The organism is Streptomyces sp. NPDC048278, assembly GCF_040652195.1.
Lineage (GTDB): Bacteria > Actinomycetota > Actinomycetes > Streptomycetales > Streptomycetaceae > Streptomyces.
The window spans coordinates 57672-115342 of record NZ_JBEZLP010000005.1; the positions used below are offsets into that span (position 1 = coordinate 57672).

General features: G+C 72.2%; 46 protein-coding genes (2 of these 46 cut by a window edge). 23 read left to right on the forward strand and 23 right to left on the reverse strand.

Features of this window, described 5'->3' with window-relative positions:
* The 4 genes from AB0D74_RS11040 to AB0D74_RS11055 all read right to left on the reverse strand — a co-directional run.
* Positions 1-1213, reverse strand: partial view of a 1,4-beta-glucanase gene (locus AB0D74_RS11040; protein ID WP_362583230.1) — the 5' portion only. 995 nt of this gene lie to the left of the window's left edge; the window shows 1213 of its 2208 coding nt (coding positions 1-1213); the start codon lies at positions 1211-1213; its stop codon lies beyond the left edge, outside the window.
* Between the two features lie 229 nt (positions 1214-1442).
* Positions 1443-2387, reverse strand: coding sequence for a carbohydrate ABC transporter permease (locus AB0D74_RS11045; RefSeq protein ID WP_362583232.1), 945 nt, complete (start codon positions 2385-2387; stop codon positions 1443-1445).
* Positions 2384-3433 (reverse strand): ABC transporter permease subunit, encoded by a 1050-nt coding sequence (locus AB0D74_RS11050; RefSeq protein WP_362583235.1) that lies wholly within the window; start codon positions 3431-3433, stop codon positions 2384-2386. Before AB0D74_RS11050 ends, AB0D74_RS11045 begins: the two co-directional genes overlap by 4 nt.
* A gap of 27 nt (positions 3434-3460) precedes the next feature.
* A complete protein-coding gene (locus AB0D74_RS11055; protein ID WP_362583238.1) occupies positions 3461-5152 on the reverse strand; it encodes an extracellular solute-binding protein in 1692 nt (563 codons plus the stop codon).
* Positions 5153-5519: 367 nt separating this feature from the next.
* Between AB0D74_RS11055 and AB0D74_RS11060 the strand changes: the two genes are divergently transcribed.
* The gene (locus AB0D74_RS11060; protein WP_362583240.1) at positions 5520-8390 is read left to right on the forward strand and encodes a glycoside hydrolase family 3 C-terminal domain-containing protein; all 2871 of its coding nucleotides are present in this window, start codon (positions 5520-5522) and stop codon (positions 8388-8390) included.
* Positions 8391-8568: 178 nt separating this feature from the next.
* Here the strand turns inward: AB0D74_RS11060 and AB0D74_RS11065 are convergent, their stop codons facing one another.
* The 3 genes from AB0D74_RS11065 to AB0D74_RS11075 form a co-directional block, all read right to left on the reverse strand.
* Positions 8569-10017 carry an aldehyde dehydrogenase family protein gene (locus AB0D74_RS11065; RefSeq protein ID WP_362583243.1) on the reverse strand — a complete coding sequence of 483 codons (1449 nt, stop codon included), beginning with the start codon at positions 10015-10017 and terminating at the stop codon, positions 8569-8571.
* A gap of 584 nt (positions 10018-10601) precedes the next feature.
* Positions 10602-12167, reverse strand: coding sequence for a PucR family transcriptional regulator (locus AB0D74_RS11070; RefSeq protein ID WP_362583246.1), 1566 nt, complete (start codon positions 12165-12167; stop codon positions 10602-10604).
* A 149-nt stretch (positions 12168-12316) separates the two neighbouring features.
* Positions 12317-14491, reverse strand: coding sequence for an ATP-binding protein (locus AB0D74_RS11075; protein ID WP_362583249.1), 2175 nt, complete (start codon positions 14489-14491; stop codon positions 12317-12319).
* Between the two features lie 305 nt (positions 14492-14796).
* On the opposite strand from AB0D74_RS11075, the gene gabT reads away from it, so the two are divergent.
* Together gabT and AB0D74_RS11085 are read left to right on the forward strand one after the other, a co-directional pair.
* A complete protein-coding gene (gabT, locus tag AB0D74_RS11080; protein WP_362583252.1) occupies positions 14797-16131 on the forward strand; it encodes a 4-aminobutyrate--2-oxoglutarate transaminase in 1335 nt (444 codons plus the stop codon).
* Between the two features lie 192 nt (positions 16132-16323).
* Positions 16324-17211 carry a phosphatase PAP2 family protein gene (locus AB0D74_RS11085; protein WP_362583255.1) on the forward strand — a complete coding sequence of 296 codons (888 nt, stop codon included), beginning with the start codon at positions 16324-16326 and terminating at the stop codon, positions 17209-17211.
* Here AB0D74_RS11085 and AB0D74_RS11090 read toward each other — a convergent pair.
* The 8 genes from AB0D74_RS11090 to AB0D74_RS11125 form a co-directional block, all read right to left on the reverse strand.
* On the reverse strand, positions 17150-18925 hold the full coding sequence (locus AB0D74_RS11090) for a glycoside hydrolase family 18 protein (RefSeq protein ID WP_362583258.1): 1776 nt from the start codon (positions 18923-18925) through the stop codon (positions 17150-17152). The two genes, AB0D74_RS11085 and AB0D74_RS11090, sit on opposite strands and share 62 nt — an antisense overlap.
* A 245-nt stretch (positions 18926-19170) precedes the next feature.
* Entirely contained in the window at positions 19171-19617 is a 447-nt protein-coding gene (locus AB0D74_RS11095) for a hypothetical protein (protein ID WP_362583261.1), read from the reverse strand.
* 127 nt (positions 19618-19744) lie between these two features.
* Positions 19745-21172 (reverse strand): FAD-dependent oxidoreductase, encoded by a 1428-nt coding sequence (locus AB0D74_RS11100; RefSeq protein WP_362583264.1) that lies wholly within the window; start codon positions 21170-21172, stop codon positions 19745-19747.
* A gap of 32 nt (positions 21173-21204) precedes the next feature.
* Positions 21205-22005: an ABC transporter permease gene (locus tag AB0D74_RS11105; protein ID WP_362583267.1), complete on the reverse strand. Its 801-nt coding sequence runs from the start codon at positions 22003-22005 to the stop codon at positions 21205-21207.
* Positions 22006-22932, reverse strand: coding sequence for an ABC transporter permease (locus tag AB0D74_RS11110; protein ID WP_362583270.1), 927 nt, complete (start codon positions 22930-22932; stop codon positions 22006-22008).
* A complete protein-coding gene (locus tag AB0D74_RS11115; protein WP_362583273.1) occupies positions 22932-24077 on the reverse strand; it encodes an ABC transporter ATP-binding protein in 1146 nt (381 codons plus the stop codon). Before AB0D74_RS11115 ends, AB0D74_RS11110 begins: the two co-directional genes overlap by 1 nt.
* A 7-nt stretch (positions 24078-24084) precedes the next feature.
* On the reverse strand, positions 24085-25320 hold the full coding sequence (locus tag AB0D74_RS11120) for a spermidine/putrescine ABC transporter substrate-binding protein (protein WP_362583276.1): 1236 nt from the start codon (positions 25318-25320) through the stop codon (positions 24085-24087).
* Positions 25321-25374: 54 nt separating this feature from the next.
* Complete coding sequence (locus AB0D74_RS11125; protein WP_362583279.1) at positions 25375-26910, reverse strand: gamma-aminobutyraldehyde dehydrogenase; 1536 nt, start codon at positions 26908-26910, stop codon at positions 25375-25377.
* Between the two features lie 209 nt (positions 26911-27119).
* Between AB0D74_RS11125 and AB0D74_RS11130 the strand changes: the two genes are divergently transcribed.
* Positions 27120-27731, forward strand: a complete 612-nt coding sequence (locus AB0D74_RS11130; protein WP_362583283.1) for an NADAR family protein — start codon at positions 27120-27122, stop codon at positions 27729-27731.
* Positions 27732-27955: 224 nt separating this feature from the next.
* Here AB0D74_RS11130 and AB0D74_RS11135 read toward each other — a convergent pair whose 3' ends face one another.
* On the reverse strand, positions 27956-28720 hold the full coding sequence (locus AB0D74_RS11135) for a DUF4190 domain-containing protein (RefSeq protein ID WP_362583286.1): 765 nt from the start codon (positions 28718-28720) through the stop codon (positions 27956-27958).
* 37 nt (positions 28721-28757) lie between these two features.
* On the opposite strand from AB0D74_RS11135, the gene AB0D74_RS11140 reads away from it, so the two are divergent.
* Complete coding sequence (locus AB0D74_RS11140; protein WP_362583289.1) at positions 28758-29954, forward strand: adenosine deaminase; 1197 nt, start codon at positions 28758-28760, stop codon at positions 29952-29954.
* Between the two features lie 104 nt (positions 29955-30058).
* Positions 30059-30754, forward strand: a complete 696-nt coding sequence (locus AB0D74_RS11145; protein ID WP_362583291.1) for a glycerophosphodiester phosphodiesterase — start codon at positions 30059-30061, stop codon at positions 30752-30754.
* On the opposite strand, the gene AB0D74_RS11150 is transcribed toward AB0D74_RS11145, so the two are convergent.
* Positions 30736-32424 carry a sigma-70 family RNA polymerase sigma factor gene (locus AB0D74_RS11150; protein ID WP_362583294.1) on the reverse strand — a complete coding sequence of 563 codons (1689 nt, stop codon included), beginning with the start codon at positions 32422-32424 and terminating at the stop codon, positions 30736-30738. The two genes, AB0D74_RS11145 and AB0D74_RS11150, sit on opposite strands and share 19 nt — an antisense overlap.
* Positions 32425-32692: 268 nt before the next feature.
* Here AB0D74_RS11150 and AB0D74_RS11155 point away from each other — a divergent pair, with 268 nt between their 5' ends.
* The 7 genes from AB0D74_RS11155 to AB0D74_RS11185 all read left to right on the forward strand — a co-directional run bounded on the left by AB0D74_RS11155 (position 32693) and on the right by AB0D74_RS11185 (position 40435).
* A complete protein-coding gene (locus tag AB0D74_RS11155) occupies positions 32693-33622 on the forward strand; it encodes an ATP-binding cassette domain-containing protein (RefSeq protein ID WP_362583297.1) in 930 nt (309 codons plus the stop codon).
* Positions 33622-34446 carry an ABC transporter permease gene (locus tag AB0D74_RS11160; RefSeq protein WP_362583300.1) on the forward strand — a complete coding sequence of 275 codons (825 nt, stop codon included), beginning with the start codon at positions 33622-33624 and terminating at the stop codon, positions 34444-34446. The genes AB0D74_RS11155 and AB0D74_RS11160 overlap by 1 nt, the downstream gene beginning before the upstream one ends.
* 47 nt (positions 34447-34493) lie before the next feature.
* Positions 34494-35954 carry a histidine kinase gene (locus AB0D74_RS11165; RefSeq protein ID WP_362583303.1) on the forward strand — a complete coding sequence of 487 codons (1461 nt, stop codon included), beginning with the start codon at positions 34494-34496 and terminating at the stop codon, positions 35952-35954.
* Positions 35951-36610, forward strand: coding sequence for a response regulator transcription factor (locus tag AB0D74_RS11170; RefSeq protein WP_362583306.1), 660 nt, complete (start codon positions 35951-35953; stop codon positions 36608-36610). The genes AB0D74_RS11165 and AB0D74_RS11170 overlap by 4 nt, the downstream gene beginning before the upstream one ends.
* 116 nt (positions 36611-36726) lie before the next feature.
* Positions 36727-37455 (forward strand): response regulator transcription factor, encoded by a 729-nt coding sequence (locus tag AB0D74_RS11175; RefSeq protein ID WP_362583309.1) that lies wholly within the window; start codon positions 36727-36729, stop codon positions 37453-37455.
* A gap of 253 nt (positions 37456-37708) precedes the next feature.
* The gene (locus AB0D74_RS11180) at positions 37709-39412 is read left to right on the forward strand and encodes an NAD-dependent malic enzyme (RefSeq protein WP_362583312.1); all 1704 of its coding nucleotides are present in this window, start codon (positions 37709-37711) and stop codon (positions 39410-39412) included.
* A 132-nt stretch (positions 39413-39544) separates the two neighbouring features.
* Positions 39545-40435, forward strand: coding sequence for an SDR family NAD(P)-dependent oxidoreductase (locus AB0D74_RS11185; RefSeq protein ID WP_362583315.1), 891 nt, complete (start codon positions 39545-39547; stop codon positions 40433-40435).
* A gap of 228 nt (positions 40436-40663) precedes the next feature.
* On the opposite strand, the gene AB0D74_RS11190 is transcribed toward AB0D74_RS11185, so the two are convergent.
* Complete coding sequence (locus AB0D74_RS11190) at positions 40664-41203, reverse strand: DUF3291 domain-containing protein (protein ID WP_362583318.1); 540 nt, start codon at positions 41201-41203, stop codon at positions 40664-40666.
* Positions 41204-41250: 47 nt separating this feature from the next.
* Positions 41251-41994, reverse strand: coding sequence for a transcriptional regulator (locus AB0D74_RS11195; protein ID WP_362583321.1), 744 nt, complete (start codon positions 41992-41994; stop codon positions 41251-41253).
* Positions 41995-42298: 304 nt separating this feature from the next.
* Between AB0D74_RS11195 and AB0D74_RS11200 the strand changes: the two genes are divergently transcribed.
* The 6 genes from AB0D74_RS11200 to AB0D74_RS11225 all read left to right on the forward strand — a co-directional run bounded on the left by AB0D74_RS11200 (position 42299) and on the right by AB0D74_RS11225 (position 49735).
* Positions 42299-43186 carry a sugar phosphate isomerase/epimerase gene (locus AB0D74_RS11200; RefSeq protein WP_362583324.1) on the forward strand — a complete coding sequence of 296 codons (888 nt, stop codon included), beginning with the start codon at positions 42299-42301 and terminating at the stop codon, positions 43184-43186.
* Between the two features lie 141 nt (positions 43187-43327).
* Positions 43328-44176, forward strand: a complete 849-nt coding sequence (locus tag AB0D74_RS11205) for a TIM barrel protein (RefSeq protein WP_362583327.1) — start codon at positions 43328-43330, stop codon at positions 44174-44176.
* A 282-nt stretch (positions 44177-44458) separates the two neighbouring features.
* Entirely contained in the window at positions 44459-45427 is a 969-nt protein-coding gene (gene iolC, locus AB0D74_RS11210) for a 5-dehydro-2-deoxygluconokinase (protein WP_362583330.1), read from the forward strand.
* Between the two features lie 4 nt (positions 45428-45431).
* Complete coding sequence (locus AB0D74_RS11215) at positions 45432-46304, forward strand: aldolase (protein WP_362583333.1); 873 nt, start codon at positions 45432-45434, stop codon at positions 46302-46304.
* A gap of 49 nt (positions 46305-46353) precedes the next feature.
* Positions 46354-48231: a 3D-(3,5/4)-trihydroxycyclohexane-1,2-dione acylhydrolase (decyclizing) gene (gene iolD, locus AB0D74_RS11220; protein WP_362583336.1), complete on the forward strand. Its 1878-nt coding sequence runs from the start codon at positions 46354-46356 to the stop codon at positions 48229-48231.
* A 13-nt stretch (positions 48232-48244) separates the two neighbouring features.
* Positions 48245-49735, forward strand: coding sequence for a CoA-acylating methylmalonate-semialdehyde dehydrogenase (locus tag AB0D74_RS11225; RefSeq protein WP_362583339.1), 1491 nt, complete (start codon positions 48245-48247; stop codon positions 49733-49735).
* On the opposite strand, the gene AB0D74_RS11230 is transcribed toward AB0D74_RS11225, so the two are convergent.
* Positions 49696-50835, reverse strand: coding sequence for a DNA alkylation repair protein (locus AB0D74_RS11230; protein ID WP_362583342.1), 1140 nt, complete (start codon positions 50833-50835; stop codon positions 49696-49698). The two genes, AB0D74_RS11225 and AB0D74_RS11230, sit on opposite strands and share 40 nt — an antisense overlap.
* Positions 50836-51245: 410 nt before the next feature.
* Between AB0D74_RS11230 and AB0D74_RS11235 the strand changes: the two genes are divergently transcribed.
* Genes AB0D74_RS11235 through AB0D74_RS11250 form a run of 4 tightly spaced genes read left to right on the forward strand, consistent with a single transcriptional unit; the run spans position 51246 to position 55906 of the window.
* Entirely contained in the window at positions 51246-52079 is an 834-nt protein-coding gene (locus AB0D74_RS11235) for an alpha/beta hydrolase (protein ID WP_362583346.1), read from the forward strand.
* Positions 52080-52098: 19 nt separating this feature from the next.
* Complete coding sequence (locus tag AB0D74_RS11240) at positions 52099-53004, forward strand: alpha/beta hydrolase (protein ID WP_362583349.1); 906 nt, start codon at positions 52099-52101, stop codon at positions 53002-53004.
* Positions 53001-54593 carry an FAD-dependent oxidoreductase gene (locus tag AB0D74_RS11245; RefSeq protein ID WP_362583351.1) on the forward strand — a complete coding sequence of 531 codons (1593 nt, stop codon included), beginning with the start codon at positions 53001-53003 and terminating at the stop codon, positions 54591-54593. The genes AB0D74_RS11240 and AB0D74_RS11245 overlap by 4 nt, the downstream gene beginning before the upstream one ends.
* Positions 54590-55906, forward strand: a complete 1317-nt coding sequence (locus AB0D74_RS11250) for an amidohydrolase family protein (RefSeq protein WP_362583354.1) — start codon at positions 54590-54592, stop codon at positions 55904-55906. Before AB0D74_RS11245 ends, AB0D74_RS11250 begins: the two co-directional genes overlap by 4 nt.
* Positions 55907-56017: 111 nt before the next feature.
* Here AB0D74_RS11250 and AB0D74_RS11255 read toward each other — a convergent pair whose 3' ends face one another.
* From AB0D74_RS11255 to AB0D74_RS11265, 3 genes are all read right to left on the reverse strand, one after another.
* Entirely contained in the window at positions 56018-56644 is a 627-nt protein-coding gene (locus tag AB0D74_RS11255; protein ID WP_362584210.1) for a TetR/AcrR family transcriptional regulator, read from the reverse strand.
* A gap of 135 nt (positions 56645-56779) precedes the next feature.
* Positions 56780-57424 carry an NAD(P)H-binding protein gene (locus AB0D74_RS11260; protein WP_362583357.1) on the reverse strand — a complete coding sequence of 215 codons (645 nt, stop codon included), beginning with the start codon at positions 57422-57424 and terminating at the stop codon, positions 56780-56782.
* Between the two features lie 35 nt (positions 57425-57459).
* Positions 57460-57671, reverse strand: the 3' end of a protein-coding gene (locus tag AB0D74_RS11265; RefSeq protein WP_362583360.1) for an MBL fold metallo-hydrolase. 574 nt of this gene lie beyond the right edge of the window; 212 of the gene's 786 nt are visible here — the last part of the coding sequence; its start codon lies off the right edge, out of view; its stop codon occupies positions 57460-57462.

Consider the following 57671-nt stretch of genomic DNA (forward strand, 5'->3'; position numbering starts at 1 on the left):
CGCCGGTGCCGTAGACGATGTGCTTCGAGTCGTACGGGTCGACGGCGACGGCCTGGATCCACCACCCGAACTTGGGCTGATCGCCACCCCACTTCAGGAAGGGAGTCTCGGACACGTCGAAGACAGCGGAGTCCTTGAGGGACGTCCAGGTACGGCCGCCGTCGGTGGTCCGGTAGAGGGTGTCCACGGCCGCCCACCGGTTGTTCGTCGAGACGACGACGGTGCCGGGGCGGCGGGCGTCGACGGCGACCCCGCCGTAGCCGAAGGTGTCGCTGCCGGCGGGCGGGACGGGCGTGACCTCCGTCCACCTGTCGGTGCCGCTGTCGGTGGCGAGCTTGTGCACGCTGCCGTTCGCCTGGCCGTTGGGGCCGGGGGCGTCGGCGTACGTCACGTACAGCTCGCGGGCGTGGCGGTCGTAGGCGGCGCGGACCGGGATCCTGGCGGCGGTGCCGGTGGGCTGCCCGGGGACGGCCTCCCACGTGGTCCCGTCGGTGGTGCGGTACAGACCGACGGCGGTCGCGCTCCCGTCACCGTCCGCCCAGCCGGCACAGACGGCACGGCCCACGGCGACGAGGAGGCTGACGCCCTGGCCGGAGGCGGACGGGGCGGGCGGGAAGCCGGGGGCCGCGGCCCAGGTGGCGCCCCGGTCGGTCGACTTGAGCAGTCCGTCGTGTCGCGTCCCCAGCCACAGGGTGTCGCTGTCCCGCGGGTCGACGAGGAGGCGTTCGCCCATGCCCCGGCCGTCCTCGTTGGCGCCGAGTTTCACGGTGAGGTCGGTGCGGGTCCAGGTGGTGCCGCGGTCGTCCGAGCGCAGGACCGCGCCGTTGCCGGCCCAGGACTGGGCGTAGGTGCCGAGGGCGAGGTAGAGCCGGTCGGGGTGGGCCGGGTCGACGGCCATCGCCTCCACCCCGAGGAGGTTCCAGTCGTCCCAGCCGAGGTGGTCGGTGAGGGGGGTCCAGCGGGCGGTGCGGGCGTCCCAGCGGTAGGCGCCGCCGATGTCCGTGCGGGCGTAGGCGAGACCGGGGGTGGTGGGGTGGAACAGGACGCCGGTGACGAAGCCGGTGCCGCCGATCACCGCGTTGCGCCAGCGGTACGCCTGCGGCTGGGGCTCGGCCGCGTGGGCGGGGGAGGTGGCGGTGGCGGTCGGGAGGGCGGTGAGGGCGGCGGTTGCTGCGGTGCCGGCGAGGACGGTTCTGCGGCGCAGGGTGGGCATGGGGAACCTTCGGTGGGTTTGGTGTGTGGGCCGGGGTGGCGGCGAGGCGGGGGGTGGGGACGCTCACCGGCGCTGGCCGGGTGCCGCTGCGCCCACCCGTGCCGCCCCAGCGGCACGACTGCCCGCAGCCAAGGAGGGCCCCGTAAGGGGCGCGGGGAACTGCGCGATCGGCCCCCACCGGCCCGCGGCCGACCGCCGACCGGACCGCCCCCGCTTCAGAGAGCGACGGTCACCCCTTCACCGCCCCCGTCAGCATCCCCTTCTTGAAGTGCTTCTGGACGAAGGGCGAGAGGACCGCCACCGGCAGCAGGGCCATCACCATCACCGCCATCTGCACGGAGAGGTAGGACAGCTCACCCGTCTTGATCGCCTGCCCCAGTCCCACCGGGGCCTGCTGCTTCTGCACCAGTTGGATCATGACGTTCTGCAGCGGCATCTTGTCCTGGTCGTTGAGGTACAGCGACGCGTTGAACCAGGCACTCCAGTAGCCGACCGCGTAGAACAGGGTGATCACGGCCAGCACCGCCCGGGACAGCGGCATGACGATCTGCCACAGGATCCGGAAGTCGCCGGCGCCGTCGATGCGCGCGCTGTCGGTCAGTTCCTGCGAGATGCCCATGAAGAACCCGCGCAGGACGAGGATGTTGAAGACGCTCACCGCGCTCGGAAGGATCAGCGCGAGATAGCTGTCGGTGAGGCCCAGGGACTGGACCAGCAGGTAGGTGGGGATCAGGCCGGCGCTGAAGAACATCGTCGCCATCAGCAGCATCAGGAACCAGCGGTGGCCGAGCGAGCCGATGCGCGAGAGGCCGTAGGCGCACAGAACCGACACGGTCATCGAGAACAGCGTGCCGACGACGGTGATCAGGACGGAGATGACCGTGGCCCGGGTGACCTGGCCGCCGCTCAGCAGCTCCCGGTAGGCGACGAAGGTGATGCCCTTGGGGATCATCACGAGGCCGCCCGCCTCGTCGATGGTCTTCCGGGAGGACAGGCTGGTGACGACCACGATCCAGAGCGGGAAGAGGACGCCGAGGCAGGCCAGGGTCAGGACCAGGCCCTTGCCGGCGACGCCGGCCCTGCCCGGTTCCTCCTCCCAGACCGGGCGGGGCGGTGCGGCCCACCGCGACGGCGGCCGTTCACGCGTGGGCGGTTCCTCGATGACGGCGGTCATTTCTTGTACACCCCCTGCTCGCCCATGAGATGGGCCACCTTGTTGGCGGCGAGGACCAGACCGAGGCTGACCACGCCCTTGATGAGCCCCGCGGCAGCCGCGTAGCCGAAGTCCTGGTTGCGGACGCCGTTCCACCAGACGAAGGTGTCGAGGACCTCGGAGGCTCCCGGTCCGACGGCGTCGCGCTGGAGCAGGATCTGTTCGAAGCCGACGGTGAGCGCGTCGCCGACCCGCAGGACCAGCAACAGGGCGATGACCGGGCGCAGGGCGGGCAGCGTGACGTGCCAGATACGGCGCCAGCGGCCCGCGCCGTCCATCGCGGCGGCCTCGTAGAGGTCCGGGCTCACGGACGCCAGCGCCGCCAGGAAGACGATGATCCCCCAGCCCGCGTCCTTCCAGATGCCCTCGGCGGTGACGAGGAACTTGAAGGTGGACGGGTCGGTCATGATGTCGAGGCCGTCGTAGCCGTGCTGCCGCAGCAGCTGCGAGAGCACGCCCGCGCCGCCGAAGATCTGCTGGAAGACGGAGATGACCAGCACCCAGGAGAAGAAGTGCGGGAGGTACAGCACCGCCTGGGCCATCGCCCGTACCCGGGGCCGGACCACGCTGTTGATGAGCAGCGCGAGGGCGATCGGGATCGGGAAGAACAGCGCGAGTTGCAGGAAGAACAGCACCAGGGTGTTCTTCACCGCGTTCCAGAAGGCGGAGTCGGCGAAGATCTGCTGGAAGTTCTCCAGGCCCACCCATGCGCTGTGCAGCATGGAGACGACGCCGTTGTCGCTGATGTACGGGTCGTAGTCCTGGAAGGCGACGATGTTGCCGAGGATCGGCAGGTAGTTGAAGACCAGGAGCAGCAGGACCGCGGGCAGGGTCATCAGGATCAGGGCGCGGTCGCGTCTGAATCTGAGGCGCAGGCCGAGCTTCCCGGTGTCCGCCCCCCTCCCGTTCTTCCCGGTTCCGGTGGCGCCGCCGGGTGGCACCGGGGTCCTCCTCGTACCGTCGTCGTCTGCCTCGGCCCTGCTGCGAGGCACCGTGCTGTGGGACACGGCTGTTCTCCTTGCCTCGGTGCCGGGTCAGCTCGCGGACGATCCGTTGTCGTCGAGCAGCTTCTGGTACCAGTCGCGCAGCTTGTCGCCGCCCTTGCTCTTCCATTCGGCGACGGCCTGCTGCATGTCGCTGATCTTCTTGCGACCGCGGGTGATGTCGTCCTCCAGCGTCTCGAAGTCGTCCATGAGGTTGGTGTAGCGGGACGGCTCGGTGATCATCTGGCCGAAGAAACTGGACTTCCTGGTGAAGGAGCCCATCCGCTGCTGCCACTCGACCTGCGCCTTGGCGACGTCGGGGAAGTCGGGGTGGGCGATGGTGGCGGCGGGGCTCGCGATCATGACGTAGGCGTTGAGGACCTCGTTGTTGCCCCGGGTGGTCTTGGTGGGCACGCCGTTCTTGACGGTGTAGTGGGTGCCCTCGACGCCGTAGTTGGTGGCCATGTACTCCTTGGTGCCGTACGGCGCGGCGGTGGTGTTGGCGACGGCCAGCACGTCGTGGACGACGGACTCGGAGGCCTTCTTGTTGACGAAGGCGAAGATGCCGGCGGGCTGTTCGGCCCAGACCTGCGGGTTTCCGCCGTCGTGGGCATAGACGTCCATGCCCCAGATCCTGTAGTCCGGGTTCTGGGTGGCCTGTTCGGCGGTGCGGCTCCACCACTGGCTGATGTCGTTGGGGTAGATCAGGAACTCGCCGGCCGCGAACTTGGGGCCCGCGTCCGGGGCGTTCTTGCCGAGCATGGCGTCGGGGTGCACGACGCCGGCGGCGAAGAGCTTGCGGGTCCACTCCAGCGCTTCGAGGTACTCGTCGGTCTCGATGCGGTTGATCAGCTTGCCGTCGACGAGGTTCCAGCCGAGCGGCTTCTCGCTGCCGGACAGCACGCTGAACATCTGCCAGGCGGTCCACTTCATGTCCATGCAGGCCCAGCGCTTGGCCTTGGCGTTGGTGATCTCCTTGGCGAGGGACAGGAACTCGTCCGCCGAGCGCGGGACGTCGTAGCCCTCCTTGTCGAAGATGTCCTTGCGGTAGAAGGGCACGATGTTGGTGACGTACGAGGCCGGCATCGGCAGCCCGCGCAGCTTGCCGCCGAAGATGCAGCGCCGCCAGGCGTCGGTGGGGATGGCGGCGAGGTTCGGGTAGTCCTTCACCTTGTCGCCGGAGAGGTACGGGCCCAGGTCGGCGAACTTGCTGATGATGGCGGTGGGTATCTTGCCGCCCATGTTCCAGTTCGGGATGACGACGACGTCCGGCACGTCGCTGGAGGCGAGGACCGCGCCCAGTTTCTGGTCGTAGGTGTTGCCGTCCTGGTTCTGCCACTGAACGTCGACGCCGATCATGTCGTTCATCGCGTTGTAGTACGGGTTGTCCTGCTTGGGCGGGGAGCCCCAGAACGGCGACATGACGGTGACCTTGCCGCCCTTGCCGAGCTTCTTCGGGACCGAGGTCTTCAGGGTCGCCAGGTCGAGCTTGCCGGTGAAGCCGATCGAGGAGCCGTACTTCGACGGGATGTCCGGGGTCACCACGTTGTTGGCGACGTACGCCGGCAGCAGCTTCTTCGCGTCCTTGCCCGAGGAGGAGCCCCCTCCCGACCCGCTGTCCGACGCCCCGCAGGCGGCGAGCAGCGGCATCCCGCCGGCCACCGCTGCGGTGGCGACTGCCGTGGAGGCGAGGAAACTTCTCCGGCTCGGCCCGGAGGGGGCGGAAGCGGCGTTCGGCGTCATTGCGTCAACCCTTCGTGGCGCACCAGGACACCCGGCGGTGGCCGTCGGCTGCGGTGTCTCGAGTGGAACTGGCTGAGCGGAAGCGGCCCTTCGACCCATGTCGCGGGTCCCCGTGGTGCGTCCCCGTGGTGTGTCCTGTGCGGAGGGGATCGGGTAGTCGAAGCGCTTCGATGTTGCTGCGAGGTTAAGTGAACACCCGGGGGTGCACAAGGGTCGCTTCCAAGATTCCTCCGAGGCACCGGGGGTGACCTCTGGGTATGCGGCGCTTGAAATAACGGTGTGCATCCCTTGACACCCACCCCTGTGTCGAATGAGCATCGAAGCGCTTCGAAAGCTCCTCGTCGCTCCATCGCAAGGGGAACCGCACGTGACCGCTCAAACGCCGCCTAGGCCGCCTTTCCGCGATCCTCGCCTGCCGTTCGCGAAGCGCATCGACGATCTGCTGGCCCGGCTCACCCTGGACGAGAAGGTCTCCTTCCTCCACCAGTTCGCACCCGCCGTCGAGCGGCTGGGCATCGCCGCGTTCCGCACCGGGCAGGAGGCTCTGCACGGCGTGGCCTGGATGGGCCCGGCGACGGTGTTCCCGCAGGCCGTGGGCCTGGGCGCGACCTGGAACACCGGCCTCGTGCGCCGGGTCGGCGAGGCGGTGTCCAAGGAGGTCCGGGCGATGCGCGCCCGCGACGACCGCGTCGGCCTCAACGTCTGGGCGCCGACGGTGAACCTGCTGCGCCACCCGCTGTGGGGCCGCAACGAGGAGGGCTACTCCGAGGACCCGAAGCTCACCTCGGCCATCGCCACCGCGTACACCCGGGGCCTGCGCGGCGACCACCCGGTGTACTGGCGTACGGCCCCCGTCCTGAAGCACTGGCTGGCCCACAACAACGAGACGGACCGGGCCACTTCCTCCTCCTCGGTAAGCCCGCGCGTCCTGCACGAGTACGACCTGCGCGCCTTCAGGGAGACCGTGGAGGCGGGCGCGGTGGCCGGGGTGATGCCCGCGTACAACCTGGTCAACGGCCGCCCCAACCACGTCTCCCCGTACCTGGGCGAGGAGTTGCGGACCTGGACGGACGAGGAGCTGCTGGTCTGCTCGGACGCCGGCGCGCCCAGCAACCTGGTCGACCACGAGCACTACTTCGCCACGCACGAGGAGGCGACGGCGGCGGCCCTGCTGGCCGGCGTCGACAGCTTCACCGACCACGGCACGGACAGCACGCGGATCGTCGCCCGGGTCCACGGAGCGCTGACCCAGGGGCTGCTGACGGAGAAGGACATCGACACGGCGGTCCGCCGCCAGCTCTCGGTCCGCTTCCGCCTCGGCGAGTTCGACCCGGCACACGACCCGCACCTGCCCGCCGCCGAGTTCGGCGGGACCGCCGGGTGCGCCGAGTTCGACACCCCGGCCCACCGCGCCCTCGCCCAGGAGGCGGCCGAGCAGGCGGTCGTGCTCCTCAAGAACGACGGCGACCTGCTGCCGCTCGCGTCCGACACCCGGATCGCCGTGGTCGGTCTGCTCGCCGACGAGTGCAAACTCGACTGGTACAGCGGCACGTTGATCCACCGCTCCACTCCCCTGGAGGGCCTGTACGAGCGGTTCGGCGCGGAGCGCGTGGAGTTCACGGAGGGGGTGGACCGGGTCCGGCTGCGGCTCGCGGACGGCTCCTTCCTGCACGTGCCGCCCGCCCCCGAGGCCGCCGACGAGGCGCGCGGCGCGGCGGGCGCCCTGGACCCGGCGCTGCTCGCGGGCCGCACGGACCTGCCCCCGCTGACCGCCGACGCGACCGGCACCGAGTTCGCACTGGCCGACTGGGGCGAGGGGGTCCTCACCCTCCGTGCCCCGGACGGCCGGTACCTCTCCGTCGCCGAGGACGGCTTCGTCCGGGCCGCCGCGGACCAGCCCGGCGGCTGGGTCGTCCAGGAGACGTTCCGCCTGGAACCCCACGAGAACGGTCACCTCCTCCGGCACCTCGGCACGGATCGCCACGTCTCAGTCGCCGCCGACGGGGTGAAGGTTGCCGCCGAAAACGCCTCGATCTTCGAGTTGATCATCGTCGAACGCGGTACGGACGCCGTCACCAGGGTGGCCGCCGCGGCCGACGCGGTCCTGGTGGTCGCGGGCAACGACCCGCACATCAACGGCCGCGAGACCGAGGACCGTACGACCCTGGCCCTGCCCCCGCACCAGGAGCGGCTGCTGCGGGCCGCCCGCGCGGCGAACCCGGACACCGTGCTGGCGCTGGTGTCGTCGTACCCGTACGCGGTGGACGCGGCCCGGCTGCCCGCCGTCCTCTGGACGGCCCACGGCGGCCAGGCGGCGGGCACCGCCCTCGCCCGCGTCCTGGCAGGTGACGTCTCCCCCGCGGGCCGCCTCCCGCAGACCTGGTACGCGGCCGACGCCGACCTTCCCGACCTGCTCGACTACGACGTGCTCGGCGCCCGCCAGACGTACCTCTACTTCGAGGGCACCCCGCTCTTCCCGTTCGGCCACGGCCTGTCGTACGCGTCCTTCTCCTACGCGGACCTGGCGACCGAGGTGGCGGACGGAACGCTCCGGGTCTCCTTCACGGTCGCCAACACGGGTGCCGTACCGGCGGACGAGGTGGCCCAGCTCTACACCCGGGCCGTCGAGCCGTCGGCGGTACGCCCGCGCCGCGAACTCCTCGCCCACCGGCGGCTCACCCTCGCGCCCGGCGAACGAACCGCCCTGACCTTCGAAGTCCCGCTCTCCGCCTTCGAGTTCTTGGACGTGGCACGCGGCGGACGGCGCCGTGAGCCGGGCCCGTACGACGTGCTGGCCGGCGCGTCCAGCGCGGACATCCGCCTCCGTACGACGGTGGTCCTCGACGGCGAGCCGACGGCGCCGCGGGCCCTCGCCTCCGGATCCGGCCTCGAACCGGCGGACTTCGACGAGCAGTCGGGCATCGCGATCGTGGACCGCACGCGGACGGCGGGCGACGCGGTGACCCCGGCGACCGGCGGCCCCGGCGAACTCGTCTACCGGAACTGCGACTTCGGCACCGGCACGACCGAGGTCACGGCCCGGCTGGCGGGCCGGGGCACCCTGGAACTGTCCCTCGACGGCGCCCCGCCGCTCGCCGTACTCACCCTCGACGAGCCGACCGCCGACGCGTACACCTACACCTCGCTCACCGCTCCCCTCCCCGCGGACGGCGTGCACGACCTCCACCTCGAACTGCGCGGCCCCCTACGGCTCGCGCACGTCGGCTTCTCCGGTTGAGGGTCCGGAACAGCCGACGCGGAGAAGGGCCCGGCACCGTATGACATCGGTGCCGGGCCCCTCCATGTGAGGACACGGTTCCCGCAGGGGGGCAGGGGATCCCGGAGTCTGCGGACGCACCGCGGCCGGAGCCCCCGCACAGCGGGCTCCGGCCGTGGTGTGTGTGGTCCGTGGCAGGTCAGAGGGCGAGGCCCGTGAGTACCAGGACGCGCTCGTAGGTGTAGTCGTCCATCGCGAACTTGACGCCCTCGCGGCCGACGCCGGACTGCTTGGCGCCGCCGTACGGCATCTGGTCGGCGCGGTAGGAGGGGACGTCGCCGACGACCACGCCGCCGACCTCCAGCGCGCGGTGGGCGCGGAAGGCGGCCTGGAGGTCGTGGGTGAACACGCCCGCCTGGAGGCCGTACTTGGAGTCGTTGACGGCGGCGAAGGCCTCGGCCTCGCCGTTCACCTTCTGCACGGTGAGGACGGGTCCGAAGATCTCCTCGCAGGCCACGGTGGTGCCGGCCGGGACGTCGGTGAGGACGGTCGGCGCGTAGGTGGCGCCGTCGCGGTCGCCGCCGGTGACCAGGGTGGCGCCGTCCTCGACGGCCTCCTTCACCCACGCCTCGACGCGCTCGGCCGCGGCCTCGCTGACCAGCGGGCCGACGTCGGTGCTGTCGTCGGCGGGGTTGCCGGTGACCTGGGCCTCGACGGCGGCGACGATGCGCGGCAGGAGGCGGTCGTAGACGGACGCGTCGGCGATGACCCGCTGCACCGAGATGCAGGACTGGCCGCCCTGGTAGTTGGAGAAGGTCGCGATGCGGGTCGCGGCCCAGTCGAGGTCGGCGTCGGAGGAGTAGTCGCCGAGGACGACGGCCGCGCCGTTGCCGCCGAGCTCCAGGGTGCAGTGCTTGCGGGGCACCGAGTCCATGATCGAGTAGCCGACCTTCTCGGAACCGGTGAAGGAGATGACCGGGAGGCGCTCGTCCTGGACGAGGGCGGCCATCTTGTCGTTGGCGACCGGGAGGATCGACCAGGAGCCGGCCGGGAGACCGGTGCTCTCGGCGAGCAGGTCGCCGATGATCAGGCCGGACAGGGGGGTGGCGGGCGCCGGCTTGAGAATGATCGGCACGCCGGCGGCGATGGCCGGGGCGATCTTGTGGGCGCACAGGTTGAGGGGGAAGTTGAACGGCGCGATGCCGAGGACGACGCCCTTCGGGAAGCGGCGGGTGAGCGCGAGGCGGCCCTGGCCGCCGAGGTCGGTGTCGAGGCGCTGGGCCTCGCCGCCGTTGAAGCGGCGGGCTTCCTCGGCCGCGAACCGGAACACGGACACGGCGCGGCCGACCTCGCCGCGGGCCCACTTGATCGGCTTGCCGTTCTCGGCGGAGATCAGCTGGGCGATCTCCTCGGTGCGCTCCACGAGGCGGCGGCTGACGTGGTCGAGAGCGGCGGCGCGTATGTGGGCCGGGGTGGCGGCGAACTCGTCCCGTACGGCGTACGCGGCGGCGACGGCTTCCTCGACCTGGGCGTCGGTGGGCACGCTGACCTTGCCGACGAGACGGGCGTCCCACGGGTTGGTGACGTCGAAGGTGTCCTCGCCGGTGGCCTGGCGGCCGGCGAGCCAGAAGGCGTGGGTGGCGGTCATTGCGAGTCCCGGCCCTTCCGCGTTGGGGGTGGGTGTGCAGGGTGTTCGGCTCCACGGTAGGCCGGTGGGGGCGGGGGTGTGTTTGTCCGGGGTGTAGTGGTGGCGGCAGAAGTCACGCCGGATTGGCACGGTCCACGAGCCACCACCTTTTCCCCGCCCCCACCGCCCCTACCCGTCCCATCCTCCAGGGGGGGCACCCCCTTCGACCGCCCACTCCGGCCTAAACGCCCTTGTCCTCAAACGCCGGACGGGCTGAGATGTGGCGCGGACCGGCCTTCGCCCTCGGACGCCGGGTGGGGCGGGAACCCCAGGGGCGCGGGGAACTGCGCGAACAGCCCCCACCCGGCCGCAGGCGACAACCGGTCGGTGGTGCGGACGGCCGGCCTTCGTCCTCGGACGCCGGATGAGGTGGGAAACCCAGGGGCGCGGGGAACTGCGCGAACAGCCCCCACCCGGCCGCAGGCGACAACCGGTCGGTGGTGCGGACCGGCCTTCGTCCTCGGACGCCGGATGAGGTGGGAAACCCAGGGGCGCGGGGAACTGCGCGAACAGCCTCCGCCGGGTCGCAGGCGGGGAAGCGTGGGCTACTCCGCTGACGTCGCCTTCAGGGCCAGCCACAGTTCCATTCGGACGTCCGGGTCGTCGAGGGAGCGGCCCAGGATCTCCTCGACCCTGCGCATGCGGTAGCGCAGGGTGTGCCGGTGGACGCCGAGGTCGGCTGCCGCCGCGTCCCACTGGCCGTGGCGGGAGAGCCAGGCACGGAGGGAGGCGACCAGGTCGCCCCGGCCGGTCGCGTCGTGCTCGTACAGCGGCCTGAGCAGACCGTCGGCGAACGCCTTCACCGCGTCGTCGGCGAGAAGGGGAAGGACCGAGCCCGACGCCAGCTGGTCGTGCTCGACCAGGACCCGGCCCCTGCGCCGGGCCACGGACAGCGCCTGTTCGGCCTGTTTGTAGGCGGCTGCCGCGGCGATCGGGCCGGACGGGGCGGAGAGGCCGACGACCAGGTCGTCGTCCGCCGCGTCCGCCTGATCCGGCGCCGCCCTGGCCGCCTCCCGCGCCGCCGCGTACTCCACGGTCGCCGCCACCGCCGCACCCCCGTCCGCGGCCAGCACCACCAGCCGCTCGCCCTCCGGCACCACCAGCACCGCCTCCCCGGACCGGGCCGCGGCCGACTCCACCGCCTCGGTGAGGCCGGCCAGCAGCTCGCCGCCCGCGTCGGCGACGATCATCCGGAACGGGGCGTCGAGCAGCCCGCCGTACAGGTCACCGGCGACCCCGCGGGCATGGTCCGGCTGGCCGGCGAGCAGCATGCGCAGCACCGCCGCCCCGACCCGCTGCTCGGCCGCGTGCAGGGAGCGGGAGCGTTCCGTCGTGAGGGTGAGGAGGGCGATCGCGGAGTGGACGGCGTAGCGCTCCGCCGTGCCCAGCGCCGAGGCCGTGCCGACCGCCAGGGCCGCCCGCGGGCGGCGGCCGGTGCCGAGGGAGTGCAGTTCCACGCGGTCCTCGTTGTCGGGGCCGCCGACCACCGAGGACGCCGGTGCCGGGCGTTCCCGCAGCCGCTCCACCTCCGCCGTCAGGCGGGCCGCCCGGCGCCCCGCCCACTCCGGTGCCGTCGCGACCACCGCGCCGGACGCGTCGTACAGCGCCGCCCAGCCGTCCACCTGCGCGGCGAGCGCGGTGAGCAGGCCCTCCGGACCGGCGTTCAGAGCCTGCCTGGTCAGTTCGCGCTGGGCGGCGAAGCCCGCCGTCACCGCCCGGTACTGGTCGGCCGCGATCGCCGCCGAGACCGCCTTGCTGATGGCGAGGAAGGGGGTGCGGCGGGGCACCTCGAGAAGGGGCAGGCCCTCGCGTTCCGCGGCGTCGACCAGGGCCTTGGGAATCTCGTCGTAGTTGACCCCGACGGCGAAGCCGAGGCCCACCACACCGGCTCCGACCAGGCGTTTCACGTACTTCCGCATCGCCTCCGGATCCTCCGCGTCCAGCTTCAGCGCGGTGATCAGGAGGAGTTCCCCGCCCTCCATGTACGGCACCGGATCGGCGAGTTCGCTGACGTGGGCCCAGCGGACGGGCACGTCGAGGCGGTCCTCGCCCGCGCGCACGGTCAGTTTGAGCGCGGAGTGGTGGACGAGCGAGGCGAGCGTCGGTGGCATCAGGCCGTCAGGTCTTCTCTTCGGTCGTGAGCGCCCCGAGTTTCGTGAGCTTCGTGGGCGCCGTGAGCGAGGGCAGTGGTCTTTGGCCGTCCCGTATGAACGGCCTCTCTCGATTCTGCCTCACTGTACGGTCCCGCGTGCCCCGGTGTTCAGACCCGGCCGCCGGCCCTCAGGTCGACCAGCAGCGGGGGCGCGTGCTCGCCCTTGACCGTGGTCAGGGAGAGGACCGCGTGGCCCGGCGGCAGGCCGTGGGCCAGTTCCGAGGCCGACCAGCGTTCGCGTTCCACCTGCCGGACGGTGACCGCCCGCGCGGTGGCCGCCTTGCCGGTGATCACCCGGCGTACGACGTGCAGCGCCTTGCCCGCCGGGGTCTCCGCGATGATCTGGCGGTCGGTGACGTCCCGGGCCTCGGTCCACTCCTTGCCCCAGACCTCGGCGAAGTCCTGCCCGTCCCAGGGGGTGAGTCCGGCGAAGGCCATCCTGCAGCCGGCGGCGCCGAGCAGCGGGCCGCGGAGCGGGCGGGGTACGTCGTCCAGGGTGCGCAGGGTCAGCACCACGCCCGCGTTGGCCGAGCGCAGCCGCTGGACGGCGCGGACCGCCTCCGGGGTCACCACGCCGGTCGCGTCGTCGAGGAGCAGGCAGGAGAAGAGCGAGCGGTCGTCCCGTACCGCGACGCTCGCCGTGAACTGGGCGAGGACCAGGCGGGCCAGGATGCGGGAGGCGTCCGCGTGGCCGCGCTCGGGCAGGTCGATGCGGACCCGGACCGGATGGTCGAGGGCCTTGAGGGAGAAGGGCCGGGACTGGCCGGAGGTGTCGAAGAAGCCGGCGAAGGCCGGGCGGTCGAGGAGCGCGATGCGGTCGGCGAGGACCGCGCCGACGTCCCCGGGGTGGCCCATCTGGCGTTCCCGCGCGTCCAGTTCGCGCAGCAGCGACTCGTGGCCGGTGGTCGTCAGCCCCTTGCGGAGCGCGGCGAGCGGGCCCGGGGCGCCGTCGAGGAGCTGGCGGAGTTCGGGGACGGAGGGGAAGCGGCCGTGGACCGCCCGGAACGGGCCGAGCAGCTGGGCGAGGACGGTGGTGGAGCGGCGGCTGTCGCTGCCGGGGTGCGGGTCGGCGAGGTCGCCGACGAGGGCCTCGGCGAGTATGGCGGCGGCTTCGTCGGGGTCGGTGGTGCCGCCGTACAGGTCGAGGTCGTAGACGGACTCGGGGTGGGCGATGCGGACGACGACGTCGTAGGCGTCGGCGGGTCCGAGGCCGGCGCCGGCCGCGCCGACGACGACCACGGAGGCGCGGCCGGCGAGCGCGTGCAGGCAGAGCGACTCGGCGAGCGGGCGGACCAGGCCGCCGGTCTTGCCGGAGCCGGCCGGGCCGACGGCGAGCAGCGAGGTGCCGAGCAGTTCGGGGCCGAGGGCGAGGCCGGTGCCCCGGTACCGGTAGGGGTTGCGGGGGTCGTCGGCCGTGGTGCCGAGCCGGACCTGGCCGGTGACCAGGTCGTGGCGGGCGTGCCGGGCGGGCAGGTCGCGTTCGCCGGAGGGGTGCAGGCAGGCGGCGGCTCCGTCCTTGACCACCGCGGCGGTGAACCCGGCCATGGTGTGCCGGCCGCTGCGTACGCCCTGCCAGGCGCGGGCGATCCGGGCGTGGTCCACGTCCCGCATCAGCCCGCTGCGCGCCTCCCCGGCGAGCCGGTCGGCGGCGGCGTCGGCCCCGGCGGCCCGCAGGTGCGGCCACTGGGCGGGGTCCGCCGAGGGCGCCGGAGGTTCCTGGCGGGACCCCGCGGTCGCCGCGGCCCTGAACCGGGGCGCCACGAACCGCCTCCACACCTCGCCCCAGCGGCCGAGTCTGCCCACCACGAGCATGATGGTGAGGGCGACCAGGTACGTGTAACCCTCGTAGATGAAACGGGTCGCGGTCGCCGGGATCGTGGCGTTCGCGCCCTGCCACGAGTCGGGAAGGAACAGCTGGAGCGGCAGGCCCCACCACGCCCCCAGGTACCCGTGCGTCAGCAGGGACCAGACCAGCCACCCCACCAGGAAGGCGATCAGGGCGCCGCTGAGCAGTTGCCGGGTGGGCAGTTCCTCGGGCTCCTCCGCCGCGCGGGGCCGGTACCCGAACCGCCACACCCCCGGTGCCGCCTCGGGCCTGGGCGCCCGCAGCCAGGTCAGGAAGGCGGACCCGTCCGGCAGCGGCGGGACCGTCGGCGGTGCCGTCGGCCGTGGCGGTACCGCCGACGCCTCGACCGGCGCCGCGTCCGCGTCCTGTGGTCCCGCCGGACGCGGTACAGGATTCGCATGCGTACGCCGCGTGTCCCGCGTCCCGTCGCTGTCCATCGCTCTCGCTCCCTGACCAGCCGTTCTTCCGTCCACCGTCAGCGGCCAATCTAACGCCCTCGCAAGGGGAGTTCACCGCTTACGCGGCCGAGGAGCCGTCCGGCCGGACACCGCTCCCCCGGCCGCACTATGTCCATCGCGGACAACGTCACTCTCCGACAACGCCCACATGGAGCATGCCCACCTCCCGCACCCGGCTCTAGCCTGCGAAGAAAGAAGGAAAGCGTCCGAAAACGCACCACCGGAGCAACCGGACGGGACGCGCCCGGCACGCATCGGTTCGCACCACTCATCAGGGAGCCCCCATGACCGCACTTCCGCAGGAGCGTCGCGTCGTCACCGCCATACCCGGCCCGAAGTCGCAGGAGCTGCAGTCCCGCCGTCTCGCCGCGGTGGCGCAGGGTGTGGGTTCGGTGCTGCCCGTCTTCACCGCGCGCGCGGGCGGCGGGATCATCGAGGACGTCGACGGCAACCGCCTCATCGACTTCGGTTCCGGCATCGCCGTGACCTCCGTCGGCGCCTCCGCCGAGGCCGTCGTACGCCGGGCGAGCGCCCAGCTGGCCGATTTCACCCACACCTGTTTCATGGTCACCCCGTACGAGGGCTACGTGGAGGTCGCCGAGGCCCTCGCGGAGCTCACCCCGGGTGACCACGCCAAGAAGTCGGCGCTGTTCAACTCCGGCGCCGAGGCCGTCGAGAACGCCGTGAAGATCGCGCGTGCGTACACCAAGCGCCAGGCCGTCGTCGTCTTCGACCACGGCTACCACGGCCGGACCAACCTCACGATGGCGCTGACCTCGAAGAACATGCCGTACAAGAACGGCTTCGGGCCGTTCGCGCCCGAGGTGTACCGGGTCCCGGTCGCCTACGCCTACCGCTGGCCGACCGGGCCGGAGAACGCCGGTCCGGAGGCCGCCAAGCAGGCCATCGACCAGATCAGCAAGCAGATCGGCGCCGACAACGTCGCCGCGATCATCATCGAGCCCGTGCTCGGCGAGGGCGGCTTCATCGAGCCGGCGAAGGGCTTCCTGCCGGCGATCAGCCAGTTCGCCGCGGACAACGGCATCGTGTTCGTCGCGGACGAGATCCAGTCCGGGTTCTGCCGTACCGGTCAGTGGTTCGCCTGCGAGGACGAGGGCATCGTCCCGGACCTGATCACCACGGCCAAGGGCATCGCCGGTGGTCTGCCGCTGGCCGCCGTGACCGGCCGCGCCGAGATCATGGACGCCGCGCACGCCGGCGGGCTCGGCGGCACCTACGGCGGCAACCCGGTCGCCTGCGCCGGTGCGCTCGGGGCCATCGAGACCATGAAGGAGCTCGACCTCAACGCCAGGGCGAAGAACATCGAGTCGATCATGAAGCCGCGGCTCGCCGCCATGGCCGAGAAGTTCGACGTCATCGGCGACGTCCGCGGGCGGGGCGCGATGATCGCCATCGAGCTGGTCAAGGACCGCGCCACCAAGGAGCCGAACCCGGAGGCCACCGCGGCCCTCGCCAAGGCCTGCCACCAGGAGGGACTGCTGGTCCTGACCTGTGGCACCTATGGCAACGTGCTGCGTTTCCTGCCCCCGCTCGTCATCGGCGACGACCTCCTCAACGAGGGCCTCGACATCATCGAGCAGGCCTTCGCTCGGATCTGAGCCACAGGGTTCGCCAAGTCCGCACAAAGCGGCTCGAACCCGTGTGTCACCACCGCCCCACCCCTCCCGTCCGGCGTGATGTGAGGGGCTGGGGCGGCCCCCGTCGGGCCGTGTGAAGAAGGTGTGCGAGGTGCATGACGGGACGCGATTCCGCCTGTCGTCGCACCGGACCCTGCCGTAGGTTCTACCCAGATGAGAGATACACCCCGCCCACAGGGGACTGTGGGTGATTTCAGGCCGGGGCCTCCCCAGCTTCGACCTGGTCGTGCCCTCGCGCACACAACCGGCGCCTCCGGCTCCGGATCTCCTCACCGATCGGACGGTCGCTCGCCCCAAACCCCCCGGGGCGCGCGACATTCCGATCCGGACGGCCGCCTCGGAACCACCCCCCCTGTTCCGGGGCGGCCGACCTCCTTCCTCCGTTTTCCCCTCGCGGGACTCCTGGGACTGCTGGGCCTTCCGGCCCTCCTCTTCGCGCTGATCACCTGGCAGGTCGTGGCCCACGGCCCCCTGCTCCGCCTGGACAGCCGCCTGAGCAGCGCACTCGTCCGTCCGGACCGGTTCTCCGAACTCCTCTCGGACCTCGGGAACGCACCGGTCGCGGTCCCGGTCCTGGTCCTCGTCATCGCGTACGTCGCCCGGCGCGGCCGTGCCACTGGTACAGACCGGTGGTGGCTGCCGCCCACGGCCGCCGCCGTCCTGATGGCGCTCGTCCCGGCGGTCGTCATCCCGCTCAAGGACTGGACCGCCCGTCCGGGGACCCCCGTGGTGCCCCCGGCGGTCGGCTACTTCCCCTCCGGCCACACGGCGACGGCGGCGATCGCGTACGGCTCCGCGACCCTGCTCCTCCTTCCCTGGCTCACCTCGGCCGCCGCCCGCCGCACCGCGGTCGCCGTCTGCGCGGCGCTCGTCCTCGCCGTCTCCTACGGCCTGGTCCGCCGCGGCTACCACTGGCCGCTGGACGTGGTGGCCAGCTGGTGCCTGGCCACCGTCCTGCTGACGTCGCTACGGCTGCTGCTCAGCCGAAGTACGCGTCGAAGTTCTTCTGGAACTCCCAGTTCGAGAACCGGTCCCAGTTGACCGACCAGGTCATCAGGCCGCGCAGGGCCGGCCAGGTGCCGTGGGTGGTGTACGAGCCGCAGTTGGTCTTCTTCGTCAGGCAGTCCAGGGTCTTGGTGACCTCGGAGGGCGCCACGTAGCCGTTGCCCGCGTTGACCGACGCCGGCATGCCGATCGCGATCTGGTCGGGGCGCAGCGGCGGGAAGACGTTGCCCGCGTCGCCGGCCACCGGGAAGCCGGTGAGCAGCATGTCGGTCATGGCGATGTGGAAGTCGGCGCCGCCCATGGAGTGGTACTGGTTGTCGAGGCCCATGATCGGGCCCGAGTTGTAGTCCTGGACGTGCAGCAGGGTCAGGGCGTCGCGGAGGGCGTAGATGACGGGGAGGTACGCCCCGCAGCGCGGGTCCTGGCCGCCCCACTTGCCGGTGCCGTAGTACTGGTAGCCCATCTGCACGAAGAAGGTCTCCGGGGCCATGGACAGCACGAACTTCGCCCCGTACTTCGCCTTCAGGGTCTTCAGGGCCGAGATCAGGTTCACGACCACCGGGGTGGTCGGGTTCTTGAAGTCCGTGTCGCTCGCGTCCAGGGAGAGCGAGTGGCCCTCGAAGTCGATGTCCAGGCCGTCCAGGCCGTAGGTGTCGATGATGTTCGAGACGGAGGAGACGAAGGTGTCCCGCGCGGCGGTGGTGGTCAGCTGGACCTGGCCGTTGGCGCCGCCGATCGATATCAGCACCTTCTTTCCGGCCGCCTGCTTGGCCTTGATCGCCGCCTTGAAGTCGGCGTCGCTCTCCACGTTCGGGCACTCGGCGACCGGGCAGCGGTTGAAGCGGATGTCCCCGGAGGTGGCCGAGGTCGGCTCGCCGAAGGCCAGGTCGATGACGTCCCAGCTGTCGGGGACGTCGGCGACCCGGGTGTACCCGGAGCCGTTGGCGAAGGAGGAGTGGAGGTAGCCGACCAGGGCGTGCGTGGGCAGGTCGCCTGAGCCGCCGGAGGAACCGGCGGTCGTGGTCGCCGTCACCGCGGCCGACTTCGCGGACTCGCCCGCGTCGTTCACGGCGGCGACCTGGAAGCTGTACGCCGTCGACGGGTTGAGCCCGCTCACGGTCGCCGACGTCCCGGTCGCCGTCTGGACCTTGGTCCCGTCCCGGTAGACCGCGTAGCTCGTCGCGCCGGTCACCGCGGCCCAGGACAGGGCCACGCTGGAGGACGTGGTCGTGCCGGCGGTGAGACCGGTGGGCGCGGCCGGCGGCTGGCCCGCGGAGGCACCCGGCCCGACCAGCGACACGTCGTCCGCGTAGTAGGCGCCGGTGCCGTACCAGCCGTGGGTGTAGAGGGTGACCTTGGTGGTCGAGGCGCCGGTGGTGAAGGTGGTCGTGAGCTTCTGCCAGTCGGGGGCGGACTGGGTCCAGGTGGAGACGTCGGTGGTGCCGGTGCCGCTCGCGCCGAGGTAGACGTAGGAGCCGCGGACGTAACCGGACAGGGTGTACTGCGAACCGGGCTTGACCGTCACCGTCTGCGCGCACTGGGCGTTGTCGCTGCCGGCCGGGGTGGCCTGCAACGCCGAACTCCCACTGCGCACAGGGGAACCGACGGTCGTACCGCTGCCCGCCGTACAACTCCAGCCGGACAGCCCGGACTCGAACCCGCCGTTGACGGCGAGGTCCGCGTCGGCCGCACGGGCGGCCGACGAGAGCGCGGTGATACCGGGCACGGCCAGCAACGCGGCCGTGAGCATGGTCAGGACAGGTCTCGCGCGAACCACAAGAGCCTCCGGGGATGGGGGATTTGGAGGTGAGGGTGCGCACTCAACTTGGTCCAGACCAATCAGCCTGTCAAGAGCTGCGGCCCTTCACAGGCGCCCGCAGGACAGCGCCCCGAAAGGGGCGCGGGGAACTGCGCGAACAACCCCCACGCACCCGCACCCGCGGCCGACCGCCAACCGGCCACCCGGCACCCGGCACCCGGCACCCGGCACGGCGCCTAGTCACCGTCGGCCAGGCCGGCGGCAGCCTCGTGCATCGCCAGCTCCAGCAACGCCGGATCCGTCAGCGTCCCCGACCCGTCCGGCACCACCAGCCACCGCACCCCCTGGGTCGCCCGGCCGGGATACGGCACGACGATCCAGGTGCCGGCACCCGCCGTGCGGATCCCGGTGCCGAGCCAGCGGGCCGCCGTGCCGGGCGGCACGAAGAAGCCCACCCGGTTGTCCCCGAAGTCGGCCAGGACGGGCCCCGGCTGGTCGAGGACGCGGGTGAGCACGTCGAGGGTCGGATAGCCGAGCCCGCCCGGCAGGATCAGCACGTCCCAGGCCCTGCCGGCGGGCAGCAGCGCGACCCCTAGCGGGTTGCGCTCCCATTCCCAGCGGCAGGCCTCGGGATCCGGTGCGACGGATGCCAGCCACTCGACCGCAGTCTTCGCCCCAGCCATCAGAAGACCTCCCCATCTCGCTCGTCGACGCGGGCGTCGCGTCACGGGGAGAGAGGGAGGTCTTCCAGGGGCATTACGCGGGTTTCGGCACCGTATTCAAGTGAGGTGGATCACATGTCGAACCGGTTCAGCTGTCGAAGCCCAGCCCCATCCGGTCCATCGCCCGCAGCCACAGGTTGCGACGGCCGCCGTGGGCGTCGGCGCGGGCCAGCGACCACTTGGTGAGGGCGATGCCCGTCCAGGCGAACGGCTCGGGCGGGAACGGCAGCGGCTTCTTGCGGACCATCTCAAGCCGGGTGCGCTCGGTCTCCTCCCCGGCCAGCAGGTCCAGCATCACGTCGGCGCCGAACCGGGTCGCGCCGACACCGAGGCCGGTGTACCCGGCCGCGTACGCGACCCGCCCCTGGTGCGCGGTGCCGAAGAACGCCGAGAAGCGGGAGCAGGTGTCGATCGCGCCGCCCCAGGCGTGGCTGAAGCGGACGCCCTCCAGCTGCGGGAAGCAGGTGAAGAAGTGCCCGGCGAGCTTGGCGTAGGTCTCCGGACGGTCGTCGTACTCCCGGCGCACCCGGCCGCCGTAGTGGTGGATGGCGTCGTAGCCGCCCCACAGGATGCGGTTGTCCGCCGAGAGGCGGAAGTAGTGGAACTGGTTGGCGGAGTCGCCGAGGCCCTGCCGGTTCTTCCAGCCGATCGCGCCGAGCTGCTCGGCGGTGAGCGGTTCGGTCATCAGGGCGTAGTCGTAGACCGGGACGGTGTAGGCGCGGACCCGCTTGACCAGGTTCGGGAAGATGTTGGTGGCGAGCGCGACCTGCCGCGCGCGGACCGAGCCGTACGGGGTGCGTACGGCCATGCCGGCGCCGTAGGCCTTCAGGGCGAGGGCGGGCGTGTGCTCGTACACCCGGACGCCGAGCGCGAGGCAGGCCTGCTTGAGGCCCCAGGCGAGCTTCGCCGGATGCAGCATGGCCACGCCGCGCCGGTCGTACAGGCCCGCCTCGAAGGTGGGCGAGGCGACCTGCTCGCGGACCGCGTCGGCGTCGAGGAACTCGATGCCGTCCGCGAGGCCCTTCTCCTCCAGTTGCCGGTGCCAGTCGCGCAGTTCCCAGGCCTGGTAGGTCTCGGTGGCGACGTCGATCTCGCCGGTGCGTTCGAACTCGCAGTCGATGCCGTGCCGGGCCACGGCGGCCTCGATCTCGTCGAGGTTGCGCCGGCCCAGCTCCTGCAGTTCGTGGATCTCGTCGGGCCAGCGGGCGAGCCCGTTGGCGAGTCCGTGAGTGAGGGAGGCGGCGCAGAAGCCGCCGTTGCGGCCCGAGGCGGCCCAGCCCACCTCGTGGCCTTCCAGCAGGACGACCTCGCGCCCGGGGTCGCGCTCCTTGGCGTTGAGCGCGGTCCACAGTCCGCTGTAGCCGCCGCCGACGACCAGCAGGTCGCAGGTGTCGGCGCCGGTCAGCGCGGGCTCGGGGTGGGGCTTGCCGGGGTCTTCCAGCCAGTACGGGACCGGCTGTGCTTCGGAAAGAGACTTGGTCCAATTTGCCTGACGGCTCATGGCGCTTGGGGCCATGATTTTCAACTCCCTACAGAGTCAGTTAGGGGTTATGCCTTTTGCCGGTTGCGGCGGTTGTTGACGAGCATGGAGGCCAGGACGAACAGTACGGCGACCAGGAACATGGCCGTACCGATGACATTGATCTGTACGGGCGTGCCGCGCTGTGCCGAACCCCAGACGAACATGGGGAAGGTGACGGTGGAGCCCGCGTTGAAATTGGTGATGATGAAATCGTCGAAGGAGAGCGCGAAGGACAGCAGCGCGCCCGCCGCGATTCCGGGGGCCGCGATGGGGAGGGTGACCCTGACGAACGTCTGCACCGGTCCGGCGTAGAGGTCCCGGGCCGCCTCCTCAAGGCGCGGGTCCATCGACATCACGCGGGCCTTGACCGCGGTGACGACGAAGCTGAGGCAGAACATGATGTGGGCGATCAGGATGGTGTAGAAGCCCAGCTGGGCGCCCATGTTCAGGAACAGGGTGAGCAGCGAGGCGGCCATGACGACCTCGGGCATCGCCATCGGCAGGAAGATCAGCGAGTTCACGGCGCCGCGGGCGCGGAAGCGGTAGCGGACCAGCGCGAAGGCGATCATCGTGCCGAGGACGGTGGCGCCGATCGTCGCCAGGGCGGCGATCCGGAGGCTGATGGAGAGCGAGCCGCACATGTCGGCGACCCCGCACGGCTGCTTCCAGGCGTCCAGCGAGAACTGCTGCCATTCGTAGTTGAAACGCCCCTTCGGTTTGTTGAAGGAGAACACCGTGACGATGACGTTCGGCAGCAGCAGATATCCGAGGGTCAGCAGTCCCGCGATGACGACGAGACGCTTCTTGAGCCAGTTGACGACGGGCATTTAGACCAGATCCTCCGTCCCGGACCGGCGAATGTAGATCGTGACCATGGCGAGGATCGCGGCCATGAGGATGAAGGAGAGTGCGGCGGCCGTCGGATAGTCGAGGATCCGCAGGAACTGCGTCTGGATCACGTTTCCGATCATGCGGGTGTCGGTCGAGCCGAGGAGTTCGGCGTTGACGTAGTCACCGGCCGCCGGGATGAAGGTCAGCAGCGTGCCGGAGACCACGCCCGGCATCGACAGCGGGAAGGTGACCTTCCGGAACGTCGTCCACGGCTTGGCGTACAGGTCGCCCGCCGCCTCGTGGAGACGTCCGTCGATGCGCTCCAGCGAGGTGTAGAGCGGCAGGATCATGAACGGCAGGAAGTTGTACGTCAGACCGCACACCACCGCGAGCGGGGTGGCGAGGACGCGGTCGCCGGCCGTCCAGCCGAGGAAGTCGGTGACGCTCAGGATGTGCAGCGAGTTCAGGACGTGCACGACCGGGCCGTTGTCGGCGAGGATCGTCTTCCAGGCCAGGGTGCGGATCAGGAAGCTGGTGAAGAACGGCGCGATCACCAGGATCATGATCAGGTTCCGCCAGCGGCCCGCGCGGAAGGCGATCAGGTAGGCCAGCGGGTAGCCGAGCAGCAGGCACAGGACCGTGGCCGCGGCGGCGTAGAAGACGGACCTGAGGAACTGCGGCCAGTACTCGCTGAGCGCGTCCCAGTAGGTCGCGAAGTGCCAGGTGACCTTGTAGCCCTCTTCCAGGGAGCCCGTCTGGATCGACGTGGACCCCTGGTAGATCATCGGCAGGGCGAAGAAGACGACCAGCCAGAGGATGCCGGGGAGCAGCAGCCAGTAGGGGGTGAACCGGCCGCGCCTGCGCGGGGGCTTCTTCTCGGGGGCCGGCGCCAGCGGCGGCGGCGCTTCCGTCAGCGTGGCCATCAGGCCGCCTCCTCCTCGGTGCCGGCGTCGATGTCCTGGGCGGCGTCGAGGCCGAAGGTGTGCGCCGGGCTCCAGTGCAGGACGACGTCGGCGCCGGGGACGAGCCGTCCGTCGCGCTCGACGTTCTGCACGTACACCGCGAACTCGGGGCAGACCGCGCTGTCGATGACGTACTGCGTGGAGACGCCGATGAAACTGGCGTCGGCGACCTTGCCGGTGATGCGGTTGCGGCCCTCGGGGATGGAGCCCGCGTCGTCGGCGTGGGTGAGGGAGATCTTCTCGGGCCGGACCCCGACCAGCACCTTGCCGCCGGTCGTGGTCGGCGCCGAACATCGCGCCTCGGGCAGCACCAGCTTCCCGCCACCGGCCTTGAGGACGATGTCGTCCCCGTTCTTCGTGTCGACCTCGGCCTCGATCAGGTTCGAGGTGCCGAGGAAGTTCGCCACGAACGTCGTGTTCGGGTTCTCGTAGAGGTCGGCGGGCGAGCCGAGCTGCTCGACACGGCCCGCGTTCATCACGGCGACCGTGTCGGCCATGGTCATGGCCTCCTCCTGGTCGTGCGTGACGTGCACGAAGGTGATGCCGACCTCGGTCTGGATCCGCTTGAGCTCCAGCTGCATCTGGCGGCGCAGCTTGAGGTCGAGGGCGCCGAGCGGCTCGTCGAGCAGGAGCACCTTGGGGTGGTTGATGAGTGCGCGGGCCACCGCGACGCGCTGCTGCTGGCCGCCGGAGAGCTGGTGCGGCTTCTTGCGCGCCTGCTCGCCGAGCTGGACCAGCTCCAGCATGTCCTCGACCTGCTTCTTCACGCTCTTGATGCCGCGCCGGCGCAGGCCGAAGGCGACGTTCTCGAAGATGTCGAGGTGCGGGAAGAGGGCGTACGACTGGAAGACCGTGTTCACCGGCCTCTTGTACGGCGGCAGGTGGGTGACGTCCTGGTCGCCGAGGTGCACGGTGCCGGTGGTCGGCTCCTCCAGGCCCGCGATCATGCGCAGGGTGGTGGTCTTGCCGCACCCGGAGGCTCCGAGGAGGGCGAAGAAGGAGCCCTGCGGCACGGTCAGGTCCATCGGCTGTACGGCGGTGAAGCCGTTGTCGTAGGTCTTGCCGATGCCGGTGAGGCGGACGTCGCCGCTGCTGTCTGTCGTCATGGTGTCGTCACGCCCCTGTGAGCTTCGCGAACTTCTGCTGGTAGGCCGTCTCTTCCTTCGAGCTGAGGGCTCGGAAGGCGTGGGACTTGGCCTGCATGGCCTTGTCGGGGACGATCAGCGGGTTGCTCGCCGCCCCCTTGTCGATCTTGGCGAGGTACGGCTGCACGTCCGCGACGGGGCTCACGTAGTTGACGTAGGCGGAGAGTTCGGCGGCCGGTTCGGGCTCGTAGTAGTAGTCGATGAGCCGTTCGGCGTTCGTCTTGTGGCGCGCCTTGTTCGGGATCAGCAGGTTGTCGGTCGACGTCATGTAGCCGCTGTCCGGGATGACGTAGGAGACGTCCGGGTTGTCGGCCTGGAGCTGCACGATGTCGCCGCCCCAGGCGACACAGGCCGCGAGGTCGCCCTTGCTGAGATCCGAGGTGTAGTCGTTGCCGGTGAAGCGGCGGATCTGCCCCTTGTCGACGGCCTTCTGGAGGCGCGCGATCACCGCGTCGTAGTTGTCGTCGGTGAACTTCGCCGGGTCGATGCCCATGTCGAGCATGGTCATGCCGACGGTGTCGCGCATCTCGGTCAGCAGGCCGACCCGGCCCTTGAGCGCGGGGTTGTCGAGCAGGTCGGAGACCGACTTCACCTCGACGCCGTCCAGCGCCTTCTTGTTGAAGGCGACGACCGTGGAGATGCCCTGCCACACGTACGAGTAGGCCCGGCCCGGGTCCCAGTCGGGACTGCGGAACTGGTCCGACAGGTTGGCGAAGGCATGCGGCAGGTTGGACGCGTCCAGCTTCTGGACGTAGCCGAGCCGGATCATGCGGGCGGCCAGCCAGTCGGTGAGGACGATCAGGTCCCGGCCGGTGTCCTGGCCGGCGGCGAGCTGCGGCTGGACCTTGCCGAAGAACTCGTCGTTGTCGTTGATGTCCTCGGTGTACTTCACCGTGATGCCGGTCCGCTTGCGGAACGCGTCCAGCGTGGGGTGGGTCTTCCCGCTGTCGTCGACGTCGATGTACTCGGGCCAGTTGGAGAAGTTCACGACCTTCTCCGTGGCCGAGTGGTCGTCGGCGGAGACCCCGCCCTGGGACTTGCCGGCCGCGGGGATACCGCAGGCGCTCAGCGCCCCGACGCCGCCCACCGCGAGCGCGCCGCCCAGGAACGACCGGCGGGCCAGGGCGGCCCGGCCGGTGCGGAGACTGCGCCGCATGGCGGCCACTTCGACCGGGGTAGGGCGGTCGGGCTCGTACTGCCTCATGCGCTAGATGCCCTTTCGGGAAGACGGCCGTTCACCGAACGGCCGGAGCTGTGACTATCGGTCCCCGAAGATCGTGCGGTGCCAGTCCTTCCGAGCCACCGCCGTATTGTCGAACATTACGTGCTTGACCTGGGTGTACTCCTCGAACGAGTACGCCGACATGTCCTTGCCGAAGCCGGACGCCTTGTAGCCGCCGTGCGGCATCTCGCTGATGATCGGAATGTGGTCGTTCACCCACACGCACCCCGCCTTGATCTCGCGCGTCGCGCGGTTCGCCCGGTAGACGCCGCCGGTCCACGCGGAGGCGGCCAGACCGTACGGGGTGTCGTTCGCCAGCCGGATCCCCTCATCATCACTGTCGAACGGCAGAACGACCAGCACCGGCCCGAAGATCTCGGACTGGACGATCTCGCTGTCCTGCGGCGCGTCGGCGACCAGGGTCGGCCGGTAGTAGGCGCCGCTCTTCAGCTCCCCTCCGGGGGCCTCCCCGCCGGTCACCACGCGCGCGTAGCCGCGCGCCCGCTCCACGAACCCGGCGACCCGGTCCCGCTGGGCGTGTGAGATCAGCGGCCCGAGATCGGTGCCGGGCGCGAACGGATCCCCCAGCCGCACGGTCTCCATCAGGGCGGCCGTCCGCTCGACGAACGCCTCGTAGAGCGGTCGCTGCACGTACGCGCGCGTGGCCGCCGTGCAGTCCTGGCCGGTGTTGATGAGGGCACCCGCGACGGCCCCGTTGACGGCCGCCTCCAGATCCGCGTCGTCGAAGACCACGAACGGCGCCTTGCCGCCGAGCTCCAGGTGCAGCCGCTTCACGGTCGCGGTGGCGACCTCGGCGACCCGCTTGCCGACACCGGTGGACCCGGTGAAGGAGGTCATGGCCACGTCGGGGTGCCCGACGAGGTGCTCGCCGGCCACCTGCCCCGTCCCGGTGACGATGTTGATCACACCGTCCGGGATACCGGCGTGCGTGGCGGCCTCCGCGAAGAGCAGCGAGGTCAGCGGGGTCAGCTCGGCCGGCTTCAGCACGATCGTGTTGCCGGCGGCGATCGCCGGGAGGATCTTCCAGGCGGCCATCTGGAGCGGGTAGTTCCAGGGCGCGATGGAACCGACGACACCGATGGGCTCGCGGCGGACGTACGAGGTGTGGTCGCCGGAGTACTCACCGGCCGCCTGCCCCTGCAGATGTCGCGCGGCCCCGGCGAAGAACGCGGTGTTGTCGACGGTCCCCGGCACGTCGAACTCACGGGTCAGCTTCAGCGGCTTGCCGCACTGGAGGGACTCGGCGCGGGCGAATTCCTCGGCGCGGTCGGCGAGCACGGCGGCGAACCGGTGCAGCGCGTCCGACCGGTCGCCGGGCGTGGTCCCGGCCCAGCCGGGGAAGGCGGCCTTCGCGGCGGCCACGGCCCGGTCGACGTCCTCGGTGCCGGCCAGTTCGTACGTGTACACGTCCGCGCCGGTGGCCGGGTCGACGACGGCGTGCGTACGGCCTGACGTGCCCTTGGCGAACCGGCCCGCGATGTACTGCGCGCCGCCCGCGAGCCGCTCCTGCGCGGGGAAGGTCTCCGGGGTGGCGGTGCCCGGGTTGTCCATGTCGCTTCTCCTCCGCCGTCACCCCGCCCAGAGAGGCGGGTGGCGTAGCTCCAGCTCGATTTGACTGCCGATCCTGACAGAGCAGTGGGCGACCAACAAGTGATTCCGTTGTTGCCTTTTGGTTACGCGACGGAATCTGTCGACCAGGTGTCGAGTCGGCAGTGAAAAGGCGGGACGGAGTGTCAGTGGTGGCTGCCAGACTGGCGTGCATGGCGAAGATCGATTCTGTGGAGGCCCTGATCAGGGCGGTCCAGGCGGGGGCCAGGATCAGGTACCTGCACTTCTGGGGACACCGGCCGAGGCCGGACGGGCAGGTCTCGGCGAGCTGCCTGAGCCAGTGGTGGCCGTCACCCTTCGTGGTCGACGGTGTCGAGTACGCGACCGCCGAGCACTGGATGATGGCAGGGAAGGCCCGGCTCTTCGGGGACGCGGAGGCGGAGCGAGCGGTCCTCGCCGCGGCGCACCCCGCCGAGGCGAAGAAGGCGGGCCGACTGGTCCGGGGCTTCGACGAGTCCATATGGACGCGGGAGCGCTCCGGCATCGTGGTGGAGGGAAGCGTCCACAAGTTCGCCGCCACACCCGACCTGCGCGACTACCTCCTGTCCACCGGCGACCGCGTCCTGGTGGAGGCCAGCCCGGTGGACCGCGTGTGGGGCATCGGCCTCGCGGCGACGGACGCGGCGGCGGAGGACCCGGGGCGATGGCGGGGGCTGAACCTGCTGGGCTTCGCGTTGATGCAGGCGCGAGAGCAGCTGCGCCCGGCCGCCGCGCAGGCCGAACCAGGGGCAGCACCGGTATCCGACGGGACCGGCCCCACCTGAAGGTGCGCGGCACTTCTGCCCGACGGGACCGGCCCTGCCTACAGAGGCGCGGCACTTCCCCCGACCGAACCAGCCCCACCCAAAGGAGCCCGGCGCTTCTGCCCGACCGAGCCAGCCGTCCCTGAAGGAGCGCCGCACTTCTCCCCGACGGGACCGGCCCTGCCTGAAGGGGCGCGGGGAACTGCGCGGCCAGCCCGCACGCAGCCGCGCCCGAGCGACGGCCTCTACTGGCTCCCCTGACTCCCCGCCACCACGATCAGCGTGATGAACGCACCGGCGAGCACCAGCCCCGCCGACCCGCAGATGATCCCGGCCAGCGCCTGCCCACCGTTCGTCGCCTCACCCCGCTTCACCCGGCCCCGCCCGATCGACCCGAACACGATCGCCAGCACCCCCATCACCAGCGCCACCGGCGCCAGGCAGAACCCGATCGCACTGATGATCCCGGTCACCATGGCGGCCGTCCCCAGCCCGTTGTTCGGCATCGGCTGCATCCCCGGCCAGCCGCCGTACCCCCCGGGCCCGGCCGGATACGGCGGCAGCGGCTGCCCGGGATAGCCGTACCCCGGCACCGGCACCGGCCCGCCGGGACCGGGCGCCCCGGGGTAGCCGTACGGGACCGGCCCCGGCCCGTTCGGGGCGATCGGCGGAGGCGGCACCGCCGCACTCCGCGGCTGCTGCGCCGCAGGCGGGGCGTAGGGATTGGGCGGCGGTCCCGCGGGGTCCGGCGCCGCGAAGGGGTTCACCGGCGGAGCCGGGGGCGTGTCGGACGGCGCGGCGAAGGGGTTGGCCCAGCCCTGGGGCGGCGGGGCCGCGGACGGCCCGGGTATCGCCGCGACCGTCCCCTGCTCGTGGACCGACGGCTCATGGACCGTCTGCCCATGGACCGACGGCGTTGCCACCGGCGGCTCCGCCCCGGTCCTCTCCCCGGCGGCGGCCTCCCCCTTGTCCAGCCGTACCTTCGGAGCCTCCGGCACCTCGTCAGCCATCGTGCGATGTCCCCTCTCCTGCGCGCATGCCGCCGTCATGCTACGGCCCGCCCCCTCGCCGGATCCCGGCCCGGCCTACCATGAGCCCGAGTCACCGATCAGCCGATCACCGCGCAGGGCCCCACGGCCGTACCCCGCCGTAGGCGGCCCGCGCCGTTCCGGGGAGGAACCCTTGACCGACCGCCACACCGACCCCGCCGCCCCGCGCGACGTGCACGCCTTCGTCGCCGGACTGCCGAAGGCCGAACTGCACGTCCACCACGTCGGCTCCGCCTCCCCCCGCATCGTGTCGGAACTGGCCGCCCGGCACCCCGACTCCAGGGTCCCGACCGACCCCGAGGCCCTGGCCGACTACTTCACGTTCACGGACTTCGCGCACTTCATCGAGGTCTACCTGTCGGTGGTCGACCTGATCCGCACGCCCGAGGACGTGCGGCTGCTCACCTACGAGGTGGCCCGCGACCTGGCCCGCCAGCAGGTGCGCTACGCCGAGCTGACGGTCACCCCGTTCTCGTCCACCCGGCGCGGGATCGACGCGCGGGCCTTCATGGACGCGATCGAGGACGCGCGGAAGGCGGCGGAGGCCGAGTTCGGCACGGTGCTGCGCTGGTGCTTCGACATCCCGGGCGAGGCGGGCCTGGAGGCCGCCGAGGAGACGGTCCGGCTGGCGACCGACGACCGGCTGCGCCCGGAGGGCCTGGTCTCGTTCGGTCTCGGCGGTCCCGAGATCGGCGTGCCCCGGCCGCAGTTCAAGCCGTACTTCGACCGGGCGATCGCGGCCGGCCTGCGCTCCGTCCCGCACGCGGGCGAGACCACAGGACCCGGCACCGTCTGGGACGCGCTGACCCACCTGGGCGCCGAGCGCATCGGCCACGGCACCAGCTCCGCGCAGGACCCGAAGCTCCTCGCCCATCTCGCCGAGCACCGCATCGCGCTGGAGGTGTGCCCGACCTCCAACATCGCCACCCGCGCGGTCCGTACCCTCGAAGAGCACCCGATCAAGGAGTTCGTGGCCGCCGGTGTCGTGGTCACGGTCAACTCCGACGACCCGCCGATGTTCGGCACCGACCTCAACAACGAGTACGCGGTCGCCGCCCGCCTCCTCGACCTCGACGAGCGCGGCCTCGCGGACCTCGCGAAGAACGCCGTGGAGGCGTCCTTCCTGGACGTGACCGGCAAGGCGAGGATCTCCGCCGAGATCGACGCGTTCACGAAGGCGTGGCTCGCCCCCTGACGAGTCCCGCGCCGAGCCCCGCTCCGCGTCCCGCGCCGGGTCCCGCGCCGGGTCCCGCGCCGAGCCCCCGGCGACCCGCTGCCGGGCCCTGAGAACATGGGCTCATGCAGACCGTGACCGCCGTGGCCCATCGCGGCGACCCCTACCGTTTCCGCGAGAACACGCTCGACTCCCTGCGTTCCGCGCTCCGCCGGGGCGCGGACGCGGTGGAGACCGACGTACGGCTCACCCGTGACGGCGTTCCCGTTCTCCTGCACGACGCGACGCTCAAGCGGCTGTGGGGACACGACCGCCCGCTGCGCGCCCTGTCGGCGGACGAGGTGTGGGGCCTCACCGAGGGCGGTGTCCCGACCCTGGCCCAGGCGCTGGCGGCGACGGAGGGCGGTCGGGTGATGCTCGACCTGCCCGGCGATCCGGGCGAGCGGGCGGTGGCCAGGATCGTGGGCGTGGCCCGGGAGTGCGGCGCGGCGGACCGCGTCTACTACACCGGGGACGCCGTCGCGATGCTGGCGGTCCGGGCGGCCGACCCGTCCGCCGAGATCGCTCTGACCCGCAAGACCCTGGCGCCGGTCCGCCCCGCGCTGCTGGACGTGATCCGCCCCCGCTACCTGAACTACCGCTTCACCCTGCTCGACCGCGCCCTGGCCGAACACGTCCACCGCAGCGGTTGCCTGGTCTCGTGCTGGACCCCGGACACCCGCCGCTCGATGCGCCGGCTGCTGGACACGGGCGTCGACTCGATCACCACGAACAGGGTGGACGTGCTCAACGCCGTGCGCGGCTACACGACCGACTTCTGAGGCACCGTCGCCGGATCGCCCGGCGCCGACCGCGTCACGTACTGCGGCACCGGCGCCGAATCCTTCCCGTCGTCCCGCACCAGCCCGTACCGGATCGCCCCGTCCGCGGGGCCGTACAGCACGTCCTTCTCGGCCGCGTCCCACGTCGACGGGAAGACGCTCACCCCGTAGTCGGCCCCGCGTTCGTTCACCGTGAACGTGACGCTGCCGTCCACGTAGTAGTACTCGTTCTGCCACATCTGCTGGGCGCCGGCGGGCAGCACCGCGTACCCCACCGCCGAGTTCCCCATCCCCGTCGCGGACGCGTCCGTCGTACTCACGCGGTCGTCCATGCGCCGCCCGCCGCCGGACGCCACATGGAAGATCTTCCCCTTCAGCGCGGTCCAGGACGGCATGACCAGGCTGCCGGCCCGGTACTGCGGCGAGATCTGCCAGCGGACCAGCACATAGCCCTGGCCGGTGAGCGTCACGCTGTCGCCGCGGTGGTTCAGCACGGCGTGCGCCCCGCCGCTGCTGGTGATCCCGCCCTCCGGCCGGTGCGGCAGCGCGCCCGGCCTGGTGTCCGGGTCCGGCGCCGTGTCGACCGCGTCGACGACCGAGCCGTAGACCGCCGCAGCCGACGGGGACGGAGACCGGGACGGGGACGGCGAGGTGGAGGGGGACGGCGCGGGAGTGGTCGCCGGCGCCCGCGGTACCGCGGGCGTGACCGCCGCCGTCGGCGACACCGCCGTCCGCGGTGCCGGGTCGTGCGGCGTCCGTACGGCGACGTACGCGCCGCCCGCCACGATCGTGGCGCCCGCCGTCACCGCCACGGCCGGCTTGGTCAGCGCGCCCAGCACCTTCGCCGACCACCCGGCGGACGTCGCCGAAGCAGCCGCCACCGCCGTCTTGCCGCCGAGGGCCAGGGACAGCGTGAAGCCGACCGGCACCGGGACCAGGGCGATCCCGACCAGCAGCCGTTCCGCCGGTACGACGGAGTCGCGGGCGTCGCCGCAGTAGCCGCAGCCGCGGATGTGCCGGGCCAGCCGCTTGCGCCAGACGGAGTCGGGCCGCCCGTCCCAGCGGCCGGTCAGCTCGCGCAGTTCGGGGCAGGCCCCGTCCAGTGCGCGCACGATGCCCCGGGAGGTCTCCAGCCGCTCCTTCATCCGCTGGACGCGGACGGCGGCGTGCTGCCGGCTGATGCCGACGGCCGCCGCCAGTTCGCGCCGGGTGAGTTCGCCGGAGACCTCCAGCCACCACAGCGACACCAGTTGCCGGTCCTCGGCGTCCAGCCAGCGCACGGCCTCCGCGACCTCCCGCCGCTGACCCGCCAACTGGAGTCGCAGCACGGTGAGTTCGGCGAAGTCGGCGGCACCGTCCGGGACCGCCTCGTCCAGTTTCCGGTCCTGCCGGCGGCGCGCCCGGTCCCGGATCTGCCGCATGGCGATGGCGACCAGCCAGGACCGGAAGCTGTCCGGGTCGCGCAGGGTGCCGAGGTTGTCGACGGCGCGCAGCATGGTCTCCTGGACGACGTCGTCGACGTCGGCGTGGCCGTTGAGCGCACGGCCGACCACGTTGTAGACCAACGGCAGCCAGCCCTCGACCAGTTCGTCCAGCGCCCGCCGGTCGCCGCCCTGCGCGGCGGCGACCGTGGCCCGCCACTGCCGCGACCCCGGCACGTCCGTCCTCATAACCGCACCCTCTCAGCCGGAGCGGTGGCCTTCGCAATGTCGGGGATCACAGTGCGGAGACGGAGCACGGGGTTCCGCGATAACACTTTTTCGCGCCCGGTGAGCCGTCCGCCGCAGTGAGGACACCGCGCTGGTACCCCGGTACCAGTCCCTCGCCGAAGATTCTCCCGGGGTCCCAGGGCCCGGGGGCTGCCCGCTCCTAGCGTCGACAACGGACACCGCGCCGGGACCGGCCGCGGCCGAGTGCGAGGCAGGAAGGCCCAGCTCCATGATCGAAGCGCGCGAACTGACCAAACGCTACGGCGACAAGACCGTCGTCGACCGTCTGAGCTTCACCGTGAAGCCGGGCGAGGTGACCGGCTTCCTCGGTCCCAACGGCGCGGGCAAGTCCACCACCATGCGGATGATCGTCGGCCTGGACGCCCCCACGCACGGCTCGGTCACCGTCAACGGCCGTTCCTACGCCCGGCATGCGGCGCCCCTGCACGAGATCGGGACCCTCCTGGAGGCCAAGTCGGTCCACCCGGGGCGCAGCGCGGTCAACCACCTGATGGCGCTCGCGTACACGCACGGCATCCCGCGCAGCCGGGTCGAGGAGGTCATCGAGCTGGCCGGGCTGACGAGCGTGGCCGGCAAGCGGGTCGGCGCCTTCTCGCTCGGCATGGGCCAGCGGCTCGGCATCGCCTCCGCGCTGCTCGGCGACCCGGCGATCGTGATGCTCGACGAACCGGTCAACGGCCTCGACCCCGAGGGCGTGCTCTGGGTCCGCAACCTGCTGCGGCAACTGGCCGACGAGGGGCGGGCGGTGATGCTCTCCTCGCACCTGATGAGCGAGACCGCGCTGATCGCCGACCACCTGGTGATCATCGGCCGGGGCAGGCTGCTCGCGGACACCACGGTCGACGACTTCACCCGGGAGGCGGGCGGCGGTGGCGTGAAGGTCGTCACCGGAGAGCCCGCGAAGCTGCGCTCGCTGCTGGCCGGGCCCGACGTCACGATCACCTCCTCGTCCGCCGAGGAACTGCTGGTCTCGGGCCGGGAGGCCCGGGAGATCGGGACGGTCGCCGCGCTGCACGGCGTACCGCTGTACGAACTCACCCCGCAGGCCGTCTCCCTGGAGACGGCGTTCATGGACCTCACCCGGGACGTGGTCGAGTACCAGAGCGCCCCGGCCGGCACCGCACGAAAGGCCGCCTGATGACCGTCACCGGCATCGCCCCCGCCCGCCCGGCCGCCTACAAGGTCACCGGCGCCCGGGTGCTGCGTTCGGAGTGGGCCAAGTTCTGGTCCCTGCGCTCCAGTTGGATCACCCTGTCGGTCGCCGTGTTCCTGCTGGTCCTGTTCGGGACGATCGCCAGCTACACCTACACCGCGGGCGCCACGGCGGGCGGCCCGCCCGGCCCGAACAGCGGCGACAGCGACGCGGTCAGCCTGGCCCTGACCGGCGTGACGTTCGCGTCGCTGGCCGTGGGCGTGCTCGGGGTGCTGCTGTCGGCCGGCGAGTACAGCACCGGCATGGTCCGGTCCACGCTCACCGCCGTCCCGCGCCGCCTGCCGGTGCTGTGGGCGAAGGCCGCCGTGATCGGCCCGATCGCCCTGGTCCTCGCCACGCTGGGCGCGCTGGCCGCGTTCGGTCTCGGCGCGCCCGGCCTGGACGGCGAGAAGATCTCTCTCTCCCTGGGCGACGCCGGGGTGCTGCGCAGCCTCGCCGGGGCCGGCCTCTACCTCGGTCTGGTCGCCGTCTTCGGGGTGGCCCTGGGCGTGCTGCTGCGCAACTCCGCGGGGGCCATCGCCTCCCTGGTCGGCATCCTGCTGATCCTGCCCGGGCTGGCCTCGCTGCTGCCGGACTCCTGGTACGACACCGTCAGCCCGTACTTCCCGAGCACCGCGGGCCAGGCGGTGTACGCCCTGCACCAGTCCTCCGACGCCCTGTCGCCCGGCGCGGGCATCGCCGTCTTCGCCGGCTGGGTGGCGCTGACCCTGGCCGGGGCGGCGTACCGGCTGGTCAGGACCGACGTCTGAGCCGGGCCCGGAACGGGGCACCCGCGGAGCCGAGGACAATGGTCGCCATGAGTCCGCCGCACCGCGCGGCAGCCGCCGGGGACACCGCCCGGGGGACGGCGAGCACGCCGTCCCCCGGGTTCGACGCGGCCTGGGCGCATCCGCTGCTGGGCCGGATGCTGCGCGACCGCAGCCGCCGGCGGCTGCTGGACCGGCGGCATCCGTGGCTGCTCGACACCGCGCTGGTGCTGTTCATGGTGGTGGTCGCCCTGCCCGACCTGCTGATGGTCGACCACGGGTCCCCCTTCGGGGACGACGCCGCCCGGGACGCGCTGCGGCCCGTGGTCCTGTACGCCTTCGTCGCCGCGCTGGTGGTACCGCTGTGGTGGCGCCGCCGGGCTCCCGTCGCCGTGTACTTCACGATCCTCGCCGTGAACCTGGCCGAGTGGTCGGCGGGGGTCTGGCTGCGGGCGGGCACCGCCACGCTCGTCGCCCTCTACACGCTGGCCCGCCACGGGTCCCTGCGGGTGCTCGGCTGGGCGGTCGGGCTGACGCTCGGCTCGCTGGCGCTCGGCGTCTACGCCCTGGCGCCGGTCGACCATCCGCTGCTCGGCGCCTTCTTCCTGCTGGGCACACTGACCGCGGCGGTCGCCGTCGGCCTGACCTTCCGTATCCGCGCGCTCTATCTGGCGGCGCTGGAGGACCGCGCCCGGCAACTGGAGATCGAACAGGAGCAGCGGGTACGGCTCACCGCAGCCGCCGAGCGCTCCCGGGTCGCCCGGGAGATGCACGACATCGTCGGCCACAACCTCTCCGTGATGGTCAGCGTCGCCGACGGCGCGGCGGTCCTCGCCGGCAACCGGGGCGAGCGGTCCGCGGAGGCCCTGCGGATCCTCGGCGACACCGGCCGGCAGGCGATGAGCGAACTGCGCCGGGTCCTCGGCGTGCTGCGCGAGGGCGCCGACGACGAACGGCCGCTCGCGCCGCAGCCGGGCGTCGCGGACCTGGACCCGCTGCTGGCCCGGGTCCGGGCGGCAGGGCTGCCGGTGACGTACCGGACGGTGGGCGACCCGGACGCGCTGGGCGACGGGGTCCAGCTCACCGTCTACCGGATCGTCCAGGAGGCGCTGACCAACACCCTCAAGCACGCGGGGCCCGGCACCTCCGCCGAGGTGACGGTGGCCGTCGCGCCGGGCGAGGTACGGGTCCGGGTCGCCGACACCGGCACGGCGCGGGAACCCGAGCCCGGGCCGAAGCCGAAGCTGCAGCCCCAGCTCCACCTCCAGCCGCAGCCGCAGCCGCAGCCGCAGCCGTCCGAGGACACCGCCGGACACGGCCTGGTGGGCATCCGGCAGCGGGCCGCGATGTACCGCGGCACGGTCGTCGCCGGACCGCGCGCGGGCGGCCCCGGCTGGCTGGTCGACGTCGTCCTCGACGTCCCGTCGGCACCACCCACACCCCCCGCACCACCCACACCCCCCGCATCCCCCGTACCCCCCACCCCGCCGGCTCCGGGAGAGCAGCTGTGACGACCGTACTCATCGCCGACGACCAGCCCCTGCAACGGATGGGCGTGCGGATGCTGCTGGAGGGCACCCCCGGTCTGGAGCCGGTCGGCGAGGCCGAGCACGGCGCGGCGGCCGTCCGGCTCGCCGCCGAGCTGCGGCCCGACGTCGTCCTCATGGACATCCGGATGCCCGGCATGGACGGCCTGGAGGCGACCCGGCGGATCGTCGCCACCGGCGGTCGCACCCGCGTCCTCATCGTGACCACCTTCGACCTCGACGAGTACGCGTACGACGGGCTGCGCGCGGGGGCCGGCGGCTTCCTGCTCAAGGACGCCCGGCCGGAGGAACTGGTCGCGGGCATCCACGCGGTGGCGAGCGGTGACGCCGTGGTGGCCCCCTCGCTGACCCGGCGCCTCCTGGACGCCTACGCCCACCGGGTGCTGGCGCCCACCGCCCCCGTCGAGGACCCCAGGCTGAGCTCGCTGACCGACCGCGAGCGCGAGGTCCTGGTCGCCATCGGCCACGGCTGGAACAACACGGAGATCGCCGAGCGCCTCGTGCTCACCGAGTCGACCGTGAAGAAGCACGTCGGCCGGGTCCTCGCCAAGATCGGGGCGCGCGACCGGATCCAGGCCGTGATCACGGCGTACGACGCCGGACTGGTCCGCGCCAGGTAGTCGGCCCGTCCTCGCCCGGTGGCCCCGCCCCCGCTCCGGGTACCCCCCTCTCCCGGTACGGCGCCGCCAGGCGTAGCATGTGAACGAAACAGTTTCGTTCACGGAACGGACCTCGCATGGAGAAGACAGGCACGGTCTCCGTACTCGTCGTCAACGACCAATCCCTCCAGCGTCTCGCCCTGCGCATGCTTCTCGCGGCCGAGCCCGGGCTGACGGTCGTCGGGGAGGCGACGGACGGGGACGAGGCGATCCGTGCGAGCGCCACGCTCCGCCCCGACGTCGTCCTCATGGACAGCAGGCCGTCCCGGGCGGACGCCATCGACACCATCCGGCGCATCGCCCGCCCCGCCGCCCGGACCCGCACCCCCTCCCCCGGCTTCACCGGCGAGCCGGCTGCCGTCTCCCGCGCACCCCGGGTCCTGATACTGACCGCGGCCGAGCAGGAGGCGGACGCCTGGGCGGCGCTGCGGGCGGGGGCCGGGGGCTTTCTGCTCAACGACGCCGGCCCGGCCGAACTGACCGCGGCGATCCGGATGGTGGCCGCCGGCGACGCCGTCATCACGCCCGGTCTGACCCGCGCGCTCATCGACGCCGTCCGCGAGCAGCACACGGTCCGCCCCCTCCCCCGCACCTCGGGGCTCGGCGCCCTCACCCGGCGCGAACGCGACGTCCTGATCGCGGTCGCCTCCGGCTGGACCAACGCCGAGATCGCGCAGTGGCTGTCCATCGCCCCGACCACCGTGAAGACCCACGTCAGCAACGTCCTCGCGAAGATCGGCGCCCGCGCCCGGGTCCAGGCGGTCGCCTTCGCCTACGAGTCGGGACTGATCCGACCGGCGGCGTAGGCGCTCCGCGGGAAGCACCGCGATCCGTCAACCGCCGCGCCGGTCGTGGCCGGCCGCGCAGTTCCTCCCCCAGCCTTCGGCCGGGGGTACCCCCAGCGTCCCTTCGGGGCACTGCCACCCAGCGCCTTACTGAGCGCCGCGGCTCGGAGCGGCTCGGAGACTCTCCGGGAGCGGCCCGCAGGCGACCCGAAGCGACTCGGCGCGGCCCGCACGCGATGCTGGAAGCGATACGGAAACGGGCAAGGAGCCGATCATGACGACCCAGTGGAACGCCGGCGAAGGACGCATCGAGACCACCTCCCGCGGCCGTGCCGTGCTCTCCCAGCCCCGCCTGAACCGGGGCACCGCCTTCACCCCCGAGGAGCGGCGGATGCTGGGCCTGGTGGGGCTGGTGCCGCCCGCGGTGCTGACCCTGGAGCAGCAGGCCGAGCGGGCGTACCTGCAGTACGCGGCACAGCCGACCGACCTGGCCAAGAACGTCAACCTCACCGCGCTGCACGACCGCAACCAGGTGCTCTTCTACCGCCTGCTCAGCGACCACCTCGACGAGATGCTGCCCATCGTCTACACCCCGACCGTGGGCAGGGCGATCCAGCGCTACAGCAACGAGTACCGGCGCCCGGCCGGCGTATACCTGTCGGTGCACGCCCCGGAGGAGATCGGGAGCGCGCTCACCGCCGCCGGCCTGGGCCCCGACGACGTGGACCTGATCGTCGCCACGGACGGCGAGGCGATCCTCGGCATCGGCGACTGGGGAGTGGGCGGCATCGACATCTCGGTGGGCAAGCTCGCCGTCTACACCGCCGCCGCCGGCATCGACCCGAACCGCACCCTGGCCGTCATGCTGGACGTCGGCACCAACCGCCAGGAACTCCTCGACAACCCCCTCTACCTCGGCAACCGGCACGCCCGCGTGGACCGGGAGACGTACGACGCCTTCATCGACGCCTACGTCACCACCGCCCGCCGGCTCTTCCCGCACGCCCTGCTGCACTGGGAGGACTTCGGTCCCGCCAACGCCCGCCGCATCCTGGAGCGTTACCGCCCGACCGAGTTCACCTTCAACGACGACGTCCAGGGCACCGGTGCCGTCAACCTCGCCGCCGTCCTCTCCGGGGTGCAGGCCAGCGGGATCCCGCTGCGCGACCACCGGGTCGTGGTCTTCGGCGCGGGCACCGCCGGCATCGGCGTCGCCGACCAGCTGCGGGACGCCATGGCCGCCGACGGCCTGACCGCCGAGGAGGCCACGGCGCGCATCTTCGGCGTCGACCGGCACGGCCTGCTCACCGAGGACCAGCAGGACCTGCGCGACTTCCAGGTCCGCTACGCCCGCCCGGCCGCCGAGGTCGCCGGCTGGCAGCGGGACGCGAAGGTGGGCGGCATCGCGCTGGCCGAGGTCGTCGCACGGGTCCGGCCGACGGTCCTGATCGGCACCTCCGGGCAGGGCGGCTCCTTCACCGAGGAGACAGTCCGCACGATGGCCGCCCACGCCGAGCGGCCGATCATCCTGCCGATGTCCAACCCGACGGACCTGGCCGAGGCGGTCCCCGCCGACCTGCTGGCCTGGACCGACGGCCGCGCCCTGATCGCCACCGGCAGTCCGTTCCGCCCGGTCGAGCGGGACGGCGTCCGGTACCTGATCGGGCAGGCCAACAACGCGCTGGTCTTCCCGGGCCTCGGCCTGGGCGCGATCGTCGCGCGGGCCACCCGGGTCACCGACGGCATGCTGGTCGCCGCCGCGCACGCCGTCGCCGGACAGACGGACGCCACCGGCCCCGGCGCCCCGATCCTGCCCCTCACCGACCAGCTGCGCGAGACCTCGGTGGCGGTCGCCGTCGCGGTGGCCCACGCCGCGGCCACCGACGGCGTAGCCGGCACGACCGTCGACGACTCCGTCGAGAAGCGGGTCAGAGCCGCCATGTGGCAGCCGGTGTATCCCCCGATCAAGGCCGTCTGACCACCGGAGACGGCCGACGGCCCACCCGGGGGAGCAACCCGAGGACACCGACCCGGGCACCTCGACACCTCCGCCGGCGACCTCTAACACAACAGGGTTGCACTAATACCGCAACCGTGTTTTGCTATCGGCATGAGTACACACACCTGGTTCATCACCGGCTCGTCCCGCGGTTTCGGCCGCAACCTCGCGATCGCGGCGCTGGAGGCCGGCGACAACGTCGTGGCCACGGCACGCAGGCCCGAACAGCTCGACGACGTCGTGCGGAAGTACGGCGAGCGCGTCCTCGCCGTCGCGCTCGACGTCACCGACGGGGCAGCCGCGGCGGCCGGCCTCCGGGCGGCCGTCGACCGGTTCGGCAGGGTCGACGTCGTGGTCAACAACGCCGGATACGCCAACCTCGCCGCCGTCGAGACCACTCCCGAGGACGACTTCCGCCGCCAGTTCGACACCAACTTCTGGGGCGTCTACAACGTCTCGACGGCAGCGCTCCCGGTCCTCAGGGCGCAGGGCGGCGGCACGATCGTGCAGTTCTCCTCCATCGGCGGGCGCGTCGGCGGGAACCCCGGCCTCGGCTCCTACCAGGCCGCCAAGTTCGCGGTCGACGGCTTCACCCGCGTCCTGGCCGCCGAGACCGCACCCTTCGGCATCCGCTGCCTCGTCGTGGAACCGGGCGGCTTCGCCACCGACTGGGCCGGCCCCTCAATGCAGATCCCAGAGGTCGCGCCGGAGTACGACGCGACCGTCGGCGCGATGGTGCGCCTGATCGGCGGCACCGCGACCGCCGCCGGAGACCCGAGGCGGGCCGGGGAGATCCTGGTCCGGGTCGTCAAGTCGGAGACCCTGCCCTCGCACCTGATCCTGGGCGCCGGTGCCGTGCAGATGGCACAGGCCTACTCGCACGGCCAACTGGCGGAGGCGGCCACCTGGGAGCCGGTCAGCCGGTCGGCCGACTTCGACCAGGCCTACCCGGCCGCCCTGCCCGCCCTGCCCGCCCTCGCGGCGGAAGCCGAGGTGCGGTGACGGGCTCCTTCACGGACAAGGCCGCGCTCGGAACGGGGGCGAGCAATGGGACGGGGCGAGCAGCGGGACAGGCGCGGCGACGGCACGCCTGCGCGCCGGGCGCGGCACCGCCGTCACCTTCGCCGACCGGCAGGCAACTCCCAGCTCACGGCAGGCGGCAGGCGGCAGGCGCCACCGTGCCGGCCCCGCGGTCGCGGCGGCCCCGTGGGCGCGCCACCGCGGTCCGTCTCAGCGCCCGCCTCGGCTCCCGGGACCGCGCCCGACAGGAGCCGTACGGACGTCCGCGACCGGGTCCGGTGCGAGGGCGGCCTCGTCCGCGGAGTAGGCGGAGGCGAAGGTGAAGGCGCGCGCCGAGGGTCCGTGTGCGCGCAGGTCGGCCAGCCGGTCCAGGGCCTCGCCGGTGGTCGGGAGGTGGCCGGCGGGAACCCACCAGAGCACCAGGTGCGCCTCGGCGTGCCGCTCGAACCACTCACGCCGGCGCCGCATCACGTCCAGGTGGTCGCTGCGGTAGGTGAAGCTCCACAGCGCCTCGTGCGTCTCCCACACCGTCAGGTTGACGATGACGTCCTCGCCCGCCGGACGCAGGGCGGTGGCGTCGGCCGCCCCGTCCTCCACGAGCCGCCACACGAAGCCGGGTGCGCCGTCGGCAGCGGCGTTGACCGTGTCGAGCATCTCGACGAACGGCGTCATGCGCGGGTCGTCGAGGGGGAAGCGGAGCGTGGCGACATTCAGCTGGGCGAGGTGGGCTGCGTACGCGGATGCGGTCATGGCCTCATACCAGCACGCACCCCTTTCTATGTCAATCTCCGTTGTTTTTAGAGTTCTTCGCCGACGGCCTCCTCCACGACCACGCAGCACTCGCCCGGCCGGGCGGCCATGCGGGCCCGGACCGGACCGTCGGTGCCGAGCAGCCCCTCCAGCAGCGCGAGGTTCATGCCGCAGACAAGCGGCGGAAAGCGTTCGGCGACGGCATGGAAGGGGCAGTTGCGCATCCGGACGACAGCACCGGTCACCCCGGCCGCACCCTGGCCGCCCTCTGCACCGTCCGCACCCTCCGCGCCCTCCGCGCCCTCCGCATCCCCCGCGCCTCCGGCGGCTTCCAGGTGCGGTTCGTAGCCTCGGGCCGCGAGGATCTCCATGGCTTCTCCCAGGCCGCCGCAGGGCGCCGCCGAACCGCGCAGGGCCTCGCCGCGGCGGCGCGCGGCCACGCACAGCCCGGCGTCCAGCCCCGCCTGTTCGGCGGCTTCGGCGAGCAGTTCGGCGGCGGTGCGGTAGTCGCGGGCGGGCAGCGACACCGCCCGCTCCTCCCTGGCCCGCGTGTACACCTTGGCCGGCCGGCCCGCGCCCGGCCCCGAGCGCCCGGTCAGCCGCCGGCTCCCGGTGTCGAGCAGTCCGGCCTCGGCCAACCGGTCCAGGTGGTGCGCGGCGAGGGTGCGCGCCACCCCGGTCGCCTCGGCGGCCTCGTTACGGCCGACCTCGCGGCCCTGTGCGGCCACGTACTCGTACAGCCGGCGTCGCACCGGGTCCTGCAGCGCCGCGATCGCGTCGATGTCGTTCACGTAGCCATTCTAGGAACAACGCAGGTTGGAGATAGAGAGGCCGGACGATGACGGCCCGCGCGACGCCGACCCGCGTGATGACGGGCAAATGACGGTCCGGATGACGGCTAATTGAGGGATTCGAGGGCTTCACCAAATCCCGTCCCGACCCTAGCGTTACGACCACGTGAACGGTCCGGCCGTCGGCCGTGCGCGACCGGTCGGTGCGTCGGCCGCGGCCGTGCTCCGACAGTTCCCCGAACGGAGAGGGCGCCGCCGCCCACGGCGTCGCCGGCCCCCACCGGAACCACCGAAAGGCCACGGCATGACCACTGCGCAGCTGAACCGGATCGCCGGCGCACCCATCTCCTGGGGCGTGTGCGAAGTGCCCGGCTGGGGCTACCAGCTGACGCCCGAGCGGGTGCTGAAGGAGATGCGCGAGGTCGGCCTGGCCGCCACCGAGTTCGGCCCCGACGGCTTCCTGCCCGCCGCCCCCGAGGCGATGGCCCGCGTCCTGGCCGACCACGACCTGCACGCCATCGGCGGTTTCACCCCGCTGCTGCTGCACGTGCCCGGCCACGACCCGGTGCCCGAGGCGGAGCAGCTCCTGGAGAACTACGCCGCCTCGAAGGCCGAGGTCCTCGTCCTGTCCGCCATCACCGGCCAGGACGGCTACGACTCCCGCCCCGAGCTCGACGCCGACGGCTGGAAGCTGCTGCTGTCCAACCTGGACCGGCTGACCGCGCTGGCGGCCGAGCGGGGGGTGCGCGCCGTCCTGCACCCGCACGTCGGCACGATGATCGAGAACGGTGACGAGGTCCGCCGGGTCCTGGAGCACTCGTCGATCTCCCTCTGCCTCGACACCGGCCACCTCCTCATCGGCGGCACCGACCCGGCCGAGCTCACCCGCCAGGCCCCCGAGCGCATCGCCCACACGCACATGAAGGACGTGGACGCCTCCCTCGCCGCCAAGGTGCAGTCGGGCCGCCTCACCTACACCGACGCCGTCCGCGCCGGCATGTACCGCCCGCTCGGCGCGGGCGACGTCGACGTCGAGGCCATCGTCACCCACCTCGCCACCCACGGCTACGACGGCTGGTACGTCCTCGAACAGGACACCATCCTCACCGCGGAGCCCAAGGAGAAGGGCCCGGTCGAGGACGTGTGGGCCAGCGCCGAACACCTGCGTTCGGTACTGCGCGGCAACGCGTAACCCCCGGACGCCCGCGCGGGCAGCGCACACCGGCAGAGACGGCACAGGCGGCACAGGCGGCACAGGCGGTGCATCCCGGAGGGCACCGCACGCACCGCACGCACCGCACCGGGGCGGACGAGGCGAGGGACGGCGAGGGACATGACCACCGAAGACCTGCTGGCCACCTGCTGGACCACGGCCGGGGCCGCCGACCCGGCAGGCGCCGACCAGCGCAGTCCGCTCGGCCTCCGGGAGCGGGCCGAGGCGGCGTCCGCGGCCGGCTTCACGGGTTTCGGGCTGCTGCACGCGGATCTGCTGGTCGCCGAGCGCGAACACGGGCTCGCGGGCATCAGGTCGATCCTCGCGGACAACGGCCTCGTCCACCTCGAACTGGAGGCCCTGGCCGGCTGGTGGGCCGACGGTCCCCCGCGGGCCGCCTCGGACGCCGTCCGCCACGACCTGCTGCGGGCCGCCGAGGCGCTCGGCGCCCACCACCTCAAGATCCACGGCGACGTCGAGGACGGCCCGCTCCACCTCGACGTCTGGGCCGGGGAGTTGGCCGCGCTGGCGGCTCAGGCGGACGCCGTCGGCGCCCGGGTCGGGATCGAGTTCCTGCCCTGGTCCAACGTCAGGACCGTGCACGACGGACTCCGGCTCGTCGAGGCCGCCGGCCACCCGGCGGGCGGCGTCATCATCGACGTCTGGCACACCGAGCGCGCCCACACGCCCCCTGCCGAACTGGCGGCCGTACCGCTCTCGCGGATCGTGGGCGTGGAGCTCAACGACGCCGATGCCCTGGTCCTCGGCACCCTCTACGAAGACACCGTCCGACGCCGCCGCCTGTGCGGCGAGGGCTCCTTCGACCTCCCGGGCATCATCACCGCACTCCGGACGGCGGGCTGGTCCGGCCCCTGGGGCGTAGAAATCCTGTCGGACGCACACCGCGCACTACCGGTACACGAGGCGACCGAGACGGCCTACCGCACGGCCGCAGCCTTCCTGCCGTAGCCGCCCCAGCGCTCCTCCGTCCCACGACGGCCGACTGCCCGGCACCCCGACCCGCATCCACCAGCACCTGAACAGGGGCGAGGGAGTCCTCCCTGTTCCTGCTGTTCCTGCGGGAGACGAGAGACGAGCACCCGCCCTAGCCGTCATAACAACCTATTGACATGACATTTGACAGACGGCATCGTACTTCATCGGAGGGTGCCTCTAAAGCGCTCCAAAGCCGTCGCGGTGCCCGCGCCGTGCCGGGATGGCGGGGGCTCCGGAGTGAAGGGAACCAGTGTGATGCCGTACGAAGTGCTGACCATGGGCCGGGTCGGAGTGGACGTGTACCCGCTCCAGACGGGCGTGGGGCTGGCGGAGGTCACCTCGTTCGGCAAGTACCTGGGCGGCAGCCCGACCAACGTCGCGGTCGCGGCGGCACGGTACGGCCACCGTGCCGCGGTGATCACCAAGACCGGCCGGGACCCCTTCGGGGACTTCGTCCGCACCGCGCTCGACGGCTACGGCGTCGACCCCCGCTTCGTCGGCACGTCGGACATCGCGCCGACCCCGGTGACGTTCTGCGAGATCTTCCCGCCGGACGACTTCCCGCTGTACTTCTACCGCCTGCCCAAGGCCCCCGACCTGGACATCCAGCCGGACGAACTGGACCTGGCGGCGGTGGCGGGCGCGGGGATCTTCTGGGTCACCGGCACCGGCCTGAGCGAGGAGCCGAGCCGCTCGGCGACCCTGGCCGCCCTGGCGCACCGGGCCGGGTCGGGCCCGACGGTCTTCGACCTGGACTGGCGGACGATGTTCTGGGCCGACCCGGCCGAGGCCCGGCCGTACTACACGGAAGCCCTCCGCCACACCACGGTCGCGGTCGGCAACCTCGACGAGTGCGAGGTCGCCACCGGCGAGCGCGAGCCGTACGCCGCCGCCGAGGCGCTACTGGCGGCGGGCGTGGAGCTGGCCGTGGTCAAGCAGGGCCCCAAGGGCGTCCTCGCGATGGACCGCGACGGCTCGGTCGCCGAGATCCCGCCGGTGCCGGTCGACGTGGTCAACGGCCTGGGCGCCGGTGACGCCTTCGGGGGCGCGCTCTGCCACGGGCTGCTCTCGGGCTGGGACACGCGCCGCACGGTGGCCTTCGCGAACGCGGCCGGAGCCATCGTCGCGGGCCGCCTGTCCTGCTCCGACGCCATGCCGACCGAGGCCGAGGTCGAGGCGAAGCTCCGCGAGGCCTCCCCCGCCCCCGCCGAACGAGAGGTGTGACGACGTGCCGTCCGACAACGTGAGCCGGATCGTGACCGCCCGGGTCAACGACCCCGGAGCCGTCGCCGCCGCCGCGGCACGCCGGGTGAGGGCGACCTCGATGCTGGGCGAGCACGGCAAGGCGATGATCATCGCCGCCGACCACCCCGCCCGCGGCGCCAACGGCGTCGGCGCCGACCCCGGCGCCATGGCGGACCGCCCGGAACTCCTGGACCGCCTCTGCACCGCCCTGGAACGCCCGGGCGTGACCGGCGTCCTCGGCACCGCCGACATCCTGGAGGACCTGCTCCTGCTCGGCGTCCTCGACGGCAAGACCGTCTTCGGTTCCATGAACCGAGGGGGACTCGCCGGGTCGGTGTTCGAGATCGACGACCGGTTCACCGGGTACGACGCCGAGACCATCGCCGACATGGGCTTCGACGGCGGCAAGATGCTCACCCGTATCGCGCTGTCCGATCCGGCCACCCCGTCGGTCCTGGAGAACACGGCACGGGCCGTCAACGAGCTCAACGACCGCCGGCTGATCGCCATGGTCGAGCCGTTCCTCTCCGAGTGGCGGGACGGCAGGATCCGCAACGACCTCTCCACCGACGCCGTGATCAAGTCGGTCACCATCGCGTCGGGGCTCGGCCGCCGTACCGCCCACACCTGGCTGAAGCTGCCGGTGGTCCAGGACATGGAGCGCGTGCTCGCCGCCTCCACCCTGCCCGCGCTGCTGCTGGGCGGCGAGGTCACCGACCCCGAGGCGGCCTTCGCCTCCTGGGGCCGGGCCCTGAAGCAGCCCACCGCGCAGGGCCTGGTCGTCGGCCGCTCCCTGCTCTACCCCGCCGGCGGCGACGTCGCCGGTGCCGTCGACAAGGCGGTGGGCCTGCTGTGAGCGACGACCACCGCCGTCCGGGAGACCGGCTGCCCTTCGGAGCGCACCGATGAAGACCGTACGACTGACCACCGCCCAGGCCCTGGTCCGCTTCCTCGCCGCCCAGTACAGCGAGCGGGACGGGCAGGAGCAGCGTCTGATCCCCGGCGTGTGGGGCATCTTCGGACACGGCAACGTGGCCGGCATCGGGCAGGCCCTCCTCCAGGCGGCCACCACCGGCGAGGCGGACCTGCCCTACTACCTGGCCCGCAACGAACAGGGCATGGTGCACGCGTCGGTGGCCTACGCGAAGATGCGCGACCGGCTCGCCGCCTTCGCCTGCACGGCCTCGACCGGGCCGGGCTCCACCAACATGATCACGGGCGCCGCGCTGGCCACCACCAACCGCCTGCCCGTGCTCCTGCTCCCCTCCGACATGTTCGCCACCCGTGCCGCGGACCCGGTGCTGCAGCAGCTGGAGGACACCCGCGGCGGCGACGTCACCGTCAACGACGCGTTCCGCGCCGTCTCGAAGTACTTCGACCGCGTCCAGCGCCCGGAGCAGCTGATCCCGGCCGCGCTCGCGGCGATGCGGGTGCTGACCGACCCGGTGGAGACCGGTGCCGTCACCCTCGCCCTCCCGCAGGACGTGCAGGCCGAGGCGTACGACTGGCCGGTCGAGTTCTTCCGGCGACGGGTGTGGCACGTGGGCCGCCCGGTGCCGGAACCGGCCGCCGTGCAGCGGGCGGCGGCCCTGCTGCGCACCGCGCGGAAACCGCTGATCGTGGCCGGCGGGGGTGCCGTGTACTCCGGCGCCGAGACCGCGCTGCGCGCCTTCGCCGAGGCCACCGGCATCCCGGTCGCCGACACGCACGCCGGCAAGGGCGCGGTGGCGTGGGACCACCCCTGCGCGGTCGGCGGCATCGGGTCGACGGGCTCGTACGCGGCGAACGAACTGGCGCGCGAGGCCGACGTCGTCCTCGGCATCGGCACCCGCTACTCCGACTTCACCACCGCCAGCCACACCGTCTTCGGCAACCCGGACGTCGCCTTCGTCAACCTCAACGTGGCCCGCCTGGACGCCGTCAAGCACTCCGCGGAGCCCCTCGTCGCGGACGCCCGCCTCGGCATCCAGGCCCTCGCGGGGGCTCTGGACGGCTGGGAGGTCTCCGAGGATTACCGCCGCCGTACCCGTGAACTCATCGCCCGCACACGGGAGATCGAGGAGGCCTGCTTCCACGTCGGGCACGGCCCGCTGCCCGCGCAGACGGAGATCCTCGGCGCCCTGAACGACGTCCTGGACGACCGTGCCGTGGTCATCAACGCGGCCGGGTCCATGCCGGGTGACCTGCAACAGCTGTGGCGGGCCCGCGACCCGAAGGCCTACCACGTCGAGTACGCCTACTCCTGCATGGGCTACGAGGTGGCCGCGGGCGTCGGCGCGAAGATGGCCGACCCGTCGCGCGAGGTCGTCGTACTCGTGGGTGACGGCTCGTATCTGATGATGGCTCAGGAGATCGTCACCATGGTCTCCGAAGGGCTGAAGGTCGTCATCGTCCTGGTCCAGAACCACGGCTTCGCGTCCATCGGCGCCCTGTCGGAGTCCCTGGGCTCGCAGCGGTTCGGCACCAAGTACCGCTACCGGGACGGCGATTCGGGCCTCATCGACGGTGACGTGCTCCCCGTCGACCTCGCCGCCAACGCCTCCTCCCTGGGCGCGGACGTCCTGCACGCCGCCTCCGTCGACGAGTTCCGCTCGGCGATGGAGAAGGCGAAGGCGGCCACCCGCACCACGGTCGTGCACGTCGAGACCGACCTCTACGGCCCCAACCCGCCCGGCCACGCCTGGTGGGACGTCCCGGTCAGCCAGACCTCCGCCCTCGATTCCACCCGCACGGCGTACGAGACCTACGCCGCCCACAAGCGCGCCCAGCGTCACTACCTCTAAGGACACCCCTCCCGTGAACACCATCCCGCACTGGATCAACGGCGCCGAGGTCACCACCGAGACCACCGCCCCCGTGTTCAACCCGGCCACCGGCGCCGAACAGGCCCGTGTCGTCCTCGGCACCGCCGCGGAGGTGGACGCCGCCGTCCGGGCCGCGGGTGCCGCCTTCGAGTCGTGGTCGGAGTCCTCGCTCTCCCAGCGCACGCAGGTGATGTTCGCCTTCCGCCAGCTGCTCGTCGAGCACGAGGAGGAGCTGGGCCGGATCATCTCCGCCGAACACGGCAAGACCGTCGACGACGCCCGCGGCGAGATCACCCGCGGCCGTGAGGTCGTCGAATACGTCTGCGGGCTCGGCGACGTCCTCAAGGGCTCCTTCTCCGACCAGGTCTCGCGTGGCGTCGACGTGCACAACTTCCGCCAGCCCCTGGGCGTGGTCGCCGGCATCACACCGTTCAACTTCCCCGCGATGGTCCCGCTGTGGATGCACCCCGTCGCCATCGCCACCGGCAACACCTTCATCCTCAAGCCGTCCGAACGCGACCCCTCCGCCGCCAACTTCGTCGCCGAGCTGTACCGGAAGGCGGGCCTCCCGGATGGTGTCTTCAACGTCGTGCACGGCGGCAAGGACGCCGTCGACGCGATCCTCACCCACCCCGGCATCGAGGCCGTCTCCTTCGTCGGCTCCACCCCGATCGCCAAGTACGTCCACGAGCAGGCCACTTCGCACGGCAAGCGCGTCCAGGCCCTCGGCGGTGCCAAGAACCACGCCGTCGTCCTGCCCGACGCCGACCTGGAGTTCGCCGCCGACCACATCACCGCGGGTGCGTACGGCTCGGCGGGCGAACGCTGCATGGCCGTCTCCGTCGCCGTCGCGGTGGGCGACGCGGCCGACGCGCTGGTCGCGGTCCTGGAGCGCAAGGCGAACGAGGTGAAGGTCGGCCCCGGCGACGCCCCCGGGACCGACATGGGCCCGCTCGTCACCAAGGCCGCCCAGGAACGCGTCGAGAACGCCGTCGGCACGGCCGCCGCGCAGGGCGCCACCGTCGTCGTCGACGGCCGCGGCCTGAAGATCGACGGCCACGAGAACGGCTTCTTCACCGGCCCGTCCCTCCTCGACCACGTCACCACCGACATGGACGCCTACCAGGAGGAACTCTTCGGACCGGTCCTCGCCGTCGTCCGCGCCGAGAGCCTCGACCAGGCCATCGACCTCGTCAACGCCAACCCCTACGGCAACGGCACCGCCCTGTTCACCGCCTCCGGCGAAGCCGCCCGCCGCTTCCAGCGCCGCATCAAGGTCGGCATGATCGGCATCAACGTCCCCGTCCCGGTCCCGATGTCGTACTACTCCTTCGGCGGCTGGAAGGACTCGCTGATCGGCGACTCCCCGATCCACGGCCCCGAAGGCATCCGCTTCTACACCCGCCCCAAGGTCGTCACCACCCGCTGGCCCCAGCCCGCCCATCAGGTCACCGCGGGCTTCACCTTCCCCACCTCCAGCTGACCGAGGCTGAACCTGGTCAGGCCGAACTCGTGCCCGTTGATCTGCAGATGTACGGCATGGGTACCCGGGTAGTAGACGCGCGTGCTGATCGGGCGGAACGAATGAGTGCGCCGCACCTCGGCCGATTCTCCGGGGGCCAGGCTGCGCTTGGTGAGCTTGAAGACCTTGGGTGCCGTCTTCCCGTTCGCCTTCATGTGGTGGATGACGTAGTCGATGGCCAGTGAGACCGGCCCGGCCGAGACGTTGGTGATGTGTGCCGTGAAGTCGATCGTCCCGCCCAGGGGGACGGCGGTTTCCGCCAGCAGGGGTCCCACGACGCTGAGTTGACCGGGGTCGCCGTGGAAACCGACCAGCTCCAGGGCGGCCGGCTCGCCCTTCTTGACGAGGGTGCGCATCGCGTGGCGCACCAGGGCGGGGGTGGTCGGCTCCGGGTTCCGCAGCCACCGCGCGGCGGTCCCGGCGGCCAGCTCGGCGTCGAGACGGGAGATGTCGTTGAGATGGTTCGCCACGGAACGGCGCACGTCCTGCGACGCGTCGGTGTGCAGTCTGTCCAGCAGGGGAACCGTGGCGGCGGGGTTGCGGTTGAGCTCGGGAACCTGCCGGGCCCACGGGAGCTTGGGACGGCTGCCCTCGCTGGCCAGTCGCCGCACGGCCGGGTCCGGGGAGTCCGTCCAGGTCAGTGCCGTCGCCAGGGTGCGGTCCAGATCCGCGTTGAGGAAGGTACGGAGCGCGAACTCGCCGGTCAGCCGTGGCGTGAGCCGGGCGAGCAGGTCCAGGCCGGCGTCGAAGTGCCCGCCGGTGCCGGATTCGGTGGCCGCGACGGCGACGGCCTCGGTGACCGGCCAGATCATCCAGCCGGTCAGGTCGGCACGGGACAGGGCCTGCCGTACCGCGTGAGCGAGCCGCTCGAAGTCGTTGCCGGAGTCGGCGAGAAGGGCGTCGGCCACCGCCCGCGCGCGTTCGCCGAGACCGAGTGGACCGAGCGTGGTCGGGCTGTCCGCGACCGTGCGCCAGCGTGAGGTTCCGGGGGCGGCCTCCTGGAGGATGACAGCCAGGCGGCGGATGCTGTCGGGGCTGATCAGCTCGTCGGCTGTGGGCACGGTTCCTCCAAAGCGGTTCTTTCCGGCGAGTTTTCTCCGGCGGTTTTCTCCGGCGAGTTCTCTCCGGCGGGTTTTTTCCACGGTCACGGCCGTCGGCGAGCGCCGGGCGCAGGGCCTGCCGGGTGACCTCGAAGGCGGTGTCGACCGGGAAGCACCCGGGGCCGGACTCGCCGTCGGCCCGGCACGTGACCAGCCACCGCATCCACCGCATCCACTCCCGCAGCACCTCCCGGACGGGACGGTCCGCCGATTCCAGCCGCTGCCCGGCCCCGGCCGACCCGGTTGCCCGGCAGGGCTCCCACACTAGCCTCGCCGCGCTCGACCATGGCCGCAGAAATACGGATACAGAGTAGCCGTAACACATGCGGCCCCCTTGACACGACCACCTTATCGGCAACACTGTAGCCGTTATGAGCATCTGGTCTGAGCCTCAGCCCGATTCGCGGTTCGTCGTGGTGGACGGTCTGCGGATCCACTACAAACGCGCCGGGCACGGCCCGGCGCTCGTGCTGCTGCACGGCAGCGCCTCGTCGCTACAGCACTTCGACCGCGCCGCGGGGCTGCTGGCGGAGTCGTTCGACGTCATCCGCCCCGACCTGCCGGGGTTCGGGCTGACCGGCCCCCGCGAGGACCGGGACTACCGCGTTCCGGCCTACGCGGCGACGGTGGCAGGCCTCCTGGCGGAACTGGGCGTGCCGCGCTACGCGGTGGCCGGCAACTCGCTCGGCGGCAACATCGCCTGGAACCTCGCGCTGGACCACCCGCCACGGCTGACCGGCCTGGTCCTGGTCAACGCCACCGGATACCTGGAGAAGACCCTGCCCGCGGGCCTGCGCCTGACCCGGAACCCGGTGCTGCGCCCGGTCCTGCGTCGGGTGATGCCGCGCGGCGCCGTCGAACGCAACCTGCGCGCGAACGTCGGCTCCCGCTCGAAGATCGTGGACGACGCCATGGTGGACCGGGCCCATCAGCTCATGAACCGGCCCGGGAACCGCTCGGCCTTCGTCGACTTCTGCAACACCGACCAGCCCGACCGCACCGCACAGCTCCCCCGGGTCGCGGTGCCCACGCTCGTGCTGCGCAGCGCGGGCATCGACGGCCAGCGCTTCGCCCGCGACATCCCCGGCGCCCGGGAGCTGGTCCATCCCCACGGCGGACACCTGCTGCCGGAAGAGGAACCGCGGTGGGTCGCCGACGCGATCGCGGAGTTCCTCGGCCCCTGCACGGACGCCCCCACGCACTGAGGCCAGGGAGGCCCGTTCCATGAGGTACTTCGTCGCACCGGGCGAGGACCGCAGGCTCACCGCCGACGCACGGCGAACCCTGCGCGGCAGTTTCACCGAGCTGTCCGACGGCGTCACGCACTACGAGCTGACGGGCCCCGAGGGCGGGGACGTGGTCGTGATGGCGGGCGGACTGACCATCCCGCTGTTCTACTGGGACGGCCTCGTCGCCGAGCTGCACGCCCACGGGCTGCGGACGCTGACGTTCAGCGCGTACGGCCGCGGCTACTCGGACCGGGTCCGGGCACGCTACGACGAGACGCTGTTCGCGCGGCAGCTGGCCGAGCTGACGGACCGGCTCGGTGTGACGGCGCGGCCACTGCACCTCGTCGGCACCTCGATGGGCGCGCTGGTGGGGATGGTGTACGCCGCCCGGTACCGCCCGCTGGTGTCCACCCTCACCCTCGTCGGACCCGCCGGCCTCGCGAAACCCCGGCCGACCTCCCCGCACCGGCTGCTGCGCAGCGACCTGCTGGCCGGTGCCGTCGCCCGGCGGCGCGGCCTGCGGATGCTCCGGGGACACCTCGGGCACAACGTCCGCGACCCCGAACTCGGCGCGCGGCTGACGGAGACGGTCCTCGACTCCCTCCGCTTCGAGGGCTCGCTGTACGCGGTCTTCGACACGCTCCAGCACCTGCCGGTCTCCGGCCGTGACGACCTCTTCCGGCGGACGGGGGAGCTGGGCATTCCGACGCTGCTCCTGTGGGGCGACGAGGACACCGTCACACCGCCGGACCACTTCGGGACGGCGCGCACCCTGCTGAGGCCCCAGCACCATCACGTCATTCCCGCATGCGGGCACATGGCCCCGCTCGAACGGCCCCGCGACGTCGCCGACCAGCTCGTCCCGTTCGTGGCCGCACGCACCGAAAGGCTCGACTCATGAACAACCCGCAGGCCGTCGACGTGCTGATCGTCGGCGCGGGCCCCTCGGGCGCCGCCCTGGCGATCGACCTCGTACGCCGGGGACTCGACGTGCGGATCGTCGACAGGTCGCCCCACGCCTTCGACGGTTCCCGCGCCAAGGGCGTCCAGCCCCGCAGCCTCGAAGTGCTCGAAGACCTCGGTGCCCTCGACGCCGTGCTGGCCGGCGGCAGCGTCTACCCCCGGCTCGGGCTCCACGCGGGCCCCTTCGCCGTGCCGTGGAAGATGTTCCCGCACAAGGAGGCGACCCCGGACGTCCCGTACCCGAACACCTGGCTGATCCCCCAGTTCCGTACGGACCGCGCACTGCACGCGCGGCTCGCCGGACTCGGCCGCGGGATCGAGTTCGGCCGGGAGCTGACCGGGCTGACGCAGGACGCGGACACGGTCGTCGCCGAGGTGGCGGGCCCTGACGGCACGGAGGAGGTCGCCGCCCGCTATGCCGTGGGCGCCGACGGCGGTTCCAGTACGGTGCGCAAGCGGCTCGGCATCGGTTTCGCCGGGTCGACGGACGACAGCGACCGGATGCTCATCGTCGATGCGACGGTGACCGGTCTGGCCCGCAACCGGTGGCACATGTGGCCCGGCCGCGGCGGCAGGCTCGTCGCCGCCTGCCCGCTCCCCGGCAGCGACGTGTTCCAGTGGATGATCCGCCTCACGCCGGACGAGGAACCGCCTTCGGAGCGGGACGACATCCTCCGGCGGATCCACGACCACACCCACGACCGGCGCATCCAACTGCACGCCATCCACTGGAAGTCGGTGTTCCGGCCCAACATCCGGCTGGCGGAGAGCTACCGCCGAGGACGCGTCCTCCTCGCCGGCGACGCCGCGCACGTCCACACCCCGGCCGGCGCGCAGGGCCTCAACACCGGCATGCAGGACGGGTACAACCTCGGCTGGAAGCTCGGCCAGGTCCTCGCCGGGGCGGATGCGGCACTGCTGGACACCTACGAGGCCGAGCGGCAGCCGATCGCCGCCGGGGTGCTGGGCCTGTCCACCGAGAAGTGGGGCGGCATCGCCAGGCTCGACCCGTCGAGCATGAAGCGGGGCAAGGACGAGCAGCAGCTCGCCCTCACCTACTACGGCGGCCCGCTCGCCCCCGCCGACGGCGAGCGCACCGGCACCCTGCGCGTCGGCGACCGCGCCCCGGACGCCGAACTGCTCGGCACCGACGGCACCCGGACCCGGCTGTTCGACGTCTTCCGCGGGCCGCACTTCACCGCCGTCGCCTACGGCCCCGGTGCCGCCCGGGACCTCGAACGCCTCGCCTGGCCGACGGCCGGCGCCCGCCTGAAGCGGATCGCCGTCGGGGCGGCCCCGGGCGACGGCCTCGCCCTCTCCGACCCCGGGCACACGCTGCGCGGCGCCTACGGCCTGACCGGCGACACGCTGCTGTTGATCCGTCCCGACGGCTATGTCGGGCACATCGCCACCCGGGACCTCCTCACCACCACACAGACCGCCGCGCGCGCGATGACGCCGCGGCCAGGGAGCCGCACCGTGTCCCGGCAGGGCCGCACCTCCCCCGGTTCGGGGGCCACCGCATGAGCCGCACCCTGCTGCGCGGGGCGCGGGTCGTCACGATGGCACCGGACCGCCCCGACGCCGAACACGTCGACATCCTCGTCGACGGCGACCGCATCGCCGCCGTCGGCGGGAACATCGAGGCGGCCGACGCCGAGGTCGTCGACCTCTCCGGCCGCATCGTCGTCCCCGGCCTGGTCAACGCCCACCTGCACACCTGGCAGACCGCGCTGCGCTCCGCGGGGGCCGACTGGACGCTGATGGAGTACCTCACGCGCCTCCACGGAGCGTGCGCCGGGCACTACACCCCCGCCGACATGCACATCGCCAACCTCGCCGGCGCGCTGAACCAGATCAACTGCGGTACGACGACCGTCGGCGACTGGTGTCACAACGTCCTGACCCCCGAGCACGCCGACGCGGCCGTCGAGGGACTCGCCCAGGCCGGGATCCGCGCCGTCTTCCTGCACGGCACGCCCTACCGCGCGCCGGAGATCCCCCACCCGCTCGCCGAGATCGACCGGCTGCTCGGCGGCCCCGTCCGCGACCACCCCCTCCTCACCCTGGGCATGGCGCTCCAGGGGCCGCAGTACTCCTCCGCCGAGACCGCGGTGGCCGACTTCCGGGCCGGCGCGGAACGCGGTCTCGTCGTCTCGGCGCACCAGAGCGGCGGGGAACCCGCACCCGGCTGGGACGCGCTGCGCGCCGCCGGGCTGTTCGGCCCGCTGACCAACATCGTGCACGGAGCCGGCCTGCCCGACGACTGGATCGGAACGCTCGTCGCAGCGGGCGCCACCTTCACCACCACCCCGGAGAACGAACTGGGCCAGGGACACGGCACACCCGTCACCGGGTCCCTGCTGCGCCTGGGCGCGGCGCCCTCCCTGGGGACCGACATCGACACAGCCGTCCCCGGCAAGCTGCTCACCGCGGCCCGGATCGCCCTGGCCCACCAGCGCGCCCTGGACCACGCCAGGCACCGGCGGACGACCGGCGGCCACGCCGACGCTCCGTCGGTCACCGCCAAGCAGGCGCTGGCCTGGGCCACGGTCGAAGGGGCGAGGGCCCTGGGTCTCGCCGACCGGGTGGGCCGGATCGCGGTGGGCCTCCAGGCCGACCTGGTCGCCGTCGACGCCCGGGCGTTCAACCTGTGGCCCGCGCACGACCCGGTCGCCACGGTCCTGCACGCCGACATCGCGAACATCGAAGCCGTGATGGTCGCGGGCAGCTGGCGCAAACGGGATTTCGCCCTGCCGGCAGCCGGCCTCGACGACATCAGGGAACAGTTGCGCGCCTCCGGAGAACGGCTGTTGCGCACCATCCGTGAAACCGCCTGACCCCTGCTCACGGACGCATGGGACGACACCCGCCCAGGAGGCCTCGGACCACACGACGCCTGGCGGATCGACCCCGGCCGCCCCGCCGCCCCGCCGTCCCGCCGTACGTCGTCAGACGTCGTCGCGCATGCGGGCAAGCCCGCTGAGAAGGAGTTCGAGCCCGAAGGAGAACTCGTCCTCGATCGGAACGGGCATCGAACCGGCCACGGTGACGGTCGCCGGGAACAGTTCCGGATCCACGCCCTGGAAGACCGCGGAAAGGTGCGCCTCGTCGGGTTCCCCCGCACCGCCGTGCCCGTTGACCTGAATGGCGAACCCGAGGACGTAGCGGGCCAGGGTCGCGTACGCGTGCGCGGCCGTGCGCGGCGGGAAGCCGCTGTCGAGCAGCACCGCGACGCAGTGCTCCCGCAGCGCCATCGCGTTCGGCCCCAGCGGAATCTGCTCGACCATCAGGCGCGCGGCGTTCCGGTGCCGGGCCAGGGCGTCGAACATGGTGTGCGCGACCGTCCGCAGCGCCTGCTGCCAGCCCATCGCGAGGAGGTCGTCGCCGTTCAGGCGCACGGCGCCGAACATGCGGTCCACGACGTGGGCGACGAGCGCCGCCCGGTTGTCGAAGTGCCGGTACAGCGTGGCCGTACCCGAACCCAGGCGCTGGGCCAGCGTCCGCATCGAGAGCGCGTCGGCACCGTCCTCGTCGACGATCTGCAGAGCGGTGGAGACGATCCGCTCCAGCGGCACCGGCGGACGCCCCGGCGAACGCCGCGCCGGCTCCGCCCCCGCTCGTGAGCCGGTTGCTGCCACGGAACGTCCCACCTCCTCGGCCAGCACCATAACAGCAACGCCGTATCCGCTATGTGACCGGTGCCGGCGGGCTCAGTAGCCGACGGTGAAGCGGCGGTTGAGGTGTCGGGGGTCCTCGATCTCGTCCACGAGGGCGACGGCGTAGTCCTCGTAGGAGATGCGGGCCCGGCCGTCCGCGCCGGCGACCGGGTGGTCCAGGCCCGTGCGGTAGCGGCCGGTGCGCTCCCCCGGTGCGAAGTGCACGGGCGGCGGGGAGAGACAGGTCCAGGTGACGTCGGAGCCGAGGCCGAGGTAGGCGTCGAGGGCCTGGATCTGGCCGACGGCGTAGGGCTTGAACTCCTCCGGGAAGCCGGGTCCGTCGAAGAAGCGCACCCCGTCGGCGTCGAGGAGGCTCGCCCCGCCGCCCATGTGCAGGATGCGGGGCCCGGCCGGGGCGAGGGCCCGCGCGGCCGAGGCGACCGACGCCACGGCGTCGGTGTACAGGCGGGCGTCGGGTCCGCCCACGGTGACCACCAGCGCGTCGGCGCCCTCGGCCAGGCCGGCGACCGTCCCGCGATCGGTGACATCGCCGGACACCAGCCGCACCCCGCCGGGCACCGAAGCGGTCCGCGAGCGGTCCCTGACCACCGCGGTGACCTCGTGCCCCCGTGCGGCGGCCTCGGCGACGACACGGGAGCCGGCCTTTCCGGCGGCCCCGAACACCACGATCCTGCTCATCGTCCGCGTTCTCCTTCCTTGTCCGGTACGGCAGTTCAGGCGTCCGTCGTCGCGCCGAAGAGATACTGGTTGCCGATGTCGATCAGGAACGGGCCGCCGTAGGCCGGGTAGCGCTCCAGGATCGCCTTCCTGTACGCCTCGCCGTCGTCGCCGAGCAGTTCGCGCGCGGCGGCGAGGTACCCGCGCAACTCGGCGTAGACGGCGGGCGAGGCGGGCAGCCCGTGCCCGGCCAGGATCGTGTCGTACG

Excerpts from the sequence above, each read along its gene's own strand:
- AB0D74_RS11045 (WP_362583232.1), bottom strand. The coding sequence starts at position 2,387 with ATGACCGCCGTCATCGAGGAACCGCCCACGCGTGAACGGCCGCCGTCG.
- AB0D74_RS11055 (WP_362583238.1), bottom strand. The coding sequence starts at position 5,152 with ATGACGCCGAACGCCGCTTCCGCCCCCTCCGGGCCGAGCCGGAGAAGT.
- AB0D74_RS11065 (WP_362583243.1), bottom strand. The coding sequence starts at position 10,017 with ATGACCGCCACCCACGCCTTCTGGCTCGCCGGCCGCCAGGCCACCGGC.
- AB0D74_RS11070 (WP_362583246.1), bottom strand. The coding sequence starts at position 12,167 with ATGCCACCGACGCTCGCCTCGCTCGTCCACCACTCCGCGCTCAAACTG.
- AB0D74_RS11075 (WP_362583249.1), bottom strand. The coding sequence starts at position 14,491 with ATGGACAGCGACGGGACGCGGGACACGCGGCGTACGCATGCGAATCCT.
- gabT (WP_362583252.1), top strand. The coding sequence starts at position 14,797 with ATGACCGCACTTCCGCAGGAGCGTCGCGTCGTCACCGCCATACCCGGC.
- AB0D74_RS11085 (WP_362583255.1), top strand. The coding sequence starts at position 16,324 with ATGAGAGATACACCCCGCCCACAGGGGACTGTGGGTGATTTCAGGCCG.
- AB0D74_RS11090 (WP_362583258.1), bottom strand. The coding sequence starts at position 18,925 with ATGCTCACGGCCGCGTTGCTGGCCGTGCCCGGTATCACCGCGCTCTCG.
- AB0D74_RS11095 (WP_362583261.1), bottom strand. The coding sequence starts at position 19,617 with ATGGCTGGGGCGAAGACTGCGGTCGAGTGGCTGGCATCCGTCGCACCG.
- AB0D74_RS11100 (WP_362583264.1), bottom strand. The coding sequence starts at position 21,172 with ATGGCCCCAAGCGCCATGAGCCGTCAGGCAAATTGGACCAAGTCTCTT.
- AB0D74_RS11105 (WP_362583267.1), bottom strand. The coding sequence starts at position 22,005 with ATGCCCGTCGTCAACTGGCTCAAGAAGCGTCTCGTCGTCATCGCGGGA.
- AB0D74_RS11110 (WP_362583270.1), bottom strand. The coding sequence starts at position 22,932 with ATGGCCACGCTGACGGAAGCGCCGCCGCCGCTGGCGCCGGCCCCCGAG.
- AB0D74_RS11115 (WP_362583273.1), bottom strand. The coding sequence starts at position 24,077 with ATGACGACAGACAGCAGCGGCGACGTCCGCCTCACCGGCATCGGCAAG.
- AB0D74_RS11120 (WP_362583276.1), bottom strand. The coding sequence starts at position 25,320 with ATGAGGCAGTACGAGCCCGACCGCCCTACCCCGGTCGAAGTGGCCGCC.
- AB0D74_RS11125 (WP_362583279.1), bottom strand. The coding sequence starts at position 26,910 with ATGGACAACCCGGGCACCGCCACCCCGGAGACCTTCCCCGCGCAGGAG.
- AB0D74_RS11130 (WP_362583283.1), top strand. The coding sequence starts at position 27,120 with ATGGCGAAGATCGATTCTGTGGAGGCCCTGATCAGGGCGGTCCAGGCG.
- AB0D74_RS11135 (WP_362583286.1), bottom strand. The coding sequence starts at position 28,720 with ATGGCTGACGAGGTGCCGGAGGCTCCGAAGGTACGGCTGGACAAGGGG.
- AB0D74_RS11140 (WP_362583289.1), top strand. The coding sequence starts at position 28,758 with ATGCTACGGCCCGCCCCCTCGCCGGATCCCGGCCCGGCCTACCATGAG.
- AB0D74_RS11145 (WP_362583291.1), top strand. The coding sequence starts at position 30,059 with ATGCAGACCGTGACCGCCGTGGCCCATCGCGGCGACCCCTACCGTTTC.
- AB0D74_RS11150 (WP_362583294.1), bottom strand. The coding sequence starts at position 32,424 with ATGAGGACGGACGTGCCGGGGTCGCGGCAGTGGCGGGCCACGGTCGCC.
- AB0D74_RS11155 (WP_362583297.1), top strand. The coding sequence starts at position 32,693 with ATGATCGAAGCGCGCGAACTGACCAAACGCTACGGCGACAAGACCGTC.
- AB0D74_RS11160 (WP_362583300.1), top strand. The coding sequence starts at position 33,622 with ATGACCGTCACCGGCATCGCCCCCGCCCGCCCGGCCGCCTACAAGGTC.
- AB0D74_RS11165 (WP_362583303.1), top strand. The coding sequence starts at position 34,494 with ATGAGTCCGCCGCACCGCGCGGCAGCCGCCGGGGACACCGCCCGGGGG.
- AB0D74_RS11175 (WP_362583309.1), top strand. The coding sequence starts at position 36,727 with ATGGAGAAGACAGGCACGGTCTCCGTACTCGTCGTCAACGACCAATCC.
- AB0D74_RS11180 (WP_362583312.1), top strand. The coding sequence starts at position 37,709 with ATGACGACCCAGTGGAACGCCGGCGAAGGACGCATCGAGACCACCTCC.
- AB0D74_RS11185 (WP_362583315.1), top strand. The coding sequence starts at position 39,545 with ATGAGTACACACACCTGGTTCATCACCGGCTCGTCCCGCGGTTTCGGC.
- AB0D74_RS11190 (WP_362583318.1), bottom strand. The coding sequence starts at position 41,203 with ATGACCGCATCCGCGTACGCAGCCCACCTCGCCCAGCTGAATGTCGCC.
- AB0D74_RS11200 (WP_362583324.1), top strand. The coding sequence starts at position 42,299 with ATGACCACTGCGCAGCTGAACCGGATCGCCGGCGCACCCATCTCCTGG.
- AB0D74_RS11205 (WP_362583327.1), top strand. The coding sequence starts at position 43,328 with ATGACCACCGAAGACCTGCTGGCCACCTGCTGGACCACGGCCGGGGCC.
- iolC (WP_362583330.1), top strand. The coding sequence starts at position 44,459 with ATGCCGTACGAAGTGCTGACCATGGGCCGGGTCGGAGTGGACGTGTAC.
- iolD (WP_362583336.1), top strand. The coding sequence starts at position 46,354 with ATGAAGACCGTACGACTGACCACCGCCCAGGCCCTGGTCCGCTTCCTC.
- AB0D74_RS11235 (WP_362583346.1), top strand. The coding sequence starts at position 51,246 with ATGAGCATCTGGTCTGAGCCTCAGCCCGATTCGCGGTTCGTCGTGGTG.
- AB0D74_RS11240 (WP_362583349.1), top strand. The coding sequence starts at position 52,099 with ATGAGGTACTTCGTCGCACCGGGCGAGGACCGCAGGCTCACCGCCGAC.
- AB0D74_RS11245 (WP_362583351.1), top strand. The coding sequence starts at position 53,001 with ATGAACAACCCGCAGGCCGTCGACGTGCTGATCGTCGGCGCGGGCCCC.
- AB0D74_RS11250 (WP_362583354.1), top strand. The coding sequence starts at position 54,590 with ATGAGCCGCACCCTGCTGCGCGGGGCGCGGGTCGTCACGATGGCACCG.
- AB0D74_RS11260 (WP_362583357.1), bottom strand. The coding sequence starts at position 57,424 with ATGAGCAGGATCGTGGTGTTCGGGGCCGCCGGAAAGGCCGGCTCCCGT.